Source organism: Streptomyces sp. NPDC059534, from assembly GCF_042743475.1.
In the GTDB taxonomy this organism is placed as follows: domain Bacteria; phylum Actinomycetota; class Actinomycetes; order Streptomycetales; family Streptomycetaceae; genus Streptomyces.
On the sequence record NZ_JBHWAQ010000008.1, the window covers coordinates 168,849 to 226,519 of the forward strand.

At 72.2% G+C, this 57,671-nt stretch carries 36 protein-coding genes and 1 pseudogene (2 of these 37 cut by a window edge); 8 read left to right on the forward strand and 29 right to left on the reverse strand.

Annotation, left to right across the window (positions count from 1 at the left end):
- The 16 genes and pseudogenes from ACFVZH_RS12930 to ACFVZH_RS13005 all read right to left on the reverse strand — a co-directional run.
- On the reverse strand, nt 1-559 hold the start of the coding sequence (locus ACFVZH_RS12930) for an FUSC family protein (protein WP_384896402.1). The gene continues 935 nt to the left of window position 1, outside the view; 559 of the gene's 1,494 nt are visible here — the first part of the coding sequence; the start codon lies at nt 557-559; the stop codon falls past the left edge of the window.
- A 400-nt stretch (nt 560-959) separates the two neighbouring features.
- Nucleotides 960-1,949 (reverse strand): helix-turn-helix domain-containing protein, encoded by a 990-nt coding sequence (locus ACFVZH_RS12935; protein WP_384896202.1) that lies wholly within the window; start codon nt 1,947-1,949, stop codon nt 960-962.
- Between the two features lie 184 nt (nt 1,950-2,133).
- Nucleotides 2,134-2,769: a hypothetical protein gene (locus ACFVZH_RS12940; RefSeq protein WP_384896204.1), complete on the reverse strand. Its 636-nt coding sequence runs from the start codon at nt 2,767-2,769 to the stop codon at nt 2,134-2,136.
- Nucleotides 2,769-6,443 carry a S8 family serine peptidase gene (locus ACFVZH_RS12945; RefSeq protein WP_384896206.1) on the reverse strand — a complete coding sequence of 1,225 codons (3,675 nt, stop codon included), beginning with the start codon at nt 6,441-6,443 and terminating at the stop codon, nt 2,769-2,771. Before ACFVZH_RS12945 ends, ACFVZH_RS12940 begins: the two co-directional genes overlap by 1 nt.
- A gap of 404 nt (nt 6,444-6,847) precedes the next feature.
- Nucleotides 6,848-10,546, reverse strand: coding sequence for a S8 family serine peptidase (locus ACFVZH_RS12950; protein WP_384896208.1), 3,699 nt, complete (start codon nt 10,544-10,546; stop codon nt 6,848-6,850).
- Between the two features lie 453 nt (nt 10,547-10,999).
- A pseudogene (locus ACFVZH_RS12955) lies at nt 11,000-11,710 on the reverse strand (response regulator); the annotation flags it as partial.
- On the reverse strand, nt 11,707-12,933 hold the full coding sequence (locus tag ACFVZH_RS12960; RefSeq protein WP_384896210.1) for a sensor histidine kinase: 1,227 nt from the start codon (nt 12,931-12,933) through the stop codon (nt 11,707-11,709). The pseudogene ACFVZH_RS12955 and the gene ACFVZH_RS12960, both read right to left, overlap by 4 nt.
- 344 nt (nt 12,934-13,277) lie before the next feature.
- Complete coding sequence (locus tag ACFVZH_RS12965; RefSeq protein ID WP_384896212.1) at nt 13,278-14,033, reverse strand: phytanoyl-CoA dioxygenase family protein; 756 nt, start codon at nt 14,031-14,033, stop codon at nt 13,278-13,280.
- Nucleotides 14,034-14,080: 47 nt separating this feature from the next.
- On the reverse strand, nt 14,081-17,134 hold the full coding sequence (locus ACFVZH_RS12970; RefSeq protein ID WP_384896214.1) for an alpha-mannosidase: 3,054 nt from the start codon (nt 17,132-17,134) through the stop codon (nt 14,081-14,083).
- Between the two features lie 48 nt (nt 17,135-17,182).
- Nucleotides 17,183-18,862, reverse strand: a complete 1,680-nt coding sequence (locus ACFVZH_RS12975; protein WP_384896216.1) for an alpha-amylase family glycosyl hydrolase — start codon at nt 18,860-18,862, stop codon at nt 17,183-17,185.
- A 53-nt stretch (nt 18,863-18,915) separates the two neighbouring features.
- Entirely contained in the window at nt 18,916-20,673 is a 1,758-nt protein-coding gene (locus tag ACFVZH_RS12980) for a beta-galactosidase (RefSeq protein WP_384896218.1), read from the reverse strand.
- Between the two features lie 85 nt (nt 20,674-20,758).
- Complete coding sequence (locus ACFVZH_RS12985) at nt 20,759-22,726, reverse strand: glycoside hydrolase family 5 protein (protein WP_384896220.1); 1,968 nt, start codon at nt 22,724-22,726, stop codon at nt 20,759-20,761.
- A gap of 82 nt (nt 22,727-22,808) precedes the next feature.
- The gene (locus ACFVZH_RS12990; protein WP_384896222.1) at nt 22,809-23,585 is read right to left on the reverse strand and encodes a carbohydrate ABC transporter permease; all 777 of its coding nucleotides are present in this window, start codon (nt 23,583-23,585) and stop codon (nt 22,809-22,811) included.
- A gap of 74 nt (nt 23,586-23,659) precedes the next feature.
- Nucleotides 23,660-24,649, reverse strand: coding sequence for a carbohydrate ABC transporter permease (locus tag ACFVZH_RS12995; protein ID WP_384896224.1), 990 nt, complete (start codon nt 24,647-24,649; stop codon nt 23,660-23,662).
- Nucleotides 24,649-25,920 (reverse strand): ABC transporter substrate-binding protein, encoded by a 1,272-nt coding sequence (locus tag ACFVZH_RS13000; protein ID WP_384896226.1) that lies wholly within the window; start codon nt 25,918-25,920, stop codon nt 24,649-24,651. The genes ACFVZH_RS12995 and ACFVZH_RS13000 overlap by 1 nt, the downstream gene beginning before the upstream one ends.
- 181 nt (nt 25,921-26,101) lie before the next feature.
- The gene (locus ACFVZH_RS13005) at nt 26,102-27,259 is read right to left on the reverse strand and encodes an ROK family protein (RefSeq protein WP_384896228.1); all 1,158 of its coding nucleotides are present in this window, start codon (nt 27,257-27,259) and stop codon (nt 26,102-26,104) included.
- Nucleotides 27,260-27,425: 166 nt separating this feature from the next.
- On the opposite strand from ACFVZH_RS13005, the gene ACFVZH_RS13010 reads away from it, so the two are divergent.
- On the forward strand, nt 27,426-29,543 hold the full coding sequence (locus tag ACFVZH_RS13010; RefSeq protein WP_384896230.1) for an alpha-galactosidase: 2,118 nt from the start codon (nt 27,426-27,428) through the stop codon (nt 29,541-29,543).
- A gap of 177 nt (nt 29,544-29,720) precedes the next feature.
- Here ACFVZH_RS13010 and ACFVZH_RS13015 read toward each other — a convergent pair whose 3' ends face one another.
- On the reverse strand, nt 29,721-30,455 hold the full coding sequence (locus ACFVZH_RS13015; protein ID WP_384896232.1) for a TetR family transcriptional regulator: 735 nt from the start codon (nt 30,453-30,455) through the stop codon (nt 29,721-29,723).
- Nucleotides 30,456-30,670: 215 nt separating this feature from the next.
- Nucleotides 30,671-31,288: a ScbR family autoregulator-binding transcription factor gene (locus tag ACFVZH_RS13020; RefSeq protein WP_384896234.1), complete on the reverse strand. Its 618-nt coding sequence runs from the start codon at nt 31,286-31,288 to the stop codon at nt 30,671-30,673.
- Nucleotides 31,289-31,389: 101 nt separating this feature from the next.
- Here ACFVZH_RS13020 and ACFVZH_RS13025 point away from each other — a divergent pair, with 101 nt between their 5' ends.
- Complete coding sequence (locus ACFVZH_RS13025) at nt 31,390-32,331, forward strand: ScbA/BarX family gamma-butyrolactone biosynthesis protein (RefSeq protein ID WP_384896236.1); 942 nt, start codon at nt 31,390-31,392, stop codon at nt 32,329-32,331.
- Nucleotides 32,332-32,405: 74 nt separating this feature from the next.
- Here ACFVZH_RS13025 and ACFVZH_RS13030 read toward each other — a convergent pair whose 3' ends face one another.
- From ACFVZH_RS13030 to ACFVZH_RS13040, 3 genes are read right to left on the reverse strand one after another with little or no spacing between them, the layout of a single operon-like run.
- Entirely contained in the window at nt 32,406-32,732 is a 327-nt protein-coding gene (locus ACFVZH_RS13030; RefSeq protein ID WP_384896237.1) for a hypothetical protein, read from the reverse strand.
- A gap of 10 nt (nt 32,733-32,742) precedes the next feature.
- Entirely contained in the window at nt 32,743-33,444 is a 702-nt protein-coding gene (locus tag ACFVZH_RS13035; protein ID WP_384896239.1) for a 4'-phosphopantetheinyl transferase, read from the reverse strand.
- A complete protein-coding gene (locus ACFVZH_RS13040; RefSeq protein WP_384896241.1) occupies nt 33,441-34,514 on the reverse strand; it encodes a metallophosphoesterase family protein in 1,074 nt (357 codons plus the stop codon). Before ACFVZH_RS13040 ends, ACFVZH_RS13035 begins: the two co-directional genes overlap by 4 nt.
- A gap of 57 nt (nt 34,515-34,571) precedes the next feature.
- On the opposite strand from ACFVZH_RS13040, the gene ACFVZH_RS13045 reads away from it, so the two are divergent.
- The gene (locus tag ACFVZH_RS13045) at nt 34,572-35,027 is read left to right on the forward strand and encodes a nuclear transport factor 2 family protein (protein WP_384896243.1); all 456 of its coding nucleotides are present in this window, start codon (nt 34,572-34,574) and stop codon (nt 35,025-35,027) included.
- A 27-nt stretch (nt 35,028-35,054) separates the two neighbouring features.
- On the opposite strand, the gene ACFVZH_RS13050 is transcribed toward ACFVZH_RS13045, so the two are convergent.
- From ACFVZH_RS13050 to ACFVZH_RS13060, 3 genes are all read right to left on the reverse strand, one after another.
- Nucleotides 35,055-36,272, reverse strand: coding sequence for an alpha/beta hydrolase family protein (locus ACFVZH_RS13050; RefSeq protein WP_384896245.1), 1,218 nt, complete (start codon nt 36,270-36,272; stop codon nt 35,055-35,057).
- A 3-nt stretch (nt 36,273-36,275) separates the two neighbouring features.
- Complete coding sequence (locus ACFVZH_RS13055) at nt 36,276-37,760, reverse strand: APC family permease (protein ID WP_384896247.1); 1,485 nt, start codon at nt 37,758-37,760, stop codon at nt 36,276-36,278.
- Between the two features lie 107 nt (nt 37,761-37,867).
- The gene (locus tag ACFVZH_RS13060; protein WP_384896249.1) at nt 37,868-39,316 is read right to left on the reverse strand and encodes an MFS transporter; all 1,449 of its coding nucleotides are present in this window, start codon (nt 39,314-39,316) and stop codon (nt 37,868-37,870) included.
- Nucleotides 39,317-39,486: 170 nt separating this feature from the next.
- On the opposite strand from ACFVZH_RS13060, the gene ACFVZH_RS13065 reads away from it, so the two are divergent.
- Nucleotides 39,487-39,807, forward strand: coding sequence for an ArsR/SmtB family transcription factor (locus tag ACFVZH_RS13065; RefSeq protein WP_384896251.1), 321 nt, complete (start codon nt 39,487-39,489; stop codon nt 39,805-39,807).
- 63 nt (nt 39,808-39,870) lie between these two features.
- Here ACFVZH_RS13065 and ACFVZH_RS13070 read toward each other — a convergent pair whose 3' ends face one another.
- The 4 genes from ACFVZH_RS13070 to ACFVZH_RS13085 form a co-directional block, all read right to left on the reverse strand.
- Entirely contained in the window at nt 39,871-40,356 is a 486-nt protein-coding gene (locus tag ACFVZH_RS13070) for a nuclear transport factor 2 family protein (protein ID WP_384896253.1), read from the reverse strand.
- 57 nt (nt 40,357-40,413) lie between these two features.
- Complete coding sequence (locus ACFVZH_RS13075) at nt 40,414-44,361, reverse strand: amino acid adenylation domain-containing protein (protein WP_384896255.1); 3,948 nt, start codon at nt 44,359-44,361, stop codon at nt 40,414-40,416.
- A 237-nt stretch (nt 44,362-44,598) separates the two neighbouring features.
- Entirely contained in the window at nt 44,599-49,374 is a 4,776-nt protein-coding gene (locus ACFVZH_RS13080; protein WP_384896257.1) for an SDR family NAD(P)-dependent oxidoreductase, read from the reverse strand.
- 211 nt (nt 49,375-49,585) lie between these two features.
- Entirely contained in the window at nt 49,586-51,286 is a 1,701-nt protein-coding gene (locus ACFVZH_RS13085) for a serine/threonine-protein kinase (RefSeq protein ID WP_384896259.1), read from the reverse strand.
- Nucleotides 51,287-51,468: 182 nt separating this feature from the next.
- Here ACFVZH_RS13085 and ACFVZH_RS13090 point away from each other — a divergent pair, with 182 nt between their 5' ends.
- Entirely contained in the window at nt 51,469-51,954 is a 486-nt protein-coding gene (locus ACFVZH_RS13090) for an Lrp/AsnC family transcriptional regulator (RefSeq protein ID WP_384896261.1), read from the forward strand.
- Nucleotides 51,955-52,140: 186 nt separating this feature from the next.
- Nucleotides 52,141-52,767, forward strand: coding sequence for a DinB family protein (locus tag ACFVZH_RS13095; protein ID WP_384896263.1), 627 nt, complete (start codon nt 52,141-52,143; stop codon nt 52,765-52,767).
- 18 nt (nt 52,768-52,785) lie between these two features.
- Here the strand turns inward: ACFVZH_RS13095 and ACFVZH_RS13100 are convergent, their stop codons facing one another.
- Nucleotides 52,786-54,846, reverse strand: coding sequence for a SpoIIE family protein phosphatase (locus tag ACFVZH_RS13100; protein WP_384896265.1), 2,061 nt, complete (start codon nt 54,844-54,846; stop codon nt 52,786-52,788).
- 273 nt (nt 54,847-55,119) lie between these two features.
- Here ACFVZH_RS13100 and ACFVZH_RS13105 point away from each other — a divergent pair, with 273 nt between their 5' ends.
- Together ACFVZH_RS13105 and ACFVZH_RS13110 are read left to right on the forward strand one after the other, a co-directional pair.
- Complete coding sequence (locus ACFVZH_RS13105; RefSeq protein ID WP_384896267.1) at nt 55,120-56,943, forward strand: hypothetical protein; 1,824 nt, start codon at nt 55,120-55,122, stop codon at nt 56,941-56,943.
- Nucleotides 56,940-57,671 carry the start of a serine/threonine-protein kinase gene (locus tag ACFVZH_RS13110; protein WP_384896269.1) on the forward strand. 1,062 nt of this gene lie beyond the right edge of the window, so 732 of the gene's 1,794 nt are visible here — the first part of the coding sequence; it begins with the start codon at nt 56,940-56,942; the stop codon falls past the right edge of the window. The genes ACFVZH_RS13105 and ACFVZH_RS13110 overlap by 4 nt, the downstream gene beginning before the upstream one ends.

Consider the following 57,671-nt stretch of genomic DNA (forward strand, 5'->3'; position numbering starts at 1 on the left):
CGGTGGCCTGGACGGCCTGGCGGGTGGTCGCCCGGGCCAGGCCGGATCCCGGCAGCGGGGCGGGCGCGGCCGGCGGCGGGACGCGGCGCTCGATGCACCAGGCGCCGAAGCGGACGGCGCCGGCGGCGAGCAGTGCCAGGGCCACGGCCGCGTACAGCTCGGGGAGCTGGGCGGGGAGGGCGTGCAGGAACTGGGTCACGAAGAACTGCATGAAGGCGAAGATGCCGAGGGCGTGGCCGCGGGGTCCCCAGCGGCGGGCGTACACGCCGGCGAAGACGACGAGCAGCCAGGCCGTGTCGCGCGCGAGCGGCGCGTCGTGCAGGAAGGTCGCGAGGGCGAGTACGGGGAAGCCGACCGTCGGCAGCAGCGCAGTGGTGACGGCCTGCCGGCGCACCGTGGGGTCGCCGACGGTGAAGAGGGCGAGCAGCGCGGCGAGGCCGGCGGTGATCGAGGCGACGAGGGACAGGCCGAACAGCTCGGCCAGGGCGACCGCGAGCGCGATGGCGAGGACGGCGCGGAGCGAGACCCTGAGCCGGACGAGCCCCGGATCCGGGGCCATGAAGTACTTCTGCACGGCGGCCAATCCCGCCCCCCTTGATCTGTTCCTCGGCGCGCGGAGGCTCCCCTGGGGTGGTGGGGGCTCGGACACGACGAAAGCACCGCGGGCCGGTCCGGCCTCGTCGCCGGACGGCGCTGCGCGGCGCCGAAGGTGTGTGATGGCTACAAGGATAGACAGAAGGGGGTACGGCGGCTCAACCGACGGACAAGGGAGTGGACCATTGGCCCAGTGCCACAGCCGAGTGAGTGACCAGGCGGAGCCATTGGCCCACGCCGCCGGGCCCGGGTCGGCGACGACGCGCTGAGCCCTCCCCGCGCGCGCCCCGCCCACCGGGCGCCGGCGGAACCTTCCGGGTCCCCTTCGGGTGCCGCCTCGGCCGGTGAGTCCGGTGTTCCGGGGGTCAGCTGCCGTCCTGGTCGGCGTCGAGCCAGCCCAGCCGTGCCGCACGGAAGCCCAGCTGCATGCGGTTGTGCACCCTCGCGGTGTCCATCATCTGGCTGAGCCGTCGCTGCACCGTCCGCAGGGAGGTGCGCAGCTGGGTGGCGATCGCCTGGTCGGTGAGGCCGGTCAGCGAGAGGCTGAGGATCTGTGCACCCAGATCATCGACGGCGGGCGCGTCCCGCAAGGCACCCGCGGAGGTGACGAACGGCGTCGCCTTCTCCCATGCGGACTCGAACAGTGCGATCAGCGCGTCGAGGAGGCTGCACTCGTGCACCAGCAGGGCCCCCTCCTTCGCGGCATTGGCGGAACCGAGCAGCGGAACGATGGCCAGCTCGCGGTCCACGATGAAGAGTTTCAGCGGCACTGATTCGGCGATCCGGACCATTTCTCCGGCGGCCCGCGCCTGGATGATCTCGTCGAACGACGGCGCTCCTTCGTCGAGCATCGAGCGTTCGACCATCACGCGGTAACGGACGCCTCGCTCGATGACCGCTTCGTCGGTCATGTTGCCGGACGAGAAGAAGGGCGCTTTGACGAAGTTCATGACTTCTTTCCGTGCGCCGAGTTGCATGTGTCCGATGCGCTCACGGACGGCCTCCGTGCCGTGGATCACGTCCACGACCTCCGTTGCGCCGCGCCCGAGAGTGACCGCGCGGTAGATCTCGTCGAGGGAGTCGAGTTCGAGTTGCGCCCGATCGAGCTCGTTCTGCCGCTGGATCAGGGGCGCCCGCAGGGCCGCTGCCGGTGGGGCGGCGACGAACCGAGTGGCGTCGCCGAGGCTGCGCGCGACGAGTCCCCGGTCTTCGAGCCTGCCGAGGATGCGCGACACCTGAAGGATGTCGCAGCCGACGAGTTCGGCGAGCGCGGTGGGCGTGACGGAGGCCACCGAGACCAGAACGCGATAGCTGTCCGCCTCTTCGGGGCTGAGTCCCAGCACGTCTGACAGCATGATGCCTCTCCGTCTGTCCGCCGGCACTCCGGCCTGACGTCTGTGCCGTGGAAGGAGCTCGGCGGCCTCCCCTGTCACCAGGGCGAGGCCACCGGAATGCGGATCCGGGTACGAAGGACGAGAGGCACGGCCGGTGCGAGGCTCGTCCCTCGCCCCGGCCGTGCTCCCTCAGGAGCGGTTCGCCTCAGCGCAGTCGGTACGCCTGGGAAATCGTCTGCTTGACGTTGTTCCCCGCGCTGTCGGTCGCGGTGATCCGCAGTGCGACTCCTCCGCGAGCCTGGTCACGCTTCGGATGCTTGATGCGCGCGGTGAAGGTGTTCTTCCCGTCGGCCTCGGTGATCACCGGCTGCCAGGTCTTGCCGCCGTCGAAGCTGGCCTCCGCCCGCAACTCGGTCACGGTCGGTGGCGTGCTCAGCCGGTCCTGGTAGTAGCCGGTGACGGTGATGGGGTGAAGCGCGTTGGCCTTGGCCGTGTTGTCCAGGCCCAGGCCCAGGTCGTACCGCAGGAAGATGAGCGGCTCCGGACGGCACGGTCCGGGTTCCTTGACGACGACGTCCGCGACGCACGGCTGTGACGTCGGGGTGTCGGACTCGGCCGGTCGCTCGGAGGTGTACTCCCAGGCGGTCTTGACCCCGTTGGTCTCCGCCTGGAACGTGTAGCGGGCCGATTCCGCCGGCAGGTCGTACGAGATGACGTCGGCCTTGCACCCGACCAGTGCGAGCATCGCCACCGCTGCCGCCGCCGCCAGGTTCGCCTTCCGGCGCCAGTTCGATGGCTGGGCCGGGTTCATCGGAGCAGTCCCCTTTCCCATTTCGGTCATCACCGTCCGCTTCCTGACATCGGGGCCGACGCGTTGCCGGGCTCGCCGAGCTCGAAGACGAACTCGACCGGGTTGAGGTGTTGCGGGAGTTCGTCGCCGGCGGCGTCGAAGAGGCTCACCTTGCAGGCAGGGGGCTCACATGCCTGGATCCCGTAGATCAGATGGGCGATACCCGTGTCGTTGAGCATGCCCATCATGGCCTGGCGGCCGCCACCGCCGCTGGTCTGGTACAGGGTGGGCCAGAACCGGTCGCCCTCCCGGCAGCCGGCGCACGGCAGGCCGGTGTCGGCGGTGAAGCCCGACTTGGTGCGCACCTGGGGCACCGCGCCGGGAAGGGACGGTCCCGCGTTCCAGGCGATCGTGTTCCTCGTGCGGAGGGCCAGGTCCCGGGTTTCGCCCGGGCCCGACGGACTGGCCACCGACGGCGCGCGGTAGTCCCTGACGGACATCTCGAAGCGGTCGATCGCGTCGGCGTTCCGCGGTCCGACCAGTGTGGTGAACTGCCGCTGGCTGTCCGGCTTCGGCAGCATGCTCTCCTCCGTGACCGGGCCGGAGCTCGTCATCCGGTTCCAGCTGAAGTGGGGAATCGCACCCGGCCGGTCGGCGTGGAAGCGGTGGTCGACGCGGTCGAGATCCCGGGACCGGACCTGGTACGGCAGGTTGCCGGGAACCCGACCGGCGGAGTCGAAGGCCAGAGCGTACGCCTTGGACACCTCGCGGGTGCCGCCGAGTTCGATCCGGACGCCGGACTTCCCTCCGCCCTCGATCCGCCGGATCAGCGTGGTGGCCTGGGCCGGGGGTACGGTCACGATCGGCAGCGCCGCGTAGGGGTCGACCGGCGGGCAGCTGTCGGGACCGGTCCCGCACTTGTACTGCCGGAACGACTCGTACTTCAGCAGGGCGACCCGATCGGTCTCTCCGGTCACCAGCACCCCGACCGCGCCCGCGGCGGCGGCCGCCGCCACTCGCTCGCGCAGTGCGGTGAAGTCGCAGGTCGTCCCGCAGATGTCGGTCGGCTTCAGCAGCACCAGCGCACCCTTGGCATCGGCCTTGGCGAGCTCCCCGGCCGAGCCGGTGCCCGCGTAGACGACGGTCTTCCTCCCCTCGACGGGCAGTCGGGGAATCTTCGACCGCACGAGCGTGGACACGGGCTTGCCGTCCTCGGTCCACCGCTGGTTTCCGCCGTTGATGGTGGTGTCCGGTGTCGCGTAGCGGGCGTCCAGGCCGAACGAGTCGCCGTTCCCCGTGACCGTCATCGTCACCGACGGCGGTACGAGGACGTGCCGGCTGAAGAAGTCGAGCGTGCCGAGGCTGACCTCACCGGTGGTCGGCAGCGCCCACCACGTCGGCTCACCGGGCCCGTACTCGGCGCTCAGCGACGCCGTGATCCCCCAGCCTCCGTCCACGGAACTCCGCTGGGTCTTGAAGAGCGCCTGGTAGGTCTCGGTCGGCTCCGGGGTGTTCACCCTGATGGGCTTGACCTTCCGCAGGTCGAGCTCCACCATGGTCGCCCCGGTGACGTTCACCTCCGGCACCATCGGTGCGGCCATGTGCTTCTCGCCGGCCGCGTCCCGCCACGTCACCCCGAGGGCCGCCGTGACCGTGCCAGCGAAGACCCGCGCCCGGATCGTCTCGCCGCCCGGTACCGTCAGCGGCTTCTCGTACAGCTTCAGCTTGTCCTCGTCGACCGGGACGATCAGCGCGCTGCCGTACGAGACGTCGACGGCGCCGGCCGGAGGAATGATCTTGATGTTCAGGTCGTGGCGGATCGGCTCCACGAAGGTCGAGATCCGGGTCGATCCGAGCAGCGTCCCCGCGGTGTCCCTGGCGGTCAGGGCGCCGGCGTAGGCGCCGTACTGCCCGGAGGCGTCCACGGCCCGGCCGTCCATGGCCACCGTCACCTCGGCCGAGCCCTTGGCGGGCACGGTCACCTGGTCGGCGCCGAGGGTGAAGAGCCCCTCCGGTGCGGGCTTGCCCGCGGAGGAGGCCGAGGCGGAGAGCGTGAGCGTGACCGGCTCGGCGGTCCAGTTGTCGTAGGTGACCGTCCTGGACACCGTGGAGTGCGGGTATTCCGCCCGGCCGAAGTTCAGGTTTCCGTCGGGGGTGATCCTCGGGTCGATCGCGCGGGCCACGTCCACCCGGCCGGCGCCCTGCGCGTCCACGTCGTGCCCGAGCTCCTTGGACGTCGCCATCAGCAGCGACTTGATCTGCCGCCCGGTGAAGTCCGGGTGCTGCTGGGCGATGATGGCCGCCGCACCGGTCATGTGGGGCGTGGCCATGGACGTGCCGCTGGCGGACGTGTAGAAGTCGCCCACGGGCTTGCCCATCTTGGAGCCCTTGGCGCGGGCCGCGACGATGGCGACGCCCGGCGCCGCGATGTCCGGCTTGGCCGCGCCGTCGCCGATGCGGGGTCCGCGGCTGGAGAAGGGGGCCATCCGGTCGCTCTTGTCCACGGCGGCGACGGTCAGCGCGTCGTCGGCGGCGCCCGGCGACCCGACCGTCCCGGAGTCCGGGCCGGCGTTGCCCGCGGCGATGACGAACAGGGTGCCGTAGGTGCGGCTGAGCCTGTTGACCGTCGCGCTCAGCAGGTCCGTTCCGTCGGAGGGCTGGCCGCCGAGGCTCATGTTCACCACGTCGGCGCCTGACTTGGCGGCCCACTCCATGCCGGCGATGACCGCGTCACCGGGGCACGTGCCGTCGTCGCCGCACACCTTGCCGATGGCGAGCTTCGCACCCGGCGCCACACCGCGGCGCAGCCCGTCGGATGCCTTGCCGGTACCGGCGATCGTGGACGCCACATGCGTACCGTGTCCGTGTCCGTCCACCGGACCGCTCGGGCTGCCGGTGAAGTCGACCGCCTCACTGATCTGCCCGACGAGATCGGGGTGGGTGGCGTCGATGCCGCTGTCCAGCACCACGACCTTCACGTTCGCACCGTCGAAGCCGGCTGCCCAGGCGGCGGGCGCGCCGATCTGCGGTACGGACTGCTCGAGCTGCAGCTTCGTCAGCTCGTTCAGCCACACCTTCCCCACCCCGGTCAGCGGGCCGGTCGCCCGGGAGGCGGCAGACGTGCCGGTGCCGCTCTTCCGCACCTCGCGCCACCACTGGCCGTCGCCCTTGATGCTCATCGAGCGGGCGTTGATGCCCGGCAGGACGGCCTTGGCGGTCGTACCGGTCGGCGGCGCCACCGTCCGGGCAGTGGCCTTGCCGATGTACGTGGCGATCACCGGGACCTCGCCGGTCGTGCCCTCGGCCGTCCAGTCGGCCAGCTTGGCGACGTTGAAGAGCTCCCAGTCCAGCAGGTCGGCACGGAGCAGCGGCAACGCGTCGTCCGGTACGACGTAGACCTGGTCGTCCCTGGTGACGCTGTGGAAGATCACCGACTCGTTCCCGGGCCGCGGCGCGGGCACGATCTCACGGACGACCGGCTTCCGGTCCTCGGTGATGCCGATCTGCACCGTGTCACCGGTCACCAGCGTCAGCGACAGGTTCGCCCGATTTCCGGCGGCAGCCTTGAGAAGGCTGCCGCCGACCGAATCCGGCAGGTTCAGGGAAGCAAGGGAAGTCGGAGCCGGAGTGGGGGTGGAGACACCCGCCGCGGTGCTCGACATGACCGTCCCGAGGACGGTGATGCCGGCGGCCGCGGCGGCCAGCCGTCGCCCGAATTTCCTCATCGCGCGGCCTCCTGGGATCTCGTTCTTCCTGGTTCTCCGTGAAAATGGCACGGGGGATGCATGAGCGTCTCCTACTCATCGCGAGAAAGAAGTACGAAAGTAATTTCGCGGCTCTGCGCAGGTCGAGGCAACCCATGGGGAGTGGCGGATTCGCTCCATGTCACAAACCCGCCACGACAATCGACCGGAGGTCCGACGGAGGAACGCCAAAGTGCTTGCGGCCAGCGAAAACTGACGGTCCGGATACGTCAGTCCCATTCGATGGATCTGTCGAATTCGGCAATACAGAGGAACGGAAAGGAATTCGATTTCCGATACAACGGGGTGTGCCCCTGACACAAGGGCGTTCCTTGTGCCAGGGGTATGTTCAGGAATGGGCTGCCAGGAAAGGGCTGCCGTGAAGGTCAGCGAACGGCGTATGCCTTGATCAGGGTCTGCTCGAACGTGCTGCCCTTGGTGTCCTGTGCCTTGACGCGCAGGGACACGTAGCCCGAATCCGGGTTGCTCACGGACACCTTGTAGCTGCCGTCGCTCTTGCTCCTGACCGTGGCGGGCTGCCAGGTGGCACCGTCGTCGGCGGACGCCTCCACCTCGACCCCGTCGATGTCCGGGGTGGCACCGTTCTGGAGGACGAAGGCCAGGTCGAAGTGGTAGGTCCTGCCGCCCTTGGCGGTGTTCTCCGCGTCCAGGTCCAGGTCGTACCTCGGCCAGAGCAGCGCCAGGTCCTCCTTGCCGCTCACCGGCCGGGCGGACGCGAACGTCCACGCGGTGCCGGCCTTCGTGGACAGCGGGAACCACGCCGGGTGCTCGGTGTCCATGGTGATCCGGTAGGTCGCCGGGTCAGGGCTGACCGGCAGCGTCGTGAGCGTGAACCAGCCCTGCTCCCTGAGGAGTCTGCCGTCCTGGTACAGCCGCACCGTCGACTTGGTGCCGTTGTCGCCCTGGAAGTAGGCGTAGTGTCCGGGCTGGCTGTCGCCCATCTCCATCATGTTGAGGGTGACCTTGTCACCCTCGCGGAACGCCAGGGTGCTCTCCGGTCCGGACGGGCCGTTCACCGCACCCAGCCAGGTCTCCTCGCGCTGCTCACCCGGGGTGTAGTGGCGGATGAGGTCCCTCATGCTGGTGACGATGTCCTTGCGGTCCGGGTAGACCGTGTGCCACCACCCCATGTCCTTCATCGTCGGCCACTTGCTGCCGGTGGAGTACCACTCCTCCCGGTCCACCGGCGCGTCGTGGAAGTCCACGAGCTGGGTGATGAAGGATTCTCCCGGGCGGATCGCCGAGGTGGTGTCGCCGATCAGAGTGCCCTTGGTGCTGCGGTAGTGGGACTTCACCACGGCCGAGTTCTCCGCGGTGACCGCGTCGGTGGGGTCGGCCGGAATGCCACCGGGAACCATCAGCGCGATGTTGTACACGGAGGGGTTCTTCTTGATGCCCTGCAGGTCGATCCGCGGGGTACCGTCGGCCATCCGGCCGAAGAGCACCGCGCCCTCGTCCTGGGTGAGGCTCCAGGCCGGGATGGCCGTACCGGTGACGCGCGGCACGATAGTGGCGTAGACGCCGGGCCGGTCGTTGACGATGATCGCCGCCTTCGCACCGGCACCGGCCACAGCGGCGATCTGGTCGACGACCTTCCGGGTGGCATCGCGGGTGACGACCGCCAGCTTGCCGTCGAGGTCCTTGCCGGCCAGATCCTCCGGCCGTCCCACGCCGGCGTCGACCGCCTGGAGCGTGGTGGAGCCGTACAACCGGGCCGCATAGGTCACCGGCTTGAGCGGAAGCGCGCCTCCCTGCCCGGCATAGGACGCCCGGATCACCGGCGAGTACCTGCGGTCCTGGAAGTCGAACTCGAAGGTGCCGTCCGTCACCGGCGCGGTGGGCACCACATAGGGCTTCGAGAACAGGCTCGACGTCCCCTTCATGTAGTCGACCCCTCTCTTGCCGGGGAGCTGCTGGCGGTACCCGAGCTTGAACTGGCTCGACTGCGACTCCTTGGGCGTCGCGACCTTGACCTCCTTGCCCATCCGGGCGTCCATCGTGATCGTCCGGGCCGCCTTCAGATCCACCACGGGCTCACCGGCAAGGGTGTGGCTCAGGATCTGGCCCGTGGCCTTGTCCTTCGTGTACACCAGGCCCATGACGGAGTAGCGGCCCTGCGGCACCGCGACGGTCTTGGTTCCGCCCTGGGGGAAGACCTCGCGGATGACGCCGTTGTCCAGGTCGAACACCACGAGTTCACCGGTCGCCGGGTCTCCGTTGCGGTCGATCGTGTGGAGGGTGAGGTCGACGGTGGGCACGTCCTTCGTGGCGCCGACGGTGGTGCGGATCGCGGTGCCGTCGGGCGCGGTCGCGGTGATGACACCGGTGTAGTCGCCCACGGCGCCGAGCTCGGGGCGGTAGGTCACCGTCACGTCGGCGGTGGAGTTCGCCGGGACCGTCACGCTGTTGGCGCTGAGCGTGAACATGCCGTCCGGCGGGGGCGCCGTCTCTCCGGCGCTGAACAGGCGGAGCGACAGGGTGGTGTCCGCCGCGGAGGTGTTGACGTAGGTGATCGTCTTGGTGACCGGCGCGCTCTCGGCCGACCTCTTGCCCATGCTGATGACGGCGGGGCTGGCGTAGGTCGTGGCGGCGATCGCCTTGGGCACGTCGACGCGGCCGTTACCGCCCTGGTAGGCGTTGTACGGGCCCTGCTTGGCGGTGCTGATGAGCACCTGCTTGAGCCGGTCGGCGGACCAGTCGGGGTGGCGCTGGACAAGGATCGCCGCGGCGCCCGACACGTGCGGGGTGGCCATCGAGGTGCCGTTGGCCGAGGTGTAGTGGGCGTCGACCGGGGTGCCCATCGTGGTGCCGGCGGCGCGCGCGGCGACGATGCCCACGCCCGGAGCGGTGATCTCCGGCTTGACCGCGAAGGTCTCCTTGACCGGGCCGCGGCTGGAGAAGCCCGCGAGCTGGTCCTGCTTGCTCACCGCGCCGACGGTCAGTGCGTCCTCCGCGGCACCGGGCGAGCCCACGGTCCCCTTGCCCGGGCCGTCGTTGCCGGCCGCGATGACGAACAGCGACCCGGAGGACGCGGTGAGCTGGTTGACGGCCTGGCTGATCGGGTCGGTGCCGTCGCTGGGGACCGAACCGCCCAGGCTCATGCTGATGACGTCCGCGCCCTGGGCCGCGGCCCACTCCATGCCGCCGATGACCCCCGACTCGGAGCCCGAACCGGCCGTGTTGAGGACCTTGCCGATGTACAGGTCGGCGCCCGGCGCCACACCCTTGAGCCTGCCGCCCGACGCGGCACCCGAGCCGGCGATCGTCGAGGCGACGTGGGTGCCGTGACCGTGGTGGTCGACCGCGTCGGGGTCGTCGGTGAAGTTCTGCGCCTTCTTCACCCGCCCCGCCACATCGGGGTGGTCGGGATCGATGCCGGTGTCGAGGATGGCCACCTTGGTGCCGGTGCCGTCGTAGCCGGCCGCCCACGCGTCCGGGGCGCCGATCTGCGGCACACTCTGGTCCAGAGTGACGCGCACCGGCTTGTCGAGCCAGAGCTTCTTGATGCCGTCGGCGAGCTTCGGTGCCTTGGTCGCGGCGGCGGTGTCGTCGTCGACCGCCTCCCAGAACGTCGCCGCCCTCTTCTTGCCGGCGTGCAGCGCCACCGCGTTGGCGCTCGGCAGCTCGTCCTTCTTCACCGAACCGGCCGGCGCGGCCTGCTCGAGCGCCTTGCCGGCCTTGCCGGGCGCGCCCGCGTAGGTCGCGATCAGGGGTACGGCGGGGTGGTGCGCGTCGTCGTAGCCGTACTCGACGAGCTTGGTGACGTTGAACAGCTCGCGGTCGAGCTCGTTCGCGGCGAGGTAGGGCTGTGCCTTGTCCGGGATGACATAGACCTCGTCGCCCACCTTCATGGTGGTGAACGCCGCCGGGGTGCCGTCGGCAGCGGGCTCGACCGTCGCCGCCTGCAGGCCGCTCGCGTGACGTTCCAGCGTCACCACTTCGCCGGTGACGAGGGTGAGCCTGTGCGTGGCGACAACCGGGCTGTTCTGCTGCGGCTGGGCGGCCTGGGCCGCCGGCTTCTCGGCTGCGCTGGCGACCGGAAGGGCGGTGAGTGTTCCGGCCACACAGGCCGCGGTGAGAACCCCCAGGGCCGTCCGCACGGGACGGCGTGTCAGCCGGTAGGCTATGGGGGTGGTGGGGTCGGCCGAAGACCTGTTGGGTCCAGCCGGTTGTGACGGTCTCATTAAGGCGATGACCTTCTCTGAGGGTGTAAAAGGGCGCACGACAGCCACGCGGTCACGGGAATGCGGTGCCGCGTCGGATCAATGCGTTTGACGGTGTGTGTGGTTGTGCTGCTCTTTCGTCCGGTGAGCGGTGAGCAGCACCGGAACGGCGGACCGCGCGCCCTGTCGGTGCGGCGGCCGTGCGCCGCCGGTATGTCAGGCACGGAAACCTCGTCGCGCTGTGGGGTCCGGAAAGCCGAGCCGGCCGGACGCGTCGGGCGGGTCGGGTGCGGCGGGCGGGTCCGCGGGATTCGGGCGTACGGGCGGCAACGGGGGGCCGGGCAGCGGGTCCGGGATCAGGCCGCGGGCCAGGGCCGCCGTCACGGCGCCGGTCCGGCTGTCCACCCCGAGCTTGCCGAAGACACGGACCAGGTGGGTCTTCACCGTCGCCTCGCTGATGAACAGCGCACGTGACACCTGCCGGTTCGACAGTCCCTTCGCCAGCAGGACGAGAATCTCCATCTCGCGTGGGGTCAGCGAGGACTGCGGTGCGCGCATGCGGCCGAGCAGCCGAGTGGCGACCGGCGGAGCCAGCACCGTCTCACCGTTCGCGACGGCGTGCACCGCGGAGACCAACTCCTCGACCGGCGCGTCCTTGAGGAGGTAACCGGTCGCACCCGCCTCGACGGCGGCAAGGATCTCCGCATCGGAGGTGTACGTGGTGAGGACCAGCACCCGGGGCGGGGCCGGCAGCGCCCTGATCCGGCGGGTGGCCTCGACACCGTCCATGCGCTCGCCGCCGCCCTGCCCGCCGCAGGACGCATCGCCGACGGCGCCTGACGCCTTGTCGGCACCGCCGCCCATGCGCAGGTCCATGAGGACCACGTCGACCTCCGTCGGCCCGGCGACCATCCGCAGCGCCTCGGCGCCGTCCCCCGCCTCACCGACCACCACGACCTCGGGCGCGTCTTCGAGCAGTGCGTGCAGGCCACGGCGCACCACCGGGTGGTCGTCGACGATCAGCACGCGCACCCGTGCGACGGAGGCGGTCCGCGGCCCGGTCATGACGTCCCCCCGTGCGGTATCGGCAGGCAGGCGGCGACCGCCGTGCCCTCGCCGATCGTGGACTCGACGGTGAGTACGCCGCCCAGCTCCTCCATCCGCTGGCGCATCCCGTGCAGCCCGAAGCCGCCGGACGAGTCCTGCAGGGGCAGTTCCGGGTCGAATCCCTTGCCGTCGTCGAAGACGTCGAGCGTCACCCGGTCGTCCAGGTAGCACAGGCTCACCACGCACGTCTCGGCGTGCGCGTGCCCGCGCACGTTGGTCAGCGCCTCCTGGGTCAGCCGCAGCAGCGCCACATCGCGTTCGGCACCCAGCGGGTAAGGCTCCCCGTGCAGGTGAAACGCGGTGCCGAGACCGTCGTCCGCACTCCGGTCGACCAGCCGCCGCAACGCCTCGGGCAGGGGCGTCTCGACCAGGGGCGGCGGACTCAGCTCGTGCAGGAAGCGGCGGCACTCGGCGAGGTTCACCGTGGCGACCTCGGTGGCCGCGGCGGTCCGCTCCCGCGCCACGGGCGTGTCCGGCGGAAGCGCGGCGTCGGTGGCGCGCAGCAGCATGATCACGCTCGAGAGGCCCTGCGCGACCGTGTCGTGTATCTCCCGGGCAAGCCGCTGGCGTTCGGCGAGCCGGCCGGCCTCTCGCTGCGACTGCGCCAGCGCGTCCCGGGTGACGACCAGCTCGTGGATGAGCGCCTGGCGGGCCTGGCTCTCCCGGTGCAGCGACTGGTATCCCAGCAGCGGCAGTGTGGAGACCAGCGTGCCCAGCAGCGGGCCGGCCACCTGGGGGATCTCCACCACGCCGGCCTCCGCTCCCTTGGCGGCGACCACGATGACGGTCCCCAGAGCGACGGCCGCGATCGCCAGCCGCAGCGGCAGGAGCAGGACGTACAACGCGAACAGCGGGAACCCCAGCCAGCCGAAGCCCGCGCTGATCGCCATGAGGCAGGCCCACACCGCGGTGAGCGCGCCGAGCCAGCGCAGCGCGCGTCCCGGGTTCCCTTCGGTCGTGTCGAAGGACTCCGCGGGACGCTTGCGTCGGCGGGAGCCGGCCGGCCAGGCAGGGCCGACGAATCCCACCGCGTACGTGGCGGCGAGGAGCACGGACAGCGCGGCCACCATGGAGACGTCGTGGTGCGACGCAGCCGTGCCCGGACCGATCACGACCACGAGGGTCGCGACGAGCGAGGCGACGAACAAGCCGCTCAGCGCGTGCCGCAGCATCGGTTGCATGGCGCACGCCGCCCCTCCGGGCTGCCCGTTCCTCATCCGCGCCTCACTCCCGGTTCATTTCAGGTGGTCAGCGCAGAGACTAGGCCGTTCACTGGCCGGGGGTCTTGTCCATCGTTCGGTTGACGTGGGAGGGCGCTTGGTCCTTGATCGTCCTTGAATGCAGCGGTTCTCGAGGCGGGCGGCGGGCGCGTCGCACGGGACTCCTCGGGCTGATGTGATAGCCGGGGCGAGCATGCGCCTACGGAGCGACTCCGCCGGGGAGCCGGACGAACCCCGGATCCGGCGCCGTCACGACGGACAACGGCTTCGCACCTGACGGCGGTACCCCGACGGCGTCGTGCCCGTCAGACGGTCCTCCTGCCCGTGGGGTCGATCCCGGCCAGCATCATGCCCTGGCCCAGCGAGTCGTCATGGGCCCGAACGGCAGGCCGGTCCGCCGGGTCGCGGAACTGCACCAGCCAGGTGGTGCGGTCCTCCTGGCTGGTGTTCACACCGGAGGAGTGAATGGTCAGGTACGAGAAGAAGAGCACGTCACCGGCTTCGGCGGGCAGGGGAACGGCCGCGTCGAACGGCACGTCGGGGAGGTGGTAACCGCCCTCCTCCACGTGCTCCAGCGGCCCCGACCGGTGGCTGCCGGGGACGATCCGCACGCACCCCCGCTCCACCGGCGCGTCGTCCAGGTGGAAGATCGCGGCACCGACCCGGTGGGACGTGTGCGGGAAGAACGGGTGGTCCTGGTGCGGCGGGAACGGCGAGCCGTTCTCCGGGGGCTTCACGAACAGCTTGGTGTGGTGCAGCTGCACGTCGGGGCCGCCGAGCACCGCCGCCGCGACGGAGGTGAATCGCTCGTCGACCAGCAGACGGGAGAAGGCGGCGGAGTGGAACTGCACGTCGTGCAGGTGCCGCAGCCGGGTCGGCGCGCCGCCCGCGAGGCCCGCCGCCGAGTCCCAGGTCGGGTCGCCGCCGGACGCCGCCAGGGCCAGCACCTCATGGGCGCTTCGGCGGTACTCGGCCGCCTCCGCCGTGCTCAGCAGCCCCTTCACCAGGACGTAGCCGTGCTCGACGTAGTGGGCGGCCAGGGCCGCGTGATCGGTGGTCATGTTCGCTCTCCTTCGTGGTGGCCGAGCGGGCCGGGTCGCCGTGTCGCTCAGGCCGTGGGGACGGAACGCAGCCGGAGGGTGAGGATCTGGAACGGGCGCAGGGTCAGGGACACCTGTCCGGCGGCGGTCTGCCGGGCGGCACCGGAGTCCTCGCCGGAGGCGAGCGGGCGTTCCAGGAGGTCGGTGACGGTGGCCGACTCCAGGGGGAAGCCGGTGCTCAGCAGGGCCGTGGCCCGTCCTCCGTGTGCCTCGTAGAGGCGCACGACGATGTCGCCGGAGCGGTCGTCGGCGAGCTTGACCGTGTCGATGACGACGGCGTCGTCATCCGTGGCCACCAGGGGTACGACCTCCGCCGAGGAACCGGGCACGGAGCGCTCGGGCACGTTCAGGCCGTATCCCTCGCGCACCGCGTCCGCGATGTCGGCGCCGATCACGAACCCGTACCGCAGGCGGTGCCGGCCCCGGTCGGAATCCGGGTCGGGGTAGCGCGGGGCACGGAGCAGCGAGAGCCGGACCGTCGTGGTGGTGCCGCCGTCGGAGCGGACGTCGCGGGTGACCTCGTGTCCGTAGGTGGAGTCGTTGACCACGGCCGCGCCCCAGCCCCGTTCGCCGACATGGAGGAAGCGGTGGGCGCAGAACTCGAACTTGGCCGCGTCCCAGCTGGTGTTGGTGTGCGTCGGTCGCTGGACGTGCCCGAAGGGGATCTCAGCGCTGGAGTGGTCCGCGCGGACGTCGAGCGGAAAGGCCGCTTTGAGGAGCTTCTCCGTCTCGTTCCAGTCGATCTCGGTGTCGATGTCGAGCCGCCGGGATCCTTCGGCGAGGGTGATGAACTGCTCGATCCGGGAGTCGCCGACGGTCCTCATGACCCGCACGCCACCTGCCTCCGCGCGCACCGATTCGGCGTCGCGGAGGTCGTGCACGGTGTTTCGGTAGAAGGCGTCGATGTCCCAGGCGTCGTACTCGTTGGGGAAGTCCTGGTGGAGCTGGAGGAGGTTGGCCGTCGTGCCGGGGGCCAGGGCCTCGCGGTCCGCCGCGATGTCGTAGGCGGAGGTCACCAGGCCCCGGTCGTCGATCCGGACGCGGACGAGTCCGTTGTCGAGGAGGTGGCCGCCGTCGACCGGCACGGGCGCCACCGGGCGGTCCTGCGAGCCGGTGCGCGGCGACGCGCCGAGGGCGGGGATGCCGCCGCGGGTGAACGGGGAGGCGTTGAAGACCACCTGCTCCTCGCCCTTGCCGGCCAGGGCGCGCTGGGCGGCGTCGACGATCCCGTGCAGCTCGGCGGTGACCGCCGCGTAGGTCGCCTCGGCCTCACGGTGCACCCAGCCGATGGAGGAGCCGGGCAGGATGTCGTGGAACTGGTGGAGCAGGACCGTCTTCCAGAGCCGGTCGAGGGCCTCGTGGGGGTAGGCGGATCCGGTGCGGACGGCCGCGGTGGCGGACCACAGCTCGGCCTCCCGGAGCAGGTGTTCGCCGCGCCGGTTGCCCTGCTTGGTGCGCAGCTGGCTGGTGAGCGTGCCGCGGTGGAACTCCAGGTAGAGCTCGCCGAGCCACACCGGGGCGTCGGTGTACTCCGCGTGCGCCCGTTCGAAGAAGTCGGCGGGGCTCTCGATGGCGACCCGCGGCGAGCCCTCCAGGTCCTCCAGGCGGGACGCCCGGGCCAGCATCTCGCGGGTGGGGCCGCCGCCGCCGTCTCCGTACCCGAACGGCAGAAGTGAACTGTTGGCCGCCTCCTTGTCCTGGAAGTTCCTTACGGCGTGGGCGAGTTCGGCACCGGTGATCTCGGCGTTGTAGGTGTCGACGGGCGGGAAGTGGCTGAAGATCCGGGTGCCGTCGATGCCCTCCCACCAGAAGGTGTGGTGCGGGAACTTGTTGGTGGTGTTCCAGGAGATCTTCTGGGTGAGGAACCAGCGCACGCCGGCGAGCTTCATCAGCTGCGGCATGGCCGCGTTGTATCCGAAGGTGTCGGGCAGCCACATCTCCTTCGTCTCGACGCCGAACTCGTCGAGGTAGAAGCGCTTGCCGTGGATCAGCTGCCGGGCGAGGGACTCGCCGCCGATGATGTTGGTGTCGGGCTCGACCCACAGGCTGCCGACGGGGAGGAACTGTCCGGTCTTCGCCTTCTCCTGGACACGGCCGTAGACCTCGGGGCGGTGCTCCTTGAGCCAGGCGAGCTGCTGGGCCTGGGACATGGCGAAGCGGAAGCCGGGGTGGTCGTCCATGAGGTGGGTGACGTTGGAGAGCGTCCTGGCGACCTTGCGCACGGTCTCGCGCAGCGGCCAGAGCCAGGCGGTGTCGATGTGGGCGTGTCCGACGGCGGACATGCGATGGGCGCTGGGGGCGGCGGGAGCCGCGAGCGCGGGGCGGAGCACCTCGCGGGCGGCGGTGGCGCCGGCGGACACGTCCTGCAGGTCGATGGTGTCCAGGGCCCGCTCGATGGTCTGCAGCAGCTGCCAGCGGCGTGGTTCGGCCTCGGGGAGTTCGCGCATGAGCTCGCCGAGGACGTCCAGGTCCTGGGCGAGTTCCCACACCTCGGTGTCGAAGACCGCGAGATCGAGGCGGAGCAGCTGGTAGATCGGAGCGTCGGCGATGCCGGTGCCGGTGCCGGTCAGCCAGGAGGGCCGGTCGCCGGTGCGGGTGGGTACGTGGCTGTCGTTCAGGTTCGGGTTGGCGGCGGACTCGACGTAGTACGTGAACTCCTCGCCACCGACCGCCGGGTCGGCGACCGGGATGTAGGCGTTGCGGGGGTTGAGGGCCTTCACGACGGTGCCGTCGGCGCGGTAGACCAGGCCCTCGCTGGAGAAGCCCGCACCGGTGAAGTTGAAGCCGATGTCGATGACGGCCTCCACGCGCCGGCCGGCCCATTCCTCCGGCACTCTGCCGCTGATCCGGAACCAGCTGGTGGTCCACGGCGGCCCCCAGCGGTGGCCGAGCGTCACCGGCTCGTACGGTGCGGCCAGGCCGTCGGTGACGGGGACGGGTTCGCCGGGGACGTTCCAGATCGCGATGTCGAGCGGGACGGTACGGGCGTGGACGGCCGGCCTGATGCGCTGGTCGAGGACACGGGCGAGCCGCTGCTCGGTGAGGCGTTGTTTGCTGTGCATCGATGTCTCCGTGGTCGTTCGGGCGAAGCTCGGCGAGGCCGTGGTGCGTCAGGCCGTCCACCACACGGTGGTGTGCGCGGGCAGGGCGAAAGCCGCGCCAGGCGGGCCTTCGAGGGTCTCGATCGGGGAGCTGGCGAGCAGCGGGCGTCCGGGCGAGGGGATGATCAGTGCCCGGTCCGCCGTGTTGCTCGTGCAGACGAAGCCCGGCCGCCGGAAGGCGAGGACGCCGTGGGGCGCGTCGTCCCACTCGACGGTGTCTCCGGCGCCGAGGCCCGGATGCCTCCGGCGCAGGGCCAGCGCCGCACGGTACAGCTCCAGCGTCGAGTCCGGGTCGCCCGTCTGGGCCTCGACACTGAGCGTTCCCCAGTCCTCGGGCTGCGGCAGCCAGCTACCGCCCGTCCCGAAGCCGTACGAGGGGCCGGCGGCGGTCCACGGAAGGGGCACTCGGCAGCCGTCGCGGAATCCCTCCATGTCCCCCCTGCGGGCGAAGGCCGGATCCTGGCGCGCCTCGTCCGGCAGGTCGGTGACCTCGGGGAGGCCCAGTTCCTCGCCCTGGTAGAGGTACGCGGAGCCGGGCAGCGCGAGCATGAGGAGCGTGGCGGCGCGCGCCCTGCGCAGGCCGAGCTCGCGATCGCCCGCCCGCGGGCGCCCTCCCCCGGCCTGCGGACCGGCGAACCGGGTGGCGTGCCGGCAGGTGTCGTGGTTGGACAGCACCCAGGTCGCCGACGAGCCCACCGTCCGGCCGGCCTCCAGTGAGGTGTCGACGGCCTGCCGGATCTCCTCGGCGTCCCAGGAGACGCCCATGAGGTCGAAGTCGAACGCCTGGTGCAGCTCGTCGGGTCGTACGTACAGGGCGGTGCGTTCCGGCGTCGGCACCCACGCCTCGGCGACCGACATCCGCTCCCCCGGGTACGAGTCGAGGATCCCGCGCCACGAGCGGTAGATCTCGTGGACGCCGTCCTGGTCCCAGTACGGCGTGGCCTCGGTGCCGAGCATCCTGCGCTGGTCGGTGCGGCCGACGTCGGGCAGTCCCTCGGCCTTGACCAGCCCCTGGGCGACGTCGACCCGGAAACCGTCGACTCCCCGGTCGAGCCAGAACCGCAGGATCGAGTGGAAATCCTCCCCGACGGCCGGGTGGTCCCAGTCGAAGTCGGGCTGCTCGGGGGCGAAGAGGTGCAGGTACCAGTCGCCGGGTGTGCCGTCCGGGTTCTCCGTGCGGGTCCAGGCGGGGCCGCCGAAGACGGAGGTCCAGTCGTTGGGCGGCAGCTCCCCCTTCTCGCCCTTTCCGGGGCGGAAGTGGTAGCGGTCGCGGTACGGCGAGCCCGGTCCCTCCTCCCTCGCGCGCCGGAACCACTCGTGCCGTTCGGAGGAGTGGTTGGGCACGAGGTCCACGATCACCCGCATCCCGAGCTCGTGGGCGTCCCGGATCAGGCCCTCGGCGTCCGCGAGGGTGCCGAGCACGGGCTCGACGGCCCGGTGGTCGGCGACGTCGTAGCCCGCGTCCGCCTGCGGGGAGGCGTAGAAGGGGTTCAGCCACAGGGCGTCGACGCCGAGCTCCTTCAGGTACGGCAGTCGGCTGCGGACGCCGGGGAGGTCGCCCATCCCGTCGCCGTTCCCGTCGGCGAAGCTGCGCGGGTACACCTGGTAGACGACGGCTTCACGCCACCATCCCGGTGTGGATGCCGTCGGAGCGACGGTGTCGGGAGCATCGGAAGCGTACGGGGGCATCGTCGGTCTCTCCCAGCAGACGGTGGTGGCGTGTCGAGGGGGTGGCGGCGGTCTCAGTCCTCGACGGGCCCCAGGTCCGATGTGCCGCGCAGCTCCACCTTCCGTGTGGTGGAGCCGTGCAGTTCGAGGACGGTGATCTCGTTCCGCCCCGCGCGCAGGACCGGGGCGGGGACGTAGAGCGTGGTCTGCGGGCCTCGGGACCAGTAGCGGCCGAGGGCGAAGCCGTTGATCCACACCAGGCCCTTGGTCCAGCCGTCCAGGGCGATGAAGCCGTCGGCGGGGCGGGCGATGTCCACGTATCCGTGGTGGAAGGCCGGTCCGACCGGGGGCGCGGAGGCGTCGAGTGCCGTGTAGCAGAGCGTGCTCGGGTCGTCCAGCGGCAGCGGACGGCTGTACCAGTCCACGAGGGGAAGGCCGTTGGCGGTGACGGCGCCGAGCAGCCCCTTGCGGTCGTGCATGGCGGACCCGTAGTTGACGCGGCCCTGGTTCTCCACGAGCACGTCCAGGTGGGCACCCTGCCGGGGGACGAGGAAACTGATCGCGTGCTCGTGGTTCTCCCGCTCCAGGACGCCGACCGGCTGCCCGTCGACGAAGACCTGTGCACGGTCGCGCACCTCGTCGAATCGGAGCACGGTCCGGCCGATGTCCGGAAGGATCGTCTCGTACAGGACGAAGCCGAAGGACTGGCCGAGCTGCTCCATGGTGACCGGACGGTCGGCGTGCACCGCCAGGCCGCCGATCCCCTCGACCTGGTCCAGGAGGCCCGCGCAGGTGGTGAGTTCGGCGACGGCCGCGGACAGCTTGGGCGCGGGAGCGGGGACCGGTTCGTCGGGTACGGGGGCGTACCGGGCGATGACCTCGCGGAACGCCGCGTACTTGGGCCCGGGGTCGCCGGCCTCGTCCAGCGGGGCGTCGTAGTCGTAGGAGGTGACGGTGGGCCGGTAGGTGCCCTTGTCGTTGGCGCCGTTGGTGAAGCCGAAGTTGGTGCCTCCGTGGAACATGTAGAGGTTGACCGAGGCGCCGGCCGCGAGCAGCCGGTCGAGGTCGGCTGCCGCGTCTTGCGTGCTGCGGGTGACGTGGGTGCCACCCCAGCGGTCGAACCAGCCGATCCAGAACTCGGAGCACATCAGCGGGCCTTCGGGCTGCTGGGTGCGCAGTTCGGCGAGCCCCGCCTCCACGCGACTGCCGAGGTTGACCGTGCGCAGGACTCCGTCGAGTCCGCCGCGCTCCAGGTCGGAGGGCTGGTCGCAGGTGAACAGCGGGACGTCGACGCCGTGCTGCCGGAGCAGCTCGGCCAGGTCGGCGAGATAGCCGGAGTCGTCGCCGTAGGCGCCGTACTCGTTCTCCAGCTGGACGGCGATGACGGGTCCGCCGCGGGTCGCGAGGTAGGGGCGCACGGTCGCCATGAGGGATCCGAGGTAGTCGTCCACCGCCTTCAGATAGCGGGGGTCGCGACTGCGCAGTTCGATGTCCTCGTCCGCGAGCAGCCACGAGGGCAGGCCCCCGCCGTCCCATTCCGCGCAGATGTACGGGCCGGGCCGGAGCAGGACGTGCAGTCCCTCGGCGGCGGCGAGGTCGAGGAAGCGGGGCAGGTCGAGACCTCCGTCCACGCGGAACTCGCCGCGCCGGGGCGAGTGCAGGTTCCACGGGACGTAGGTCTCGACCGTGTTGAGCCCCAGCAGCCGCGCCTTGTGGAGCCGGTCGGCCCACTGCTCCGGGTGGACGCGGAAGTAGTGCAGTCCGCCGGAGATGATGCGGAACGGACGGTCGTCGAGACGGAAGCCGTCTGCGGCGATCTCCAGTCGTGGCATGGCTGTGGTGCTCCTAGGTGTCGGTGCTGGGGTTGCGGGTGCTGGGGGTGCCGGTGCCAGGGGTGCCGGTGCCTGAGGCTGTCGGTCAGCTCAGGGGGCGGCAGAGGAGTGCGTCGGGGGCCCCACCGTGCTGCCACTTCCAGGTGTACGCGACGCCGGCGAGGTACTCGTCGTCCCTGCACTGGCCCTTGTAGGCGCCGGGCGCCCAGTCGCTGGCGGTGGAGCCGCCGGTGGCGGGCCGGTTGTCTCCGTGGTCGAACCAGAGCAGCCGGTTCGTGGTGGGCAGCGACGTGGCGGAAGGTGCGCAGAGCAGGGCGGCCATCGCGTTGCCGTTGACGCTGTAGCCGACGGCGAAGGTGTCCTTGGGGCATTCGAGCTTGTTGTAGCCGCCCGCCCAGTCGCCGCTCTTGACGTAGCGCTCGTCGACGACGGTGGTCCACATGCCGTCGGCCTTGACGGGCTGGTCGACGTCGGTGCACAGACCGCGGTTGTTGCTCCGGGCGAGGGCGACGAGCCGCTGGCTGTCGGGGCAGTTGCCCTTCCGGTTGCCGACGTTCCAGTCCGCCTGCCGGCGCATGGTGGCGGAGAGGTTCTGGTCGCCGAAGTCGAGGTCGACCATGTTCCAGTGGTCGACGGTGGCGACCTGGCCGGTCTTGCCGGAGGCGTTGACCAGCTTGTTCCAGTGCGTGGCGCGCCAGTCGCCGGGGTCGTTGATCGCCTGCCGCTGACCGGCGTCGTCGTAGGAGATCAGCGCCCAGTTGTCGTTGATCTTGCCGTTGGTGGTCCAGCCGACCAGCGGCCACTGGGCGAAGTCGGTGTCGTTCTCCACCAGGATGTCGGTGAAGCGGGCGAACCAGTCCTTCTCCTTCTCGTCCGTCTGACCGCGTCCACCGGTGCCGAACTCGCTGACCCACACGGGAGCGGTGAAGTGCTGGCCCTCTTCGGTGACGAACAGGGCCTGGTCGTCGACGACCCGGACGAGGTCCTCGGGCGAGAGGTCCCGGTAGCGCGGGTCGTTGGTCTCGCCGTTCTGCCAACCACCGCTCGAACCGGTGTGGTTGGGGCCGGTGAAGCCGTAGAAGTGGGCCGAGTAGACCAGCTTTCCGGAGTTGATCAGGGTGTTGGACAGGTTGCGGACCGGGGTCAGCGTCGGCCGGCCGTGGGAGAACATGCCCTGCGGGATGCCCTGCCAGTTGATGCCCTCCATGATGACGAGCATGTCCGGGTCGGCTTCCAGGATCCTGTTGCCGGCCAGCTGGAAGGCGTTGTAGAGGTCGTGCTCGTTGCCCCAGCCCCAGTTCGGGTCGTCGTTCCAGTCACGACGGACCTCGTTGCGCAGGTCCGCGCCGACGACACGCTTGTTCGACTTGTAGCGCTTCACCAGGAACAGCCAGTCGTCGATCCACTGCTCGGTGGTCTGGCTGGTGTTCCAGCGTTCGTTGCCGTCCAGGGAGCAACAAAAACGGTAGGTGGTGGTGTGGTTGTTCAGTATGACCGCGAAGCCGTCGGCGGTGAGAGCGGCGACGACCGCGTCGAACACCTCGAGCGGGGTCTTGTCCTCCAGCTGCGGGTTGGCCGCGACGGCGTAGTTCGGCACCAGGGTGTCGTCGTTGATCATCGCGTCGGAGTAGGGCAGCCGGATCGCGTTGATGCCGAGCGCGTGGAAGTCGGCGAGAATCCGGCTGATCGGCGTGCGGTCCAGGCCGAGCGGGATGTTGTTCGACATCTGGTCCGCCTGGTGGTTGGCGACGTCGCTCTCGTTGCCGCTGCCCTCCCAAGTGCCTTGGGCGCCAGCCCAGTTGCTTGCCTTCAGCTTGAATCGGTCGCCGTCGGCGTCGACGATGTACCGGCCCCGCGTGCTCAGCGGGCCGGTCCAGGACGCGGCCAGCTGCTCGCCGGTCAGCGCGACGGGGGCGTCGGTCGCGGCGGCGGGTGCGAGGGCGGTCGCCGTGCCGGGGAGTGCGCTGACGAGCAGGGCGCCGGTGGCCAGCGCGGCGGTCAGGGCCCGGGCGAGGGTCCTCGCGAGGGCGCCGTCGGGCATGCGTGATCTCATGGTGCTGTCCTCCAAGGTGTGGGAGTGAAGGAGGTACTGCGTTCCGGACCGACGGTCCGGAGTCGCGGAGCCGAGGGCGCCGTCAGCCCTTGAGGCCGGAGTGGGCGATGCCTTCGACGATGTGGCGCTGCGCGATCAGGAACATGACCACCAGAGGGGTGATGGTCACGACGGCGCCGGCGAACAGGCCGGGCAGGTTGACGGTCTGCGCCGTGAGGAAGGTGGACAGGGCGATCTGCGCCGTCCAGGCGGTCGGGTCCTGGCCGATGACCAGCGGCCACAGGAAGGCGTTCCAGCTGTCGATGAAGGCGAGCGCGCCGAGGGAGGCGAGCATCGCGCCGGACGACGGCAGGGCGATCCTGCGGTAGAGGCCGAGCCAGCCGAGCCCGTCGAGGCGGCCCGCTTCCTCGATCTCCCGGGGGAACTGCAGGTAGAAGTTGCGGAACAGCAGCACCGCGAAGGGGTTGAAGAGTCCGGGTGCGACGAGACCCCACAGGGTGTTGACGCCGCCGAGCGAGCCCACGACGACGAACGTGGGCACGAAGGTGGCCGAGCCGGGAATCATCAGCGTGGCCAGGACGAGACCGAGCACGACACCGCGCCCGGGTACCGGGATGCGGGCGAGCGCGAAGCCGGCGGCCGAGGCCAGCAGGGTCGACACCGGGGCCGTGATCGCGGCGATCAGCAGGGAGTTGGCCAGGGCCTGGCCCATGTTCACCATGGGGTCGCTGAACAGGGAGGTGAAGTTCTCCCAGTGCATCGTCGAGGGCCACCAGGTCCACTCCGGCGACGTCAGGGTCCGCGTGTCCATCAGCGCGTTGCGCAGCATCAGGTAGAAGGGGGTCAGGAACACCACCATCAGGGCTCCGGCCAGCAAGCCGCGCACAGGGCCCCGAAGGGCACGCGCTCCTTCTCGTACAGTCGCCAACGAGCTCACTCCTCGCTCTTTCCGAAGCCCGTGATCCGCCCCTGGATCAGCGTCACCCCGACGATCAGGGCCGTGAGGACGAAGGCTCCGGCCGATCCGAGACCGTAGTTCTGGGCGCCCATCGCGGTGTCGTAGAGGTACATCAGCGGGGTCTTCACCGGCGCGGTGCCCGTCCCGGAGAGGCCGCTGCCGAACAGGTTGTAGAACTCGTCGAACGCCTGGAAGGCGGCGATGAACAGCAGCATCAGCACGGCCACGGAGGTGTTGCGCAGCATCGGCAGGGTGATCCGGCGCAGCAGACGCAGTCCGGTGGCGCCGTCCAGGGCCGCGGCCTCGTACAGCTCCTTCGGGATCGCCTGAAGGCCGGCGAGGAAGAGCACCATGTAGAAGCCGACCTGGAGCCACAGGCGCAGGGTCACCAGGGCGATCCAGTACAGCGGGGGCGAGCCGGCCTGCAGCCAGGGGACGGCCTCCATCCCGAACCAGCCGCCGATCATGTTGGCGATGCCGGCCGGCATCCCGCTGAACAGGGACATCTTCCACAGCAGCGAGGCCGCGACGTACGAGACGGCGGCGGGGATCAGGAACGCGGTCCGCAGGACGGCCCGGCCCCGCCGGATCCGGTGCACGAGGAGCGCGAGGCCGAGCGAGGCCGCGAAGGTGATCGGCACGATGAACAGGGTGAACAGCAGGATCTTGACCAGCGAGCCCTGGAAGACGGCGTCGCCGAGCAGCTGCCGGTAGTTGTCGAGCCCCACCCAGTCGCCGAGCGCGATGGTGCCCTGGGCGTCGCTGAGGCTGAGCAGGAAGCTCCAGCCGATGGCGATGTACTTGAACACCCCGAGGCCGATCAGCATCGGCGCGGTGAGCAGGGCGAACGCGCCCCAGGAGCGCAGGTCGGTGCGACGCCCGCGGTTCCGGGCGGGGCCCCGCGGTGTGACCGCGGGGCGCCCTGCTCTCCCGGAGCGTGGCGGGGAGTGCGTGGTGGCGTTCATCAGGACAGCTGCTTGTCCACGGCGGCCTGAGCCTGCTTGGCCGCGTCGGCCAGCAGCGCGGCGGGGTCTCCCTGACCGGTGACGATCTTCGAGACGGCGGCGCCGAACGGGGTGCCGGAGGCGGAGTCCCAGGTGTTCGGGTTGCTCCTGCCGTACTTCGCGGCCAGCTCGACGGCCTCCTTGGCGGTGCCCTTGCTGAGCTTGCCGGCCGTGGCGGCGACGGACTTGCGCGGCGGGACGTGGAAGCCGTAGCTCTCCGACCAGTCCTGCTGGAGGTCGGTCTGCTCGATCCAGAGCCACTTGACGAACTTCTTGGCCGCGTCCACGTTCTTGCCCTTGGCGTTGACGCAGCTCGTCCAGCCGCCGACCCGCAGGACCGGAGCGCCGCCGGCCTTGAAGGCGGGCCACGGCAGGATGCCGAAGTCGTCGCCGAGTGCCTCCTTGATGGCGGGCATGGCCCAGAGGCCGCACCACTGCATCGGCACGACGTCCTGGACGAGGGCCGAGGGGTCCCACCAGTCGGTGGTGAAGCCGAGCAGCAGGGACTTGTCGTCGTGCAGGCGCTTGAGGCCCGTGACGGCCTCGACGCCCTGGGGCGAGGCGAAGGCGACCTTGCCGTCGGCGACCAGCTCGCCGCGGTTGGAGAACACCGAGAGGGCCGGGGTCTCGCCGATTCCGTCGTTGCCGACGAACAGCCCCTTGCTCTTCTTGGTGGTCAGCGCCTTGGCGGCGGTGACGAGCGCGTCGAAGGTGGTGGGCGGGGTGATCCCGGCCTTGGCGAGGGCGCTCTTGCGGTAGTAGAGCATCTGGACGTCATCGATCATCTTGACGCCGTAGAGCTTCCCGTCGACGGTCACCAGGTCGCGGCCGCTCTGGTTGAAGTCGTCCTTGACGCTGCCGTACTCCGCGTCCAGCGCGGCGACCTGGCCGCGCCGGGCGAGCCCCTGCGTGAAGTCGCCGTGCTCGAAGACGTCGGGCGCGGCGTCGGTGAGCAGTGACGCGTTGAGCTTGGCCGTGTAGTCGCCGGGCACCCAGGTGACCTTGACGGCGATGTCCGGGTTGGCCTTGGTGAACTCGGTGGCGTAGCGGGTGAGGGCCTGCTGGGTGCCGACCTCGCCGTAGGCGTGGGACCAGACGTTCAGGGTGGTCTCGGCTCCGGACGAGGAGCCGCCGGTCGGGCTGGTGGTGCAGCCGATCGCCGTTCCGGCGACGAAGAGGAGGGAACCTCCGAGGAATCCTCTGCGGCTAAGCTGGGTTCTCTGTGCGCTCATGTCGTTTCCTCGCATGGTGATGTGGGCGTGCGGGTTTGCGTTGTCCGGCGGGACCGGTGTCCGACGATCACGGCTGGCAGGCGGTGACGGACATCGGTCACGTCGGTGACGTGGGCCGGCGATCGGGGTTCCGGTCACACGGCGTCGATGGGGTGCCCCTTCGTCGCGGTCCGTGGCGCCCTCACGGGAAGAGCGCCTGGATGCTGACGACGGCGGCGGCTCGGGCCCATTCCTCCCAGGGAAGGGGCCGCAGGGTCAGCGGGCACTTCGCGGCCGCCTTGAAGCAGTGCGCGGCGTACGCCTCCCTGATGTGCACGCCGAAGAGGTCGTAGGTGTCGAGCCCTTCTCCGGTGACGACGACGCGTTCGGGCCCCAGGAGGCTCACCAGATTGGCGATGCCGACACCGATGGCCTTGCCGGCCCGGGCGAACGCCTCCCGCGCGGCGGGGTCTCCGTCGCGGGCGAGGCGGACCGTACCGTCGAAGTCGAGGTCCTTGCGGCCGGTGGCTCGGCGTACCGTGCCGAGGATGGCGTCACTCGACGCGATCGCCTCGACGCAGCCGATCGAGCCGCAGTGGCAGCGCGGGCCCGCCGGATCGACACTGATGTGGCCCATCTCGCCGGCCACCCCGTAAGCACCGTCGACCAGTTGGCCGTTGACGACGATCCCGGAGCCGATTCCCGCGCCCATCGTGACGAGCGCGAAGTACTCGGTCCCGATGCCGTCGCCGAACCAGTGCTCCGCGACGGTCAGGGCTTTGACGTCGTTGGCGATCGTGACGCTCAGCCCGGTGGCACGGGACACGGTCTCGGCCAGCGGCACGTCGCGCCAGCCGGGGAGCACCGAGTAGCGCACGCGTCCACCGGGACGGTCGACGTCTCCGGAGACGGCGATGCCCACGTGTCGCGTACGGGACCGGAACTCGGGCTGTGAGTCCAGGAGTTCGTCGACGAGGTCGGCGATCAGGGCACACACGGCCGTCGGGCCGCGGTCGACCAGCGGGCGGCTCGCGTGGACGCGGGGCCGGGACCGCAGGTCGCACACCGTGCCGTAGAGGGTGTCGGCACTGATCTTCACGCCGACGAAGAACTCCCGGTCCGGGGTGACGGACAGCGGGTTCACCGGGCGTCCGGCTCCTGGGGCGGTGCGCTCCGGTGGGAGTTCGTGCAGGTAGCCGTCGTCGATCAGGGGCCTGGCGGCCTTGGTCACCGCGGTCGAGGACAGCCCGGTGCGGCGGGCCAGTTCGACCCGGCTGAGCGGGCTCTCGGCCAACAGCAGGCTCAGGATGGCGGTTTCGGCCGGAGCGGTGACCAACGGCCGTGTCTGGTTCGGAAACACGGCGGCAACGTACCGGTAAATAAATAAGTTCGTCCAGTATTGATTTTCGCGAACCGGCGCCCCTACTCTCGGGTCACTTGCGTGCCCCTCCGGAGGCTTTCGGCGACAACCGCCCCTCCGCGGCACGCCGGACTCACACGTTCGCTCGACTCTCCTGGGACCACTCGTGCCTCGAACGTCCTCGACCGTCTCGTTCGACCGCGCCCTCGGGCTCGCGGTCCTCCAGACCCCCCACAGCGTGTACGCCGTACGCGTCGGCGCCGACGGCAGCCCCCGGCATCTGTACTGGGGACCCGCCTTCGACACCGCGGAGTTCAAGGCACACCCCGACGCGGCCTCCCCCGCGGCGAGCAGCTTCGAGGCCGATGCCGCACCGGACGAACTGGCGCCGCAGACCGGAGCGCGCTTCGGACCCGCGGGCCTCCAGGTCCGCTTCGCCGACGGTACGCGGGGCGCCCAGTGGCACTTCGCCGGCCACCACGTCGAAGGCGGCGAGCTGCGCCTTCGCCTTGCCGACCGCCATTACCCGCTGACCGCCGAGCTCTGCTACCGGGTCCGCCCCGACAGCGACGTCGTCGAACGCTGGACCGAACTCACCCACACCGGGCCCGAGGACTCCGGTCCGATCGCCGTCGACCGGTTCGACTCCGCCTCCTGGACGGCCCCCGCCCTCCCCGACTACCGGCTCAGCCACCTCGCCGGGGGCTGGAACAGCGAGTTCCAGCTGCAACGCGACCGGCTCCCGGTCGCCGAGACCGTCCTCACCAGCCGCCGCGGCGTCACCAGCCACCACGCCAACCCCTGGCTCGCCCTCGACGACGGCACCGCCGGCGAGGAGGACGGCGAGGTCTGGAGCACCGCCCTGGCCTGGAGCGGAAGTTGGCGCATCACCGTGCACCGGGATCCGGTCGGCCGCACCACCTGGACCGGCGGCTTCGGTCACGAGGGCGTCGGCTGGACGCTCGGCCCGGGCGAGACCTTGCGCACCCCGGTCTTCGCGGGCCTGTACACCGACGGCGGCTTCGGTGCCGCGAGCCGCGCCTGGCACGCGTACGTCCGCACCCACGTGCTCCCCTCCCCCGAGCGGGACCGGCCCGTCCTCTACAACTCGTGGGAAGCCACCGGCTTCGGTGTCGACCACCCCGGCCAGCTGCACCTGGCCCGTCTCGCCGCCCGCCTCGGAGCGGAGTTGTTCGTCCTGGACGACGGGTGGTTCGGCGCGCGCACCAGCGACCGGGCGGGCCTCGGCGACTGGACACCCCGGCCCTCGGCCTTCCCCGACGGCCTGCGGCCGCTCGCCGACGAGGTGCACCGCCTGGGCATGGACTTCGGGCTGTGGGTGGAGCCGGAGATGGTCAACCGCGACAGCGACCTCTACCGCGCCCACCCCGACTGGGTCGTCCACTCACCCACCCGGGACGCCACCGAACTCCGCAACCAGCTCATGCTGAACTTCGCCCGGCCCGAGGTCGAGGCGTGGGCGCTGCGGACCCTGGACCGGCTGGTGCGTGACCATGCCGTCGACTGGCTCAAGTGGGACGCCAACCGGGTCGTCACCGAGGCGGGTTGGCCGGGGCATCCCGACCCCGACCGGCTGTGGATCGACCACACCCGTGCCGTGTACCGGATCATGGACCGCCTGCGCGCCGACCACCCCGGCCTGCGGATCGAGGCATGCGCGGGCGGTGGCGGGCGGGTCGACCTCGGCGTCCTCGCCCGTACCGACCAGGCATGGACCTCCGACAACACCGACCCGGTCGACCGGATCGCCATCCAGCACGGCTTCGGCCAGGTCTTCCCCGCACAGGCCATGGCCGCCTGGGTGACCGACAGCCCCAACGTCACCACCGGCCGCGCCACGCCCCTGGGTTTCCGCTTCCATGTGGCGATGGCCGGAGCGCTCGGCCTCGGCGGGGACCTCACCCGCTGGTCCGAGGAGGAACTCGACGAGGCCGCCGTGCTCGTCGCCCGCTACAAGGAGATCCGCCCGCTCGTCCAGCACGGGCGCCAGCACCGCCTCAGCGGCCCCGGCGGTGTCACGGGCATGCACTACGCCTCCGAGGACGGCACCGAACACGCCGTTCTCGCCTGGCGCCCCACGACCCGCTTCGGCCACGCGCCCACGGCACTCGCGCTGTCGGCCCTGGACCCCGCCGCCCGGTACCTGGACCTGGACCTGGGCACCACGTACAGCGGCGCCGTCCTGATCCGACGCGGCATCGACCTGGCCATGCCCGCCGGCGACCACGCAAGCCGACTGATCCGGCTTCGCCGGACCGCTTGACCACAGCCCTGCCTTCGGCCCGCCGAGGAACCGGCCGCCGAAACGCCGGGCCGATGGCCCGGCGTTTCGGCGGAGTGGTCGGCCGGACGGAGCCGTTGGCCCACGCCTCCGCGGACGGCGGCCGGAGGGCGGCGGCGCCCCGGGTTCACTCCGGGCGGCGTCCTGCGGCCCCCGGGTTCACAGGGGAGCGCCGGCCCAGCAGCCGGCGGCGTACACGGAGGTCAGGGCCTCCGGGCCGGTCTCGTCCGCGGGCGGGTCCGTGAGGCCGGAGCCGTGGGACCGCGGGAGGAGGTCGTCGGGGTCGCCCGCCGACGGGGCGCGTCCGGCGGGGAGGAGTCGCGTGACTCCCGCCGGCATATCGGCGAGGGCGAGGTTCCACAGCCGGGTGAGGTGCTCTCCCACGCCGGCGCTCAGGACGCCGTCGCGGACGGCGGCCTCGGCTCCCGCCACGAGATAGGTGGCGAGGACGGCCACGGCTTCCAGGTCGGTCTCGGACGTCCCCTCCCGGCGGGCCCGGGCGAGCAGGTCCCGCAGGACGGGAGCCCACTCCGACTGCCAGGCCGGGTCCGCGTCCTCGCGCTCCCGGTCGAGCCGGGCGGCCGCGCGGACCTCGACGTTCTCGGCGAGCAGCTGGGCGAGGGCGTGCGTGAGGTCGATGATCGCCTGGAGCGCGGTGCCGGGCTCCGCGTTCAGCTGCCGCAGCACTTCCCGGGTGGCGGCCACTCCGGAGGCGTGGACCGCGTCGGCCAGTTCTCCTTTGGCCGGGAAGTGGAAGGTCAACGCCCCCATGGTGACTCCGGCGGCCCTGCTGACCCGGGAGAGCGACGACCCCGGATAGCCGTTCCGGTCGAACTCGGCGCCGGCCGCCTCGATCAGTGCCCTTCTGGTCTGTACGGCGCGCTCCTGCCTCACCGTCACCACCCCCCGCCGGCGGGTACGGCGGATCCGCCGGTGGCGGCGTTCAGTAGCTGTCGGCACGAGTGGTACGTGGGTAACACAGCTCCCCCATTCGTCCTGCGCTGCGATGGACAACCAGAAGAGTATAGAACGTTCGCTATGTTTTTCCGATGTGCACGAGTGAACACGAAGTGACGGCGGGGACCCGCCGTCACCGTGGCGTCAGGGCTTCACCGTGCGCGGTCCGGGTCGATGTCGAGCGTGGCGACGACCTCGGCGGGCGCCACCGCCGGCAGCAGGTACTCCCACAGGACGGAGATCTGCTCGGGCAGGTCCGCGTGCTTGGTGGAGATCTGCGACATGATCTGCGTCCCGGTGTAGGCGCCGACCAGTATCCGGGCGAACTTCGCCTCGTCCACGTGGGGAAGGAGCTGGCCCATGCGGCGGGCGACCACGAGTTCGCGGCGGAACTGCTCGATCCACCACTCGTAGATCTCGTACTCCCGCAGGCCGGACTCGCCCTGTTCGACGGCGAGTCGGACGCCGGCGCGGAGCAGGACGTTCCGCTGCATCTCGACCCCGAGGTAGAGGGTCATGTCCAGCAGATGCTGGAGACCCCCCTCCCCCTGGGGGAACTGCAGGTCGGCCGCCTGCTCCAGGATGACGGCCCGGGCCAGCCCCTCCTTGGACTGGAAGTGGAAGTACAGGGCGCCCGCCGTGACCTCGGCGCGCCCAAGGATCTTGTTGATGCTGGCGCCGGAGAAGCCGCTCTCGTCGAAGACCTCCGCCGCCGCCCTCAGCAGCAGCTCTCGTGTCCTCAGCGCGCGGTCCTGTCTGTGCCGTGTCACGTACGAAACTCCCTCGACAATAAAAAAGAACGACCTCTATGTTATGGGAGGTTCAACCACCGACACCACACGCTTCGAATGCCGACATGAGGAGCACATCGATGTCACGCGTGACCACGAACCCACCCGCCGCGGAGCTTGTCACAGAGACGGCCGAAGTACCCCAGTCCTTCACCCACAAGACCGACCGGGACGAGGTGCTGCTGACCACCTGGCGGCGCCGCGGCCGCGACGCCTTCACCGTCGGCGCCCGCTGGCCCGGCGCGCACGGCTTCTACCGCACCCGGTACGGCCTGCTCGACCCGCTCCTGTTCGGCGAGACCGTCCGCCAGACGCTGCCGCTGCTCTCCCACGCCGCCTACCAGGTGCCGCTGGGACACCATCTGCTCTGGCAGGACTTCCGGTGGGACCTCGACGCCGAGGCGTTGCGCGCGGACGGCACCGGCCCGGTCGACATCGAACTGCGCGTCGCCTGCCCGGACGTCACGTACCGCAAGTCCCGCGCGGCCTCCCTCTCCCTGGAGGTCGAGGCATTACGCGACGGCGCCCCCCTCGGGACGGCGCGGACCCGCTTCACGATCCAGGACCCGGCCGTCTACCGCCGGCTGCGCGGCCCGTACGCGGACGCCGCCGGATCCGGCCCCCGCGCCCTTCCGCCGCCGAAGCCCCCGCAGTACGTCGGCCGGGACGCCTTCGACGACGTGGTCCTCTCCTGTACCAGCACCCCGCGGATGTGGCAGCTGCGGGCCGACACCGCGCACCCCGTGCTCTTCGACCACCCGGTCGACCACGTCCCGGGCATGCTCCTGCTGGAGGGCGCGCGCCAGGCGGCCATGGCCACCGCGCACCCCCGGCCGGTGATCCCCGTCTCCATGGACATCGGCTTCGTCCGGTACGTGGAGCTCGACGCCCCCTGTCTGCTGCGGGCCCGGCCGCTGCCGGCCGCACCGGGCGAATCGGCGCGCGTCCGTGTCGAGGCCGAGCAGCACGACGACACCCTCTTCTCCGCGGTGGTCGGCCTCGCGGAGGTCCCGCTGCGGTGACCCCGGCCGGGTGACGAGCCCCCGGCCCCACCGGCGACCCCGGTGCGCGGCCGGGGACTTCGCGCGTACGCCGGTCACCTCCCGCAGCGGAGGCGGCACCGCCCGGCGGCCTCGCGGATGCGGGCCTCGATCGCCGCGCCCGGTGCGTCGCGTGACGCACCGAGCAGGAACAGGCGCCGAACGGCCTCGTCGATGTCCTTCGCCAGCCCGGCCGGCATGGGGGCCGCGGGGTCGGGGGGCTTCCTCGGGGCCGCCCGGGCGGCCGGACCTGTCCGGTTGTCCAGGGCGAGCGAGACGAGCTCCAGCACCGTCAGCTCGCCGTACGCGGCGTCCGGTCCCGCCCGCTCGGTGTCGGCCGCGGGGGCGGTGGTGGGAACGGCGGGGACGTCGGGGTCGTGCACGGCTCCTCCTCTACGGGGCACGGGTGCCTCCCGCGAACGGGAGGGCGGGAGCGACGGTGACGGCCGTCAGCAGCAGTCCGCCCCGCGCCGCCCAGCGGCCGGTCAGCCGGGCGAAGGACGGGTGGCCACGGCGGGCCCCGGAGTCGACGATCCCGGCCGTGAACTGCCGTGTCCGCCGGTCGAACGCGACGACGGCCTCGTCGAAGTCGAGCCATCCGCCGCCGGAGAGCGGTGACCAGACCTTGTACACGGACTCCTTGGCGCTGAAGAGCAGCCGGTCCCAGTGGATGTCCGGTGCCTCGCCCGCCAGTCGGCGCACCATCGCCTCCTCCTCCGGCGCCGTGACGACGTCGGGGCGGACCCCGGGCGGCAGCGGCCTGTTCGGTTCGGCGTCGATGCCGACGGCGGCGACGCGTGCCTCCGGGGCGACGGCGGCCGCCTGGTACCCGGCGCAGTGGGTGATGCTGCCCACCGTGCCGCGCGGCCGGCGGGGTTCGCCCCGCTCCCCCCGGAGGACCGCCGCGGGTGGCACGGCGAGCCGGGCCAGGGCCCGCCGCGCGCAGGCCCGCCCGGCGGCGAACTCACGGCGCCGGGCGTCCACCGCGCCGGCGACGAGGGCCCGCTCCTCGGGATACAGCTCCCCCGGCGCGGCGTCCGGCGGGCCGAAGGACTCGGCGCTCGCGACCGCCGCGGGGAGAAGCTCCTCGATCACGCGGCGGCTCCGGGCGGCGCGGTGGCGGGCTCGTCGGCGCCTGGGGCAGGGGTGAGGGGGACGGGGGTGGGCTCGTCCGTGACGGTGGCGGGTTCGGCAGCGGCGGTGGCGGGTTCGTAGGCGGCGGGGGCGGGTTCGTCGTCGGCTGGGGCGAAGGGAAGGATCCGGCGCGGCGCGGGGGGCTGCTCTCCCCTGGCGCGCCACTCGCGCGGATAGCCGACCGACACCTCCTCGCAGCGGACGCCGTCCACGAAGTGCGTCCGAGGGATGTGGAGATGTCCGTAGACGACGGCGAGCGCGTGGTATCGACGGTGCCAGTGGGCCGTGCGCCGTGCGCCGCACCAGAGGGCGAACTCGGGATGGTGCAGCGTCCGGGTCGGGTGGGCCGTCAGGGGGAAGTGGTTGACCAGGACGGTGGGCAGCTCCGGGTCGAGCGCGGCCAGGCGGCGCTCGGTGAGTTCGACGCGGGCGCGGCACCAGTCGGCCACTCCGGGGTAGGGGTCGGTGTGCAGGTGGACCTCGTCCGTGGACACGATGTCGGCGGCGCGGGCCCGGGCGAGTGCCTCCTCCGTGGTGGCCGTGCCGGCGGGCAGGAGGGTGTGGTCGTACAGGAGGTGGAGGGGGACGATCGCCACGGGTCCGCCCTCGCCGCGCCAGACCGGCCAGGGGTCCTCCGGCGTCACGACGCCGAGCCGCCGGCACAGGGCGACGAGGTGGAGGTAGCGCTGCTCGCCGCGCAGCTGGACGGGGTCGGTCGGCGGGGTCCACAGCTCGTGGTTGCCGGGGGCCCAGACCACGGTGTGGAAGCGGTCCGCGAGGGTCCGCAGGGCCCATTCGACGTCCGCGGCGAACTCCCCGACGTCGCCGGCGACGATCAGCCAGTCGTGGTCGGTGCGCGGCCGCAGCCGTGCGACGAAGGCGCGGTTCGCCGGGTACCGGACGTGGAGGTCGCTGACGGCGTAGACGGCCGGGGCGGGTGCCCGGTCGTGGCGTTCCGGGCGGCGGGGAGCGCGGTCGGGTGACGGAGTCCGCGGGGTTGACGCCGATTTGACGGCGGAGAAGGTCGGCACAAAACTTCCCTATGTAGGTACGTTGATGCACATACGTTGCGGATCGGGGAACACACCATGACCACGGACATCGAGCAGCTGACGGCCCGCCTCGACGTCCAGGACACCGTCTCGCGGCTGTTCTGGTACGTCGACGAACGGTCCTGGGACCAGCTGGCCGACGTCTTCGCCGAGGAGGTCCTGATGGACTACACCTCCCTCTTCGGCGGCACGCCCGAGCTGGTCCCCGGCCCGGAGCAGGCGAAGCGCTGGTCGGAGCAGCTCGGCCATCTGCTGTCCACCCAGCACGTCGTCACCAACGTACTGAGCCACATCGCGGGCGACGAGGCGACCTGCACGGCGAACGTCACCGCACATCTGCGCGGCGACACCGCCATGGGCTCGCCCTTGTGGCGCAACGGCGGGACGTACGGCCTCACCCTGCGGCACACGGACGGCACTTGGCGCGTGTCGGGCCTGCGCGCCGCACTCCGCTGGGCCGACGGGAACCCGGGGGTGCTGAACTCCCCCTGACCGGCGGACGCCCGCTCCGGACGGAGCCTAGGAGAGGTCGGCGAACACCCCGTCGAGCCAGTCGAACATGCGGGCGGCGGCCAGGTTCATGGCGCCCACCTGGCAGTGGGCGCCCGCCCCTTCCTCGTTCGTGAACGCGGCGAAGCCCTTCGGGCCGGGCAGGTGCGCGTAGAGGGCCTCGGGCTGGCCCTCGAAGGCGAAGTCCGTCTCGGACTTCATCACCAGGACGGGGCAGGTGACGCGCTCGGCGATCCCGTCGCGCAGGTGGTAGTCGTACAGCTTCCCGAGGAACGTCCGCGGGGTGGGGGCGTCGAGCACCCACATGCCGTGGTCGGTGGACCAGCGGGCGACGGAGTTCTCGGCGATCACCTCGTCGAGGAGGGCGTCGAGTTCGTCGTCGGCGTCCGCGAGCAGGCGGCGCGTCGCCTCCTCGGCGGGCAGCGGCACGAGACCGAGCGAGAACGCGAACATGTCGTACACGCCGTCGAAGGTGATCACGGCGCCGATGCGGTCGTCGAAGGCCGCGGCCCGGGGGGCGAGGACGCCTCCCATGCTGATGCCGAGCAGGGCGACGCGGTCCGCGTCCACCTCCGGCCGCTTCAACAGGAAGTCCAGGACGGGTCCGACCACGTTCTCCCAGTCGGGGCGGAAGGGCAGCCCCTGGTCGTGGATCACCTCGCCCTGTCCGGGACCCTCGAACGCGAGGACGTTGTACCCGCGTTCCTGGGCCGCCCGGCCGCCCATGAAGTAGCACTCGTCGCCCGTGCCGTCGAAGCCGTTGTGCATGACGAGGGTCGGGCGCACCCGGCCGGAGGTGTCCGGGGCGTAGAAGTAGCCGGGCAGCGTGGTGTCCTCGTAGGGGATGCCCACGCGCTCCAGCGGGGCGTCGAAGAGGCCGGCGGCCTGCCGGTAGCAGGTGACGCTCGCCTCCCGCGCGACCGCGATGCGCGGATCGGTCCGGTCGCCGTGCAGGAAGAAGTCGGCGCTGCGGTAGTAGTTGGACGCGCGCATGAGCGCGTCGCGGGCGCTGACCGTACGGCCGCGGGCCAGGCTGGTCCCGGCCTGCTCCCGTACCCGGTCCGCGGTCCGGGTCCACTCCTCGTACCAGCTGCCGAAGTCCCCGTCGTCGATGCGGCCGGCGGTGGCGAGGCACTCCCCCACGTCGGCACCGCCGTAGCGGGCGTGACCGAGCGTCCGCAGGAACTCGAACTCGAACGTCGCGGTGCGGGGAAAGAAGATGGCCATGGTCTACCGCTCCTCAAGGATCGTGTGCCGGTCGGCGGGCGCCGGGGCGGCGACGCCGTCTGTCTCGCGCCGCACCCGGCGCCGGTGCGCGAGGACCCCCCACACCACGGCGGCGATCAGGACGGCGGCGGGCATCGCGCGGGCGAAGAGGGAGTCGCTCCCCACCAGGACCCCGTAGTGGAGGATCACCAGGCCGCAGGTGGCGGTGAGCAGGAATCCGGCGAGCAGCGGCGCGACCTTCGTGGTCCACACCCCCCGCTCGTCGTGGATCCTGGTGGCGAAGGCCCGGTGGATCGCGAACGAGGTCGCCGCCATCAGGGCGAGGAACGCGACGGTGAAGAGCCCCGCGAGGGCCGGCACCACGTCGACCAGGGGGTCCGCGCCGAGCAGGGCGAACAGGCCGAGCACCGCGCACGAGACCACGACCTGCACCAGGCCCGCCCGGTGGGGGGTCCGCAGCCGCGGATGGGTGACCGCCAGCCACGAAGAGACCAGACCCGAGCGGCCGAGCGAATGGATGTAGCGGGCCGCCATGTTGTGGACCGCGATCACCGAGGCGAGGAAGCTGAGCACCACGAGTCCCCGCATCACCGGCACCGACCAGGCGCCCAGGTAGGTGCGTCCGAGCTCGAAGGCGAAGTCCCCGGGGTTCGCCCGGGCCGCGGCCACGGCGCCGCCGTCGTCGTACGCCGAGAGGGCCGCCCAGCTGGAGACGGCGAAGACCAGGGCCATGAGCACCACGACGGCGAAGGTGGCGCGGCCGACCGTGCGGCGGGGGTTGCGCACCTCCTCGGAGAAGACCGCGGTGGCCTCGAAGCCCGCGAAGGAGAGGATGCCGAAGAGCAGCGCGATCGCCACGCCGGGGCCGAACACGGCGGCGGGCTCGAAGACCTCGAACGAGAAGCGGGCGCCGCGGTCCGCCACGACCGCGATGTCGATCATGAGGAGGATGCCCAGCTCCAGGGCCATCAGCGTGGCCAGGATCCTGGTGGAGACGGCCACCCCGCGCAGGTTCAGCAGTCCGGCGGCGAGGATGGCGAGGAGGGCCAGGAGCTCCCAGGGGATCCGTACCCCCCACTCCTCCTGGATCGCCGTGCGGGTGAAGAAGGCGAACGCGGCGGCCAGGGAGGTGACGCTGGCGTTGTAGGCGATGGTGGCCACGAAGGCCGCCACCGCGCCGGCGCCGCGCCCCAGGCCGAAGCCGATGTACGCGTAGAAGGCACCGGCGTGGACGACGTGACGACTCAGGGCCGCGAAGCCGACACTGAAGACGAGGAGGAGCGCCCCGACGAGGACGTAGGCGCCGGGCACCCCGACGCCGTTGCCGAGTGCCATGCTCAGCGGGATGTTGCCCGCCATGGCCGTCAGGGGCGCGGCGCCCGCGATGACGATGAAGACGATCCCCGCCGTGCCGATGCTGCCGCGTTGCAGTCGTGTCTCCGCGGCTCTCCCCTCCGCCGTCGCGCTCGCCATGTCGGTGGTGGACACAGAACACCTCTCTCCGCTGTGGTCCGGGCGTGCCCGGGTGGCGGTGGCACGGGTGAGGCCGTCGGCCGCTCCGGCCCGACGGCCTCACCCGGCACCGCGTCCGTGCGTCACGCCACGGGTGAGTCCGTCGTGGTCTTGTGGCCGGCCGGCTCCGCGGAAGCGGGCCGGGCGGCCGCCTTGGGCGAGGAGGTCGCGAAGGCGATCGCCACGCCGATGAGGGTGAGCGCGGCCGACACGTACACGGCCGTCTGAAGGCCGCCGACGAAGTCCGCGACGCCCGACCGGCTCGCGGGCGCCGCGATGGCGACGAGGATCGCGAGTCCGACGGCGCTGCCGATCTGCTGCGACGTCGAGGCGGTCGCCGAGGCGACGCCCTGCTGTTCCGGGGCGACGCCGGTCGCGGCCGCCACCCACATGCCGGTCCAGGTCACGCCCTGGCCGATGCTGAGGAAGACGATGCCGGCGAGGAGCGGGGCGTAGCTGCCGTCGGTCGACATGAGCAGGGCGAAGAGGACCATGCCGGCGGTGCCCAGGAGCAGGCCGGTGATCATGGTGCCGCGGGCTCCGGTCCTGCCGACCATCTTCTCGCCGATCTTGGTGCCGACGACGTTCAGGACGGCCAGCGGCAGGAACCCGAGGCCGGTCTGCAGCGCGTCGAACTTCAGCACGTCCTGGAGGTAGACGGTGAAGAAGTAGTACTGGGACCCGAAGGTGCCCATGAAGATGAAGGTGATGGCCACGGCCGTCGCGTGACTGCGGTTGCGGAACAGGCTCAGCGGCAGCAGCGGGTCCGCGGTCCTGGCCTGCATCGCGAGGAAGACGGCGACGAGCACGACGCCGCCGACGAGCGTGCCGATCGTGTACGGCGAGCCCCAGCCGAGCTCCGGGCCCTGCACCAGGCCGAAGACGAGCGCGGAGACACCGGCGGTGGCGATGACCGCGCCGGGGATGTCGAAGCTGCGCCCCGGCACCCGCCCGCCGGCCGGCAGGAACGCGAGGGCGCCGACGATGACCACGGCCGCCAGCGGCACGTTGACGAAGAACACCGACTCCCAGCCGAACGCGTTGGTGAGGACGCCGCCGAGCAGCGAGCCCAGGGCGAGACCGCCGGCTCCGGCGCCGCCCCAGATGGCCAGCGCCCGGGTGCGCTCCGCTCCTTCGTCGAAGGTGGTGGCGATCAGGGAGAGCGTCGCCGGGATGAGCAGGGCCCCGCCGAGGCCCTGGATCGCCCGGGCCGTCACCAGGAGGCCCGGGGAGCCGGCGAATCCGCCGATGAGCGAGCCGCCGCCGTAGAGCACGAGGGCCAGCACGAACATGTTGCGGCGGCCGAGGAGGTCGGCGGCGCGGCCGCCGAGGAGGAGGAACCCACCGAAGGCGAGTGCGTACGCGCTGACGACCCACTGCAGCGTCTGCGCGGAGAAGCCGAGCTCACGGCCGATGTCGGGCAGGGCGACGTAGACGATGTTGTAGTCGAGCGCTGCGATGAGCTGGGCGAAGGCCAGGAAGGCCAGTGCCCACCCCTTTCGAGCGGTGGTTTGGGGGGTGCCGTGCGACATGGAGTCACTCACATTCAATACGTCCGTCAGAGAACCTTCGTACCTTCGTACCTACCCGCGGCGACTGTCAAGTAGCCACTCCCGGCAGGGGCTTGACAGAGCGTGAGGCCCGGGGGACGACTCCGGGAGGCCGAAGCCAGACGGTACGAAGGGTGACGTACGCTGGTGTCATGGCTCCCTACCACCCGGTGCGCGAACAGATGGAAATCGAGACCGTCCTCGCGGCTCTCGGCAATCCGATTCGCATGGCGATCGTCCGCGCCCTGTCGGCCGGCGGCCCCGACGGCCTGGCCTGCGGCACGATCGACATCGGCGTCTCCAAGGCGACGGCCACCCACCACTGGCGGGTCCTGCGGGAAGCAGGGGTCATCCGCCAGTGGCAGGTGGGCCGCGCCCACTTCGTCGCGCTGCGCCGCGAGGACGTCGAGGCCCGTTTCCCCGGCCTGCTGGCCGCCGCCCTCAACGCCGGGCCGGCCACCGTCGCCCCGTGAGCCGGGACGTCGGCGGGCCGCGGACCGCCGGTCCGGGGTCGGGCCCGGCGCCCGGGCCGATGCCTAGGCCAGCGTGGAGGCGTTGAAGGCGCCCTGGAAGGCGTCCATTCCGCCGAGCGCGGTGGCCGCCTCAAGGGCGTTCCAGTAGTCCACGTAGCGGGCTATCTTGCCGTCCTTGAACTCGATGACGCAGATGTAGCGCAGGTTGTACGGGTTGCCCGTGGCCAGCGCCGTGCCCTCGATCTGGTTCTCCATGATCACCACGTCGGGGTCGGTGGTGTGGTGCACCTTGATCCACGGCACACCGGTGACCTCGATGTTCGCCGGGAAGTCCTTCATGTACTCCCGGATGGCGGCGATGCCCTCGACCTTGGTCGGGTAGTTCGGCGGCGCGAACGGGAACTCGTTCACCGCCTCGTCGTCCCACAGCCCGAACCAGCCCTCCATGTCCTTGTCGACGAGGTACTGGAAGAACCGGTCGCAGACCTCCCGGGTGTGCCGCTGCTTCTGCTCGACGGTCCTGCCGTCGGTTCCGGGCGTCGTCGTCATGACGTTCTCCTCCTGTGAGTCGGGACGTGCTCGTACGGGTGCCCCCGGGCGCCGGCGTCAGCGCGCGCCGAGTGCGCGCCGGACCTCCGCCGCGATGCCCGCGACATGGGGGTCGTTCCACAGGGAGAAGTGACTGCCGGGCACGACGACGTGGTCGACGTGCCGGGCGTACTCCTCCCACTCCACCGGATCGGTGGAGGAGTCCTCCTGGGACCGGATCAGGACGACGCGGCCCTGGTAGCGGCCGGTCGGCCGGTACCTCCAGAACGCCGTGATGTTCCTGCCGAAGCCGCGGAACATCCGCTCCAGACCGGCCGCGTCCAGACCCGGCTCGGCCAGCCGGTGCGCCTCCAGGTGCGCCAGCAGCCCCTGGACGAAGTCCTGGCCCGAGACGTCGTCGAGCCCCTCGTCGAACTCCGGCACGGGACGGTCGGCGACCTTGGCGAGGAGCTGCACGAAGCGCCTGCTCACCTGCGCCCGGCCGGTGTCCTCGCCGAACTCGACGCTCGGTTCGACGAGGATCAGCGTCCCGGGGCGCTGTCCCGCCCGCTCCAGCTGCAGGGCCATCTCGAACGCCGTCGTACCGCCCATCGAATGCCCCAGCAGGGCGTACGGGCCGCTCGGCTGCCACCCTCGGACACTGTCGAGATAGGCGGCCGCGAGCTCCTGGAGACTCGGCCCCGGGCCGGCCGGGCCGCCGGGCGGCGGCGGTTCGATCGCGAAGAGCGGCTGGTCCTCGGGCAGGTGCGGCAGCAGGTTGCGGTAGGCCAGCGACGTGCCGAAGACGTGCGGAAGGCAGAACAGCGGGCGCGCGGTGCCGTGTTCGCGGAGCACCGCCGTCCCCGGCCGGGGACGGTCGGCCGACGGTTCCATGGCCGACCGCAGGACGCCCGCGACCGCCTCGACCGTGGGGGTCGCGTACATGTCCCGCAGCGCCAGCGTCACCCCGGTGCGCTGTTTGACCCGGGAGACCACCGCGGCCACCTGCAGCGACGTGCCGCCCAGGGCGAAGAAGTCGTCCTCCGCGCCGATCCTCGGCCGCGCGAGGACGGCCGAGAACGCCTCGGCCACCACCTCCTCGGCGAAGGTCCGCGGCGGTGTGTGGACCGCGCTGGCCCCCTGCTCGGGCGGCTCCGGAAGGGCCGCCTTGTCCAGCTTGCCGGTCGGCCCGAGCGGCAGCCGGTCCAGGACGACGTACGCGGACGGGATCATGTACGTGGGGAGTTCGGCGGCCAGGTGGTCGCGCAGCCGCTGGGGCGTGGGCCCGGCCCCGCCCTCGGGCACGACGTACGCCACGAGCCGTTTGTCCGCGCCCCGCGTCCCGCGGATCACGACCGCCGCCTGACGGACGTCGGGATGCGCGGCGAGCGCCGCCTCGATCTCCCCCAACTCGACCCGCTGGCTGCGGAGTTTGACCTGGTTGTCGATCCGGCCGAGGAACTGGATCTGTCCGTCCTCGTTCCAGACGGCCAGGTCGCCGGAGCGGTAGGCCCGCCCGCCCGGGTGGAAGGGGTCGTCGACGAACCGCTCCGCGGTGAGCGCGGGGTTGTCGAGGTACTCGCGGGCGACGCCGACGCCGCCGATGAGGATCTCGCCCGGGACGCCGACGGGGACGGGGTTCGACCACCTGTCCACCAGGTACACGCGGCGGTTGTGCATCGCGCGCCCGATCGGCGGGTTGCCGTGCCAGTCGTCGTGCGGGCACCGGAAGGCGGTGCAGCCGACGGTGGCCTCGGTCGGTCCGTACAGGTTCACGAAACGGCGTCCGGGCTGGTTCCAGCGGTTCACCAGGCTGCCCGGGAAACCCTCGCCCGCGACCAGGACGCAGCGCAGGTCGGGGTACGGGCCGGGCTCGATCAGGCTGAGCATGGCGGGCGGCGCGCCGACGTAGGTGCAGCGCTCGCGGCGGATGAACTCGGCCAGCGCCGGCGGCGAGAGAGTGATGTCCGGCGGTACGAGGACGCTGGTCGCCCCGTTGCTCAGCGCGGTGAAGATCTCGCCGTGCGCCACGTCGAAGACGAGCGAGAAGTACTGGAACATGCGGTCGCCCGGCGTGATGCGGCACTCGTCGGCCATCCAGACCGCGAAGTTGTTGAGCGCGCCGTGCTCGACGACGACCCCCTTGGGGGCGCCCGTGGAGCCCGAGGTGTAGAGCACGAAGACCGGGGACTGCTCGTCCGCCCACTCGGGAAGCGGGTCGTGCGCCGCCTCCTCGATCTCGCCGGTCGCCGTGTCGACGGCGATGACGGTGCTGCCGGGCCAGTCCGGCAGGCGGTCCCGTACGGACGAGTGGGTGAGCACGATCGAGGCCGACGCGTCGTCGACGACGTACGCGAGCCGCTTGGCCGGATGCCCCGGGTCGAGCGGGAGGTAGGCGCCGCCCGCCTTGGACACGGCGAGACAGGCCACGAGCACGTCCACATGGCGCTCGAAGGCGACGCCGACGACGTCCTCGTGCAGCAGTCCCCTGCGCCGCAGGTGGCGGGCCAGCGTGTCCGAGCGCCGGTCGAGCTCCTCGTACGTCAGCGCCTGGCCGCCGCCGGAGACCGCCGCGAGCGCGTCGGGCGTCCGCCGGGCCTGTGCGGAGACCAGCTGGTGGACGGGCCTGCGGGAGTACTCCGCCCGCTTGCCCTGCCAGGTGTGCAGCACCGCCTCGCGCTCCCGCGTCGACAGCAACCCGACGGCGGAGACCCGCACGGCCGGGTCGGCGGCGACCGCGGTGAGCAGCCGCTCGTAGTGGCCGAGCATGCGGAGCATCGTCTGCCGGTCGAACAGCCGGGTGGAGTACTCGAGGTACAGGCGCAGCGTGTCCTCTCGGTGGTACACGTTGATGTTGAAGTCGAACCGCGAACCGCCGGGTCCGACCAGGACGACGGAACCCTCCACGCCCGCGTCGGCGGGGAAGTCGGAGTACGTCGGCAGCTGGCTGACGGCGACCTGGAAGATCGGGTTGCGGTCGTTCTCCCGGCGGTGCGGCTGCCGCTCGACCAGCTTCTCGAAGGGCACCTCCGCGTGGTCGGCCGCGTCCAGCACCGTGCCCCTGACGCGCTGCTGCACCTCGGCGAACGACGGGTCGCCCGACAGGTCCGTCCTGAGGACCACGCTGTTGGTGAACAGGCCGACGACTCCGTCGAGTTCGGGCAGCACACGGCCGGACTCGGCCGAGCCGATCACGATGTCCTCCTGTCCGGTGTAGCGGGACAGCAGGACGTTCAGGCCGGCGACCAGCGTCATGAAGAGGGTGGTGCGGTTCTTCCGCGACAGGTCGCGCACGGCGGTGAGCAGCTCGGGGGTGAACTCGTGGACCAGGGTCTCCCCCTGGAAGGACTGCGCCGGCGGCCGCGGCCGGTCGGTGTGCAGTCCCAGCGGCGGGGCGTCCTTGAGCCGGTCCTCCCAGAAGCGCAGCTTGTCCTCGAAGCCGGGGGAACCGAGCTGCCCGCGCTGCCACTCCGTGTAGTCCACGTACTGGATCGGCAGGTGCGGCAGTTCGGCCTTGATCCCCTTGGATGCCTGCCGGTACAGCTCGCCGAGGTCCCGCACGATCACCTGGTACGAGCCGGCGTCCGACACCAGGTGGTGCATGCACAGCGACAGCAGGTGGTCCCGGTCGGCCAGGCGGAACAGCCGGGGCCGGAAGGTCGAGGTGGCGATGTCGAAGCCCGTCCCGGCCTCCGCGCGCAGCAGGGCCGGGGCGAGGGCGTCCGGCTCCGGGTGCGCGGCGACGGTGTCGGCGGGCGCGGTCTCGACGGGCAGGGCGATCGGGCCGTCGGGGGCCGGTGCCACGGTCTGGACCGGCCGTCCGCCGGACTCGCCGATGGTGGTGCGCAGGGATTCGTGGCGCCGTACGAGTTCGGTGACGGCGGTCCGCAGGGCGCCGGTGTCGAGGTCACCGCGGAGCCGGACGCCGAGCGGAAGGTTGTAGGCGCGCTGTTCCGGCGCCAGTTGTTCCAGGAACCAGATCTGTTCCTGGGCCGAGGAGACGGCGGACGTGAACGGTTCGGACATGGCGAGCTCCTGGAGCGCGGCCCGTCCCGGGCGGGACGTGCGGCCGCATCGCGGTCTCGTGGATGGTGGGCACCGCGGGCCGGGACGCCGGCTGACGTCCCGGCCCGGCGGGTGCCGGGGTGCGGCGGGGTGGGGCGGGGCACGGCGGGTGCGGCGGGGTCTCCGCGCGTGCCGGCGAGCGGCACGGGGGCTCCGGGCGCGGAGGCCGGGCTTGCCGGGGCCCGTCGGGCCCGCCGGTCAGCCTCGGGGGCGGGCGACCCGGGTGATGGTGGTGGCGGGTGCCGGGGTGCCGGCGGCCGCCTCCTGCGGGCCCTGCTCGCGCAGGGTCCCGATCAGTGCGGCGAGTTCGCGCACCGTCGACGCGTCGAACAGGCTCCGGCGCGGGAGGTTCACCCGTGTCGCCTGGCGGATGCGGGACAGCAGGCGGATGGCGGTGAGCGAGTCGCCGCCGAGCTCGACGAAGTCCTGGTCGAGCCCGATCTTCGGATGGCCGAGGGTGTCGGCCCAGATGGCCGCGAGGGTCTGCTCCAGACCGGCTCCCGTGGAGCCGTCCGCGCCCCCGTCCGCCGTCGCCGTCCCCGTCCCCTCCGCACCCGCGTCCGGCGTGCCGGTGTCCGTCGTGATGGCGGGGGCTCCGCCCAGCACCGTGACGTCGACCTGCCATCCGGCGCGGGCGGCCGGGGCCGGGAGGACCGTGGTCAGCACGTGGGCGCGGGCACCGGAGCCGACGAGGGTGCGGAACGCCTCGACGCCGTCGGCCGGCCGGATGCCGACGTCGGGCTCGTCGGCGGGGATCGTGTCGAGGGGCACGCCTCGGCGTGCCGCGTGCCGGGCCCGGCGGAGGTTCGCCGGTTCCGAACGGTCCACCGCCATGCCGATGTCGAGCCAGGCGTCCCAGCCGACCGAGAGCACCCGGGTGGGGCCGCCGTCCACGCTGCGGGCGTAGGCGTCGAGGAAGCTGTTGCCCGCGCAGTAGTCGGCGTGGCCCAGCCGTCCGAAGGCGGCCGTGATCGACGAGCACAGCAGGAGGAAGTCCGGGGCGAGGTCGCGCAGCACCTCGTGCAGGACCAGCGTGCCCCGGAGCTTCGGCGCGAGCACCTCCGCGGACTCCTTCGGGTCCTGGATCTCCAGTAGGGCGCCGGTGGGTACGCCGGCCGCGTGGACGACGCCGTCGAGGCTCCCGAACGTGTCCAGGATCTGCTGCCGCACCTCCCGCATGTCCTCGGTGCTGGTGACGTCGGCGGCGACGACCAGGACCTCGGCGCCCGCCGCCTCGATCCGGCGCACGGCGTCGATCGCGCGGCTCGCACGGTCGTCCGCGCCCCGTGCGGCGACGTAGCGGTCCCACGTCCTGCGGGGCGGAAGTCCGATGCGGCTGGTCAGCACCAGCTTGGCCCCGACCCGGCGGGCGAGGTCCTCGGCGAGGGTCAGGCCGATGCCGCCCAGACCACCGGTAATGAGGTACACCCCGCCCCGGCGGAGGCCGGTGGGTTCCCCGGCACCTGCCGCGCCCTCTTCCAGACCGTGCTCCGCGCCGCCTTGCTCCGCGCCGCCGCCCTGGGGGCCGCCGTCCCGCGAGCCCCCGTCGTCCGGGGCGCCTTCCAGGCGCAGGGGGCGGTAGTCCGGTGTCCAGCGCCGCCGGTTCCGCAGCGCCACGGTCTCCGACCGGTCCGGCAGCCGACGGATCTCGGCCACGGTCCCGCCGGCGCCGTCCCCGCGCTCCGGCTCGGCGGCGAGATCGATGTGGCGTACCGAGAACTGCGGGGCTTCCAGGGGCAGGACCTTGGCGACACCCGCGACGGTGGCCTGCTCCGGCCTGCCGAGGTCGCCGCCGACGACGTCCTGGGCGCCGGCGGTCAGGACGTCGATGTGCACGGGGTCGGTGACACCGGCGGAGGCGAGCGCCTGGACCAGGTGCATCAGGCTGTAGAAGCCGAGATCCTGGGCGCGCTCGGTGGCCTCCGGGTTCCCCGCGGCCGGCGGCAGGGAGAGCGACCAGGCGTGCACGATGGCCGTCGGGGGCAGGCCGGAGGCTCCGAGGTCCCGCAGCAGCCGCTCGTAGTGGCCCGCGTCCGACGGGTCGATCCGGTAGTGCGTGGCGTCGGCCTTCTCGTAGGAGGTTCCGGTGCCGACATGGCAGACGTCCACGCCCTGACGCCGCAGCTCGGCGCCGATCTCCTCGGCCCGGGGGTCCGCTCCGAAGAGCACGCGCCGGGCGACGGAGTCCCGCTTCCCCGGTGACGGGTCCTGGCTCCACGTCTCGGTGTGGAACCACTCCCCGACCGGCCGCGGCGTCGCGTCGTCCACGGCCCGCCCGCCCGTGCCCGGGGCCTCGACGGTGTCGGGGACGGCCCAGTGCCGCTGCCGCTCGAAGGGGTACGTGGGCAGGGGCACCCTGCGCCCGGGGTCCCCGAAGGTCTCCGGGTCGAGCGGGAGGCCCGCGGCCCAGAGCTGCCCGGCGGCGGTGGCGATCGTGGTGGCGGCGTCGACGGCGGACTTCGGCGCCGGGAGGCTGGTGACGACGGGGGCCGCGTCCTCGGGCGCCTGCGTCAGCGCGAGGTTCGCCAGCTGCCTGCCGGGGCCGCATTCGACCAGGGCCCAGCGGCCCTCGGCGTGGAGGGTGGCGACGCAGTCGGCGAACCGGACCGGACGGCGCAGGTGTTCGGCCCAGTAGGCCGGGTCCGTGGCCTGCTCGGGCGTCACCCAGGTTCCGGTGACGTTGGAGAGGTAGCGCTTCGCCGGCGCGCTGCGGGTCACCGCGACCACCTCGGCGGCGAACTCCGCCAGGATCGGTTCCATCATGGCGGAGTGGAAGGCGTGCGAGGTGTGCAGCCGGCCGGCCGCGACGCCGCGTTCGGCGAGGGCACGTGAGAAGGCGTCGACGGGCTCTGCCGGTCCGGACACCACGAGCGCCCCGGGGGCGTTGAAGCAGGCGACCGAGAGGGCGTCGGGCAGGTCGCCGAGTTCCTGGCCGTCGTCCAGCCGCACGGACAGCATCGCTCCCGCGGGCAGCGACTGCATCAGCGCGCCGCGGCGGGCCACCAGCCGCACCGCGTCCGGCAGCGTGAAGACGCCGGCGAGGACGGCGGCGACGTACTCGCCCACCGAGTGCCCGATCATGGCGCCGGGCTCGACGCCCCAGGACCGCCACAGGGCGGCCAGGGCGTACTCGACGGCGAACAGGGCGGGCTGGGCCAGCTCGGTCCGGTCGAGACGTGCCGGGTCGCCGGCCCCCTCCACGACGAGTTCCCGCAGTCCGGCGGCGAGTTCGGGCTCCAGCGCGGCGAGGCAGGCGTCGACGGCCGCGCGGAAGACGGGTTCGCGGGCGTGCAGGTCCGCCGCCATGCCCGCGTACTGGGAGCCCTGCCCCGAGAAGAGGAACGCGACGTCGGGCCGGGTCTTCCCGGCGACTCCCGTGCGCCAGGCGCTGCGGTCCGACAGGGTCGCCGACAGCTCGGCGGCATCGGACCCGGTCACGGCGAAGGCGCGGTGCCGGTGCGCGGCGCGACCGGCCCTCAGGGTGTGGGAGACGTCGGCCGCGTTGAGCCCGGTGCGCTCCCTGCCGTGGGCCCCGAGGTCGCCAAGTGCCCGCTCCAGCGCCTCCGGTGTCCTGGCGGAGACCTGGAGCAGATGCCTCTCCCGGGTGATCTCCGTGGGGCGCGGCGCCGGCGCCTCCTCGAGGATCGCGTGGGCGTTGGTGCCGCCGATCCCGAAGGAGCTGACCCCGGCGCGCCGGGGCTGTCCGCCCGACGGCCACGGTTCGAGTGCGGCCGCCACCCTGAAGGGCGAGTTCGCGAGTTCGAGGCCGGGGTTGGCCTCGGTGAAGTGGACGGTCGGCGGGATCTGCTCGTTCTCGAGGGCGAGGACGGTCTTGATGACGCCGACGACGCCGGCGGCCTGGCTGAGGTGGCCCACGTTGGACTTCACCGAACCGAGCAGGCACCACCCGGAGTCGTCCGAGTCCGCGCCGTACACCCGCTTCAGGCCCGCCACTTCGACCGGGTCCCCCACCAGGGTTCCCGTGCCGTGCGCCTCGACATAGCCGACGCTGCGGGGGTCGACCCCCGCCCGGGCCAGCGCCCACCGGGCGGCCTCGGTCTGGCCGGTGACGCTCGGCGCGGTGATGCCGGACTTGGTCGCCCCGTCGTTGTTGATGGCGGTGCCGCGGACGACGGCCCGGATCGTGTCGCCGTCCCGGAGGGCGTCGCCGAGGCGCTTGAGGACGACCATGCCGCCGCCGCTGCTCCAGACCGTTCCGTTGGCCCGGGCGTCGAAGGGGCGGCAGTGTCCGTCCATCGACTCCACTCCGCCGTCGTGGAGGTATCCGACGCCCTGGGGAAGCTCGATCATGGCGCCGCCGGCCAGCGCGATGTCGCAGTCCTCGCGCAGCAGTGCCTCGCAGGCGACGTGCAGGGCGACGAGCGAGGTGGAGCAGGACGTCTGCAGGTCGTAACTGGGGCCGCGCAGTCCCAGCTTGTACGAGACGCGGGTGGTGAGCAGGTCGGGGTAGTTCCCGACGGAGACGGCCATCCAGTTGGCGGCGTCGAGGATCGCGGCGTTCCGCTCCACGTTCCGCCACCGGTAGGTGTCCGGGCCGCAGCCGCCGTACACACCGACCGATCCCGGGTAATTCCGCGGGTCGTAACCGGCGTCCTCCAGAGCCGTGTGCGAAAGCTCAAGGAAGAGGCGCTGCTGCGGGTCGGTTATCTCCGCTTCCCTCGGCGACATCCCGAAGAATCCCGCGTCGAATTCATCCGCCCCTTCGAGCACCGGCGCCGCGGACACATAGGCGGGATTGTCGACCATTTCGGCCGGCACGCCCTTCGCCAGTTGATCCTCGCGACCGAACGTCGTTATGGATTCTCGACCGCGGGCGAGGTTCTCCCATAACTCGTTGATGTTCCGCGCACCGGGCACCCGACAGGCCATACCGATGACAGCAATCGATTCCTGATTCTTCTGGGGCAGGGAAGTACTCACGTTCTTTCCTTTCGCGGCCCTGAAACCGGTCATCGAGGTCCGCGACCGAACCTCGATCCGACTGCGAGCATCACACTAGCCCGCACCCCTGCCGCTAGCAAGAATCATTTTCCTTCGACAAAGTGACCTGGCACACAGGAATTGACGCCGGATCGAAAAAACAAAAAATGAATTCTTTTTAAGCGCCCCGATAATCGCCCCATTCACCGCGTTCACGACCGGGCCGGGCCGGAGCCCTCGCCCCCTAGGCCGTCGACAGGCAGTAGTCGGTGCGGCTGGTCTCGGTCCAGGGGAGGCTGTCGGGGGTCGAGGAGTACGCGGGGCCGCAGTCCTCCAGGTTGTAGACGGACTCGGCGATGTCGACGACCCGCAGCTCGGGGGCGGTGCCGCCGCACGGGCGTACCGTCCAGAGCAGCTCCACGGGAAGGACGCCGCTGACGCCCTTGGTGACGTCGAGGCAGTCGCCTTCACGGACGTGCGGCCCGACGCAGAGGTTCCGTGTGCCCAGGCGTTCGCTCGGCCTGCCCTCGTCCGGGCACGAGCCGTCCGGACCGGGGAGGGCCGTGACGGTGAGCCGGGCGCCGGACGCCGAGCAGTCGTCCCGGCGCACCTGGGTGGGGGTGTAGGACCCCGGCCCCTTACGGGTGTTGGAGAGGCAGTCGCCGACCGCCGCCGCCGGGTCGTCGTCGCCGAGCCGGTCGTAGACCACGTAGCCGCCCACGAGGACCGCTGCCGTGATCGCCGCGGCCAGCGGGACCCACAACCGGCGGGCGCGCCGCGCCGCCGGGGCGGGGGCGGCGTCCGGCACCGGGGCCCGGGCCGGCATCCGCTCCGGCGGGGCCGTTCGTGTCGTGGCGTGGTGCACCGGTCGGGGGGTCCGGGGCGGCCTCGGTGGCTGGGGAGCCCCAGCCGACTCGGGCATCACGGAGGGCTCGGGCGTCACGGGCGGCTCGGGCACCTGGGCGGGTGCGGGCGTCGCGGGCGTCTCAGGTGTCACGGAAGGCGCGGGCGCCGGCGGCGCGGCGGGCCGGGCGGCGGGGCGGAGGTCGTCGGGCCGGGTCGGGGGCTCGTACGCCTGGTGGGAGCGGATCCGGGACGTCCAGGCGGTGGGCAGGAGTTCGCTGCCGCCGACGGGTTCGCGTTCGAAGGCGGCGAGGACGTCCGCGGGGGTGGGCCGGGCCTCCGGGGCGAGCAGCAGCAGCGGCCGGATCAGGTCGTCCAGCGCGCGGGGCAGGCCGTCGAGCGCGACCTCGGCGCGCTGGACCCGCGCCAGGAGCAGGAAGGCGTCCGCGCCGGGCTCGTAAGGGGGCTGGCCGGTCGCGAGGTGGAAGAGCGTCGCGCCGAGCGCGTACACGTCGGAGGCCGGGGTGGACGCCTCCCCGCGCGCCTGCTCCGGCGAGGTGAACGCGATCGTGCCGAGCGTCAGGGACGTACGGGTCAGGTCCAGGGCGTGCGAGATGCCGAAGTCGATGAGCCGGGGCCCGGAGAGCGGCAGGAGGACGTTGCCCGGCTTCACGTCCCGGTGCACGATCCCCGCCCGGTGGAGGTCCATCAGCGCCTCCGCGGTCCCGGCGGCGATCCAGCGCACGGCCGCGGGCGGCAGGGCGCCGCCGTCGCGGACCAGTTCGGCGAGGGAGGGGGCGGGGACGTACTCGGTGGCCATCCAGGGGCGGGGGCCGTCCGCGTCCGCGTCGAGGACGGGGACGGTGAACATCCCGGTGACCCGGCGGGCCAGCGCCGCCTCGCGGGCGAAGCGGCGCCGGTCGGACTCCCCGACCTCGCCCTCGGCGAGGAGCGTCTTGACCGCGACGAGACGGCCGCTGACGGTCCGGCCGAGGTAGACCCGGCCCATTCCCCCGGCCCCGACCCGGCCGATCAGCCGGTACGGACCGAGCCGCTCCGGGTCGTCCCCCTGCAACGGCCGCAGCCACGGCTTACCCGTCATGACGCTCCTGCTCCCCCTGCCCCCGGAGCCCCCACGGCCCGGACGCACCGACCGTACGGGACGGGGCAGGTGCCCATCGGTACAGTCGGGAATCAGATGTGTTCGCACACGTTCGACGGATGTGGCCGGTTCGCAGCGGTTCGGCCGGGCGGGCGGGCGGTGGCAGAGGAGGCCGACGGGGCATGGCGGTGGACGAGCTCGACACCCGCATCCTGCGGCTGCTCATCGAGCAGCCGCGGACGAGCGTGCGCGAGTACGCGCGGATCCTGGCGGTGGCGCGGGGCACCGTGCAGGCCAGGATCGACCGGCTGGAGCGGGACGGGGTGATCACCGCCACCGGGCCGGTCCTCTCCCCCGCCGCTCTCGGGCATCCGGTCCTCGCCTTCGTGCACGTCGAGGTGACCCAGGGACATCTCGACGAGGTCGGTGACGCGCTCGCCGGCGTGCCCGAGATCGTCGAGGCGTTCTCCATCACCGGCGGCGGCGATCTGCTGACCCGGGTGGTGGCGCGCGACGCCGGGCATCTGGAGGACGTCATCCAGCGGCTCATCCAGCTGCCGGGCGTGGTCCGCACCCGGACGGAGATCGCCCTGCGCGAGCGGGTGGCGCACCGCCTGCTGCCGCTCGTCGAAGCGGTCGGACGGCGGTCCGGAACGCCCCAGCCCTGACACCCCGGCCTGACACCCAGCCCTGACGCCCCGCCCCTGACATCCAGCCCCGACACCTCGTCCGTGACGCACCGCTTCCGCCGCCCCTCCGAACGGGCACGGGCGGGGGCGTAATTCAGGGGCCACGGGGCAGCGGCCTGTGCGAGGGTACGTGCGCCCTGCCCCCGTGTGATCCGGAGCGTCGCCGTGACCGTACCCGCCCGACTCGTGCCTCTCCTCGCCCAGTTCGACTTCGCCCTGCAGCGGCTCACCGACCGGATGGCGGGCCCGGTGATGGACAGCGGGAACGGAACGGACGTCGAGGTCGGCCCGATGACCGACGCGGAGTACCTCTGGGAGCCGGGTCCCGGCTGCTGGTCGGTGCGACGCCACGCCGACGGTCCGGGGCAGCCGGCCACGCTCCTCGTGGGCGCGGGCGAGTTCGGCCGGGACACGACGCCGCCCCCGCACCCCGCGCCGCCGCCGTTCACGACGATCGCCTGGCGGCTCTCCCATCTGAGCGAGATGCTCGCGCTGCGTGCCGACCACACGAACGGCAGCCGCTCCCTGACCCGTGACGACTACCCGGTCAGCGGGGACGTCGCCACCGCGGTCGTGGCCTTCGGCACGGCCGCCACCGCCTGGCGGGACGCCCTCCTGGCCGCCGACGACGCGACGCTCGACACCGTGGGGCACAGCACCTACCCGCACGGCGGCGACTCCGAGGAACTCTTCCTCGACGTCGTCTGGTGGGTGAACCAGGAGCTCCTGCACCACGGGGCGGAGATCGCCCTGCTCCGGGACCTGTACCGGCTCGGGCACGCGGCCGCCTGACCCGTCACCGCCCCCGGGTCAGCGGGTCGTACGGGCGAGCAGCATCGCCACGTCGTCCTGGGCGGGGCCCGCGAGGAGCTGTCCCAGGACCTCGTCGCAGAGCGTGTCCAGCGGCCGGGTGAGGGGGCGGAGCGCCTGGGCGAGCTGGCTCATGCCCTCGTCGAGGTCGCGGTCGCGGGCCTCGATGAGGCCGTCCGTGTAGAGCACGAGCAGGCCGCCCTCGGGCAGGGCGACCTCCTCGGTGCCGAAGTCGTGGGCTCCGGTGCCGAGCGGGGTGCCCGGCGGGCCTTCGAGGAAGGTGATGGTGCCGTCGGGGGTCGCCACGGCCGGCGGCGGGTGGCCGGCGCGGGCGATGACCCAGCCGTGGGTGGCCGGATCGTGGACCGCGTAGACGCAGGTCGCCATCTCGTCCTCGCCGAGGTCGGCGACGACCTCGTCGAGGGAGCTGAGCATCCGGGCCGGCGGGATGTCGTGGCGGGCCAGGGTCCGCACGGCGGTGCGGAGTTGACCCATGACGGCCGCCGCGTGGATGCCGTGCCCCATGACGTCGCCGATGACCAGACCGGTCCTGCCGCCGGGCAGCGCGATGACGTCGAACCAGTCGCCGCCGACGTCGTGGGCGCTCGCGGGCAGGTAGCGGCCGGTGAGTTCGAGCCCGGTGACGGCGGGGAGTTCGTTGTTGGTGAGGCTGCGCTGGAGGGTGATCGCCGCCTCCCGCTGGGTGGTGTAGAGGCGGGCGTTGTCGATGTTGAGGGCGGCGCGGGCCACGACCTCGTCGATGAGGACGCAGTCCTGCGCGTCGAAGGGCTCGCGGGTCCGCAGCCGGGTCACCGTCACGGCCCCGAGCACCTGCCCCCGGGCCACCAGGGGGATCAGCCGCGCCGAGCCGAGACGGGTGGCGAAGTAGGTGCGCAGGGCCTCGGTGCGCGGGTCGGTGAAGAGCTCCGGGATGTCGGAGGTGTAGAGGTTCGTGGGCCGGCCGTGGACGACGACCTGCTCGTACACCGAGTCCAGGGGGATCTGGAAGGTCTGCCCGGGGGCGAGGAGGGCGGTGGGCGCGGTCGGGTCGGGGAAGCGGGCGGCGAGCCGCCGCAGGACCCCCCGGGTGGAGGCGGCCGGGTCGTCCGGTTCGAGGACCGACTCCAGCATCTGCACGTCGGCGGAGTCGGCGAGCTGGGGCACCAGGAAGCGGACCGCCTCCTCGGCCGTCTGCTTCAGGTCCAGGGTCGTGCCGATCCTGGCCCCCGCCTCGGCCAGCAGGGCGAAGCGGTGTCGGGCGCGCTCGACCTCGGTGTGCGCCTCCTGGCTCTCGGTGATGTCGACGAGGGAGGCGATGAGCCCCAGCGACCGGCTGTCGGTGCGGTCGACGAGCGGTGCGTAGGAGCAGGACCAGATGTGGTCGCGGCCGGGGTCGGCGGGCGTACGGCCCACCCGGCGGGCGTCGACGACGGCGGTGCCGCTGCCGAGGACCTGGCGCATCAGCGCCTCCAGCGAGGCGGCGTTGACCCCGGGCACGACCTCGGTGAGGCGGCGGCCCACGTGTTGCGCCGCCGACACCCCGTTCATCCGGGCGAGGGCGTCGTTCACCCGGAGGAAGCGCAGGTCGGGGCCGAGGAGGGCGAGGCCGATGGGCGACTGGGTGAAGAGGCTCTCCATCGCCGCCAGGTTCTCCCGCATGCGCAGGACCTCGGAGGTCTCCACCGCGATGAGCATGGCCCCGGGCCGCCCCTGCGGGTCGGCGGCCGGCACGATCCACATCTCCATGGCGATGGTGTGGCCGTCGCGGTGCCGGACGGGGAGGGTGCCGACCATGGTCTCGCCCGCCTGGACACGGTGGGTGAGCCGGTCGGCGAGTTCGCGGTTGGCGTCGGGGACGAGCAGCGGGGCGGCGAGCAGGCCGAGCACGTGTTCGGGGCGGTGGCCGAGGAGGTCCTGGGCGGCGAGCGACCACTCGACGATCCGGCCGTCGGCGTCCTCCCGCCAGAGGGCGATCGGCAGCAGCTCGCGGAGCACGCCGGCGTCCCCGACGGCCGCCCGGGGCGGCTGCGGAACCCTGCTCGACGACTGGTCAGTCTCCAACGCATCGACCTACGCATCAGCCCGGCCCCAAGGGGGCAATCCCTACCGAATCACCCTATCCGAGACACCGGCGGGCGGCCCTGCGCAGTGCGGCCGGCCGATGGACGGGGGTTCCGTAGTTCTACGGATGCGCCGAGCGCCCCGGGCCTGCCAGAGTCGGTCCGACCTCTGCGTACGCACGTCCCGCGCACGCCCTGGCGTACGCACGCCGACCACCCCAGCCCGTCCCCCGCACCGCCGTCCGGCCCGTCCCCTCTCCCCGGAGCCCTCCGTATGAGCAGCCGCGCGCCCGACGAGTTCCGCCCCGGCGCGCGTCCGTACGGCCGGCGGCCCGGCGCCGGCGACGAGCCGGAGGACCCGCACGACCTGCTGCACCGGGCCCGGCGGCTCACCGCCGAAGGCCACCCGGCGGCGGGCGGAGCGTGGGAGCGGGCCGCGGCGGCCCTGCGGCGCGCGGGCGGCACCATCACACCGGGGGATCACGCGGACGCCCTGGACTCGACCGCCCTGGACTGCCGGGGCAGGGCCCGGCCCGCCGCGAGCCCGCTGTTCTCCCGGGCCGCCGACCTGCACGAGCGGTCCGGGCAGCGCGGCAAGGCGCTCGTCTCCCGGGCGCGGGCGGTGCTGGCCGGCCCCGCCCCGGGGGCCACCGGCTGCGCCGAGCTCGCGGAGCTGTCCGAGCGGGCCGTCGTCCTGCACCGGACCGGGCAGGCCACCGCCGCCCAGACGGCGAGGGTGCTGCTGCTGCGCGCCCGGGCCCTGGCCGACCTCCTCGACACCGCGCCCGACCCGGTCGCCGAGGCCGCCGTGCTGCGTGCCGAGCTCGCGGGCCTGATCGCCTTCGCAGCACCGCACCGGGCGGACCCCGCGGTGATCTGCCCGCTCGCCGGCGCCCGGGCGCTCCTGGGCCGGATCACCGCGCCGGACGACCCGGCCGCGGCGCTCGTCCACCTGAGGGCCGCCGTGGCGGACCAGCGCGCCGGGGGACGGCCGTGGGGCGCCGTGCGGCACGAGCTGCTGCTCGCCGGAGTACTCCGCTCCGTCGGCGCCCACCGGGAGGCGGCCGGACTGCTCCGGTCCGCGCTGCGCGCCGGCGGCCCCGCGGCCCCGGTCCGCGGCGGCGACCGGGCCCGGCTCTGCCTCGCGCTCGCCCGGACGCTCGCGGAACGGGCCGGCGGCACGGGCCGCGGGCCGGGCGGGCGGGCCGTGGGGGACGAGGAGGTGTCGCTCCTCGCGGAGGCCGTCCGCCACGCGGGCGGGGCCGCGGAGGATCCGCGGCTGGGCGCGCTGGCCCGCCTGTGGCTCGGTTCCGCGTACGCGGAGCGCGGCCGTTGCCGGGAGGCCGCCGGCCTTCTGGAGGAGTCCTCGGCGGCGTTCTCGGGCAGCGGCGACGACGCCGCGCTCGTACGGGCGAGGGCCTGGCTCGCGCACTGCGCGCTGTGCCTGGGCGAACCCGGCCGGGCCGCGCAGGAGTACACACGCGCGGCGGCGCGGTGCGAGCGGTGGCGGGACCGGCGGCACGCCGCGGCGCTCGTCCACCGCGCGGCGCACGCCCTCGCCGTGGCCGGGTCGCCGGAGCGGTCCGCCCGCGCCTATGAGCGGGCGGCCGATCTGTGGCGCGCGGCCGGCGACCACGGGGCCGTGGCACGCGCGCTGCGCGCCCGGGCCCGGCAGGCGTCGGCCGTCCTGGAGGAGTCCGCCGAGGAGGTGGTCGTGGACTCGGTCATGGGCGTGGGCGTGGACGTGGACTCGATCGTGGAGGAGACCCACCGCGAGCCCGGACCCGTCGACGGGCGCCAGGAGGGACGGGGGAGGGGACGCGCGGCCGGAGGCGGGGACAAGGGCGACGGGGACGCGGACGGCGGGGCCCGGGACGCGGACGCCAAGGCCAGGGGCGCGGGCGGCGAGGCCGGGCCCCCGCGGCCGGGCCCGGACGAGGCGGGCCCGGACGACGCGGGCCCGTGGCCGGAGCTGTACGGGCTGCCGGAGCCGTACGGGCTGCCGGGGCGCTATCAGGTGAACGTGTACGGCGATGTGGGCGGGACAGGGCCGCAGGCCGTCGCCGCTCCGAGGACCCGAGTACAGGGGTGCGTGTGAACAGAGTCATCGACGGCCGATTCGAACTGACGGAGCGGCTCGGCGGCGGCGGCATGGGGACGGTCTGGCGCGCCCGTGACCTCGCCCTCCACCGCGACGTGGCGCTCAAGGAGGTGATCCCGCCCGGTCCCGCCCTGGCCGAGCACGACGCCGAGAGCGCCCGGACGCTGCGCGCGCGGGTCCTGCGCGAGGCGCGGGCCCTGGCCCGGATCGACCACCCCAACGTGGTGACGATCCACCACATCGTCGACGCGGGCGAGGGAACGTTCCCGTGGCTGGTGATGGAGCTCGTCACCGGCGGTTCCCTCCAGGACCGGCTGGACCGGGGCACGATGACGCCCTCCGAGGCCGCCGCGCTGGGCCTCGGGCTGCTGTCGGCGCTGCGCGCCGCCCACGAGCGGGACATCGAGCACCGCGACGTGAAGCCCGCCAACGTGCTGCTGCGGCCCGACGGCCGACCGGTGCTCACCGACTTCGGCATCGCGGCGATCCGCGAGTCCACCGTCCTGACCGCCTCGGGTTCCATCATCGGTTCGCCGGACTACATGGCACCCGAGCGGATACGCGGCGGCACGAGCGGCCCGGCGGCCGACCTGTGGTCCCTCGCGATGCTCCTGTACGTGGCCGTGGAGGGGCACCACCCGCTGCGCCGCGAGAACACCCTGGCGACCCTCGCGGCGGTCATCTCCGACGACGTGCCTCCGCCGCTGCGGGCCGGCCCGCTGACG

Coding starts and splice junctions, on each gene's coding strand:
- ACFVZH_RS12935 (WP_384896202.1), bottom strand. CDS start 1,949: ATGCTGTCAGACGTGCTGGGACTCAGCCCCGAAGAGGCGGACAGCTAT.
- ACFVZH_RS12940 (WP_384896204.1), bottom strand. CDS start 2,769: ATGACCGAAATGGGAAAGGGGACTGCTCCGATGAACCCGGCCCAGCCA.
- ACFVZH_RS12945 (WP_384896206.1), bottom strand. CDS start 6,443: ATGAGGAAATTCGGGCGACGGCTGGCCGCCGCGGCCGCCGGCATCACC.
- ACFVZH_RS12960 (WP_384896210.1), bottom strand. CDS start 12,933: ATGCAACCGATGCTGCGGCACGCGCTGAGCGGCTTGTTCGTCGCCTCG.
- ACFVZH_RS12965 (WP_384896212.1), bottom strand. CDS start 14,033: ATGACCACCGATCACGCGGCCCTGGCCGCCCACTACGTCGAGCACGGC.
- ACFVZH_RS12970 (WP_384896214.1), bottom strand. CDS start 17,134: ATGCACAGCAAACAACGCCTCACCGAGCAGCGGCTCGCCCGTGTCCTC.
- ACFVZH_RS12975 (WP_384896216.1), bottom strand. CDS start 18,862: ATGCCCCCGTACGCTTCCGATGCTCCCGACACCGTCGCTCCGACGGCA.
- ACFVZH_RS12980 (WP_384896218.1), bottom strand. CDS start 20,673: ATGCCACGACTGGAGATCGCCGCAGACGGCTTCCGTCTCGACGACCGT.
- ACFVZH_RS12985 (WP_384896220.1), bottom strand. CDS start 22,726: ATGAGATCACGCATGCCCGACGGCGCCCTCGCGAGGACCCTCGCCCGG.
- ACFVZH_RS12990 (WP_384896222.1), bottom strand. CDS start 23,585: ATGGTGGTGTTCCTGACCCCCTTCTACCTGATGCTGCGCAACGCGCTG.
- ACFVZH_RS12995 (WP_384896224.1), bottom strand. CDS start 24,649: ATGAACGCCACCACGCACTCCCCGCCACGCTCCGGGAGAGCAGGGCGC.
- ACFVZH_RS13000 (WP_384896226.1), bottom strand. CDS start 25,920: ATGAGCGCACAGAGAACCCAGCTTAGCCGCAGAGGATTCCTCGGAGGT.
- ACFVZH_RS13025 (WP_384896236.1), top strand. CDS start 31,390: ATGTCACGCGTGACCACGAACCCACCCGCCGCGGAGCTTGTCACAGAG.
- ACFVZH_RS13045 (WP_384896243.1), top strand. CDS start 34,572: ATGACCACGGACATCGAGCAGCTGACGGCCCGCCTCGACGTCCAGGAC.
- ACFVZH_RS13050 (WP_384896245.1), bottom strand. CDS start 36,272: ATGGCCATCTTCTTTCCCCGCACCGCGACGTTCGAGTTCGAGTTCCTG.
- ACFVZH_RS13060 (WP_384896249.1), bottom strand. CDS start 39,316: ATGTCGCACGGCACCCCCCAAACCACCGCTCGAAAGGGGTGGGCACTG.
- ACFVZH_RS13065 (WP_384896251.1), top strand. CDS start 39,487: ATGGCTCCCTACCACCCGGTGCGCGAACAGATGGAAATCGAGACCGTC.
- ACFVZH_RS13070 (WP_384896253.1), bottom strand. CDS start 40,356: ATGACGACGACGCCCGGAACCGACGGCAGGACCGTCGAGCAGAAGCAG.
- ACFVZH_RS13075 (WP_384896255.1), bottom strand. CDS start 44,361: ATGTCCGAACCGTTCACGTCCGCCGTCTCCTCGGCCCAGGAACAGATC.
- ACFVZH_RS13080 (WP_384896257.1), bottom strand. CDS start 49,374: ATGACCGGTTTCAGGGCCGCGAAAGGAAAGAACGTGAGTACTTCCCTG.
- ACFVZH_RS13085 (WP_384896259.1), bottom strand. CDS start 51,286: ATGACGGGTAAGCCGTGGCTGCGGCCGTTGCAGGGGGACGACCCGGAG.
- ACFVZH_RS13090 (WP_384896261.1), top strand. CDS start 51,469: ATGGCGGTGGACGAGCTCGACACCCGCATCCTGCGGCTGCTCATCGAG.
- ACFVZH_RS13105 (WP_384896267.1), top strand. CDS start 55,120: ATGAGCAGCCGCGCGCCCGACGAGTTCCGCCCCGGCGCGCGTCCGTAC.